This is a genomic window from Candidatus Kurthia intestinigallinarum (assembly GCF_003991225.1).
Classification (GTDB): domain Bacteria; phylum Bacillota; class Bacilli; order Bacillales_A; family Planococcaceae; genus Kurthia; species Kurthia populi.
In genome coordinates this window covers 1-57,671 of record NZ_JTFC01000039.1, presented here as the reverse complement: position 1 = coordinate 57,671, position 57,671 = coordinate 1, and the positions used below count along the sequence as shown (strand labels likewise).

The following is a 57,671-nucleotide window of genomic DNA, read 5'->3' as shown; positions in this document are numbered from 1 at the left end:
GTTACCAGTCAGCACTGCTACGACTTGGCTGCCTTTTGGAATTGAGCCATTTTCAACAGATTGGATAACACCAGCAATTGAAGCGGCTGAGCCTGGCTCTGCAAATACGCCCTCTTTTGCGGCGATTTGACGATAAGCATTTAAGATTTCTTCATCTGTAACTGAACCGATTTTACCGTTTGATTCATCACGTGCAGCTTCTGCTAGTTTCCAGCTCGCTGGATTCCCGATACGAATAGCTGTTGCGATTGTTTCAGGATTAGCGATTGGTGCGCCTTGAACGATTGCCGCAGCACCTTCCGCTTCGAAGCCGAACATTTTTGGTAAACGAGTACCTTTTTTCTCATTATATTCTTTGAAGCCTTTCCAGTAAGCGCTGATGTTACCAGCATTCCCTACAGGAATTGCAAGGATTTCTGGTGCATCACCTAATTGATCACATACTTCAAAGGCTGCTGTTTTTTGACCTTCAAGACGGTATGGATTAACTGAGTTTACAAGTGCAACATCCGTTGTTTCACTAATATCACGAACCGCTTGTAGCGCTTCGTCAAAGTTCCCGTCGATTTCAATGATTTTTGCGCCGTACATATAAGCTTGTGCCAGTTTACCAGCAGCAACTTTGCCTTTTGGAATAACAACAAGCGCTTGGATACCAGCGCGAGCAGCATATGCAGCAGCCGCAGCAGATGTATTACCAGTAGATGCACAAATGACGCATTTGCTACCTTCTTCAATAGCTTTTGCTACTGCCATAACCATCCCGCGGTCTTTGAATGAGCCTGTTGGGTTTAGGCCTTCGAATTTTACATGTAGTTCAATACCTAGCTCTTTAGAAAGTGTTTCTAAATGAATTAAAGGTGTGTTACCTTCGTGAAGTGTTAGAGCTGGTGTATTTTCTGTGATTGGTAAGTATTCTTTGTAATTGTCTAATAAGCCTTTCCACATATGCAATAATCTCCTTTTTGTTCGCACTGAATAAACAGTTGTTTTTCTATAAAAGACATTTTACCGTTAATTAACTATAGATTCAATAGATTCTTTTATATTCCTTTAGAATAGCACAAATTTTCCGAACAATTCGAAAAAAATAAATGTTGTCACGAAAATAAAATAAGTGTATATTATGCGTATACTAGTGACAAGACAGGTGGAAGAGTGACATGACAACAAAAAATGAAACAGCAACAAAGCCAATGACGCGTAATCGTTTATTAGCAACAGCGGGTGTCGGTTGGCTTTTTGATGCGCTCGATGTCGGTATTTTATCGTTCGTTGTAGCAGCGCTTGCCGTTGACTGGAATTTGACACCAACTCAAATGGGTTGGATTGGTAGTGTCAATTCAATAGGGATGGCAGTAGGGGCTGTACTTTGTGGGATTTTAGCAGATAAGTACGGCCGAAAAAATGTCTTTATGTGGACGCTTTTGATTTTCTCATTAGCAAGTGGTCTATCTGCCTTCACAACGACATTAACAGCCTTTTTAATTTTACGCTTCATTATTGGCGCAGGTCTTGGCGGCGAATTGCCGGTAGCATCAACACTTGTATCTGAAAGTGTTGAGCCACATGAACGTGGACGAATCGTCGTTTTATTAGAAAGCTTTTGGGCAGCAGGCTGGATTTTAGCAGCAGTTATTTCTTATTTTATTATCCCTGAATATGGCTGGCGCGTGGCATTAGTGCTGACAGCGATACCAGCACTTTACGCGGTATATTTACGTGTGAAATTGCCGGACTCAAAGAAATATGAAGCCATTTCAAAAGAAGCACGTACAAGCGTGATGCAAAACATTAAAACCGTATGGACGAAAAAATACGCCCGTGCCACAACGATGCTGTGGGTGCTTTGGTTTATGGTGGTGTTTTCTTATTACGGCATGTTCCTTTGGTTACCAAGTGTGATGGTCATGAAGGGCTTTAGTTTAATTCAAAGCTTTGAATATGTGTTGATTATGACATTAGCGCAGCTGCCAGGGTATTTTACAGCAGCTTGGTTAATTGAAAAAATGGGGCGTAAATGGGTATTAGCCGTTTATTTAACGGGAACAGCATTAAGTGCGTTAGCTTTTGGTTTTGCGACAGATGCGACAATGCTTGTGATGTTTGGCATGCTACTATCCTTCTTTAATTTAGGTGCATGGGGTGCAATGTATGCTTATACGCCAGAAAATTATCCGACGATGATTCGCGGTACAGGTGTTGGTCTAGCAGCTGGTGTCGGCCGAGTGGGAGGCGTTATTGGACCACTTGTTGTTGGTTCACTGACAGCAGCAGGATATGGACTCGGACCAATTTTTACGATTTTCGCAATTGCGATTGCGCTTGCCGTTATTGCCGTACTTGTGCTTGGAAAAGAAACAAAGCAATTAGAAATTGACTAAGAGGAGAGGCCAGAGAAATCTGTGCCTCTTTTTTATATGAAATAGACTGATTTATTTAACCAATTATGTCTTAAAAAACCATAATTGGGGTATTTGGATTGAGAAACTTTGTTCAAAAAGGAGGAATACGATGTCTACGTTTACAGCAGAGCTAGTTGGTACGATGCTTTTAATTTTATTTGGTGGCGGTGTAGTTGCAGGGGTACTACTTCATAAATCGAAAGCTTTTGGTGGCGGTTGGGTTGTCATTACGTTTGCATGGGGCTTAGCAGTAGCAATGGCAGCCTATGCAGTAGGCGGCGTTAGTGGTGCGCATTTAAATCCAGCACTTACGATTGCATTAGCGAGTATTGGGAATTTTCCCTGGGCAGATGTGCCATTATACATTTTAGCGCAAGTGATTGGGGCCTTTTTAGGTGCGGTATTAGTGTACTTCTTATATTTACCTCATTGGAAAGGAACAGAGGACCCTGGCGCGAAGTTAGGTGTATTCGCAACAATGCCTGCAATTAAGCATCCATTATCAAATATAACAGCTGAGATGATTGGGACGTTTGCGCTTGTATTAGGGATTCTTGCGTTAGGCACAAATGAAATTACAGATGGGTTGAATCCATTTTTAGTCGGTATGCTAATTGTCGTAATTGGTATGGCACTTGGTGGACCAACCGGTTATGCGATTAATCCAGCACGTGATTTAGGACCGCGTATTGCACATGCATTATTACCGATTCCAGGTAAAGGTTCATCTGGTTGGTGGTATGCATGGGTGCCGATTGTTGGACCGATTGTAGGTGGTGTATTTGGCGCATTATTCTTTAAGCAGATTTTTGAAGGTGAAAACTCAATTGCGTTTTGGATTTGTGGCGTCATTGTTTTAATTATTTTAATTGGGGCACAAATGACAATTAAGAGCGCAAAAGAAGATTATTAAACTTGGAGGGAATTATTTTATGACGAAAAAATACATTATGGCATTAGATCAAGGAACAACAAGTTCTCGCGCAATTTTATTTGATGAAGACGGTAAAATCTTTCATACTTCTCAGCAAGAGTTTAAGCAATATTTTCCGAAGTCTGGGTGGGTAGAACATGATCCTGAACAAATTTGGAGCTCTATTTTATCTTGTATTGCAGGCGTATTATCAGAGAAAAATGTTAGTGCTTCTCAAATTGAAGGAATCGGTATTACAAATCAGCGTGAAACGACAGTCGTTTGGGATAAAAATACTGGCAAGCCTGTCTACAATGCGATTGTATGGCAGTCACGTCAAACAGCAGAAATTTGCCAGGAGCTACGTGATGCAGGTCATGCCGATTTATTTCGAGATAAGACGGGGCTGTTAATTGACGCGTATTTCTCAGGAACAAAAGTAAAGTGGATTTTAGATAATGTGGAGGGCGCTCGTGAAAAGGCGGAAGCGGGTGACTTGCTATTTGGCACAATCGATACGTGGATTATTTGGAAGCTAACAAATGGTGATGTACATGTAACGGATTATTCCAATGCATCACGTACACTGATGTACAATATTTATGATTTAACGTGGGATGATGAGTTATTAGAAATTCTAACAGTACCAAAATCCATGCTACCAGAAGTAAAGCCCTCATCTGAAGTATATGGTCATACGGCATCAAAGCATTTCTTCGGTCATGAAGTACCGATTGCTGGCATTGCAGGGGACCAGCAGGCAGCATTATTTGGTCAAGCGTGCTTTGAGCAAGGAATGGTTAAAAACACATACGGCACAGGTTGTTTCATGCTAATGAATACAGGTGAAAAGGCAGTTCGCTCAGAACATGGCTTACTTACAACGCTTGCGTGGGGCATTGATGGGAAGGTAACGTACGCGTTAGAAGGTAGTATTTTCGTGGCCGGCTCCGCAATCCAATGGCTCCGCGACGGTCTACGTATGTTTAGAGATTCAGCAGAAAGTGAGCAGTACGCAAAACGTGTCGATTCAACAGATGGTGTCTATATGGTACCAGCATTTGTTGGGCTTGGTACACCGTACTGGGATTCAGACGTACGTGGAGCATTTTTTGGTTTAACACGTGGCACAACGAAGGAGCATTTTATCCGTGCTACACTTGAATCACTTGCATATCAAACACATGATGTACTTGATGCGATGGAAGAAGATTCGGGCATTCCACTTGAGCGTTTACGTGTCGATGGCGGGGCTGTGAAAAATAATTTCTTAATGCAATTCCAATCAGATTTACTGAATGTCCCAGTAGAGCGCCCAGAAATTAATGAGACGACGGCACTTGGTGCAGCTTACCTTGCAGGTCTTGCGGTAGGCTTCTGGGAGTCACAAGAAAAAATTGCAGAGTACTGGAAACTAGATAAAGATTTTGAGCCTAAGATGGAAAAAGAAGAGGCCTCAAAACTTATTGAAGGTTGGCATAAAGCAGTGAAAGCTGCACAAGCATTTAAATAACTTGCTGTAAAGGACAATGATGCGCTCCGTCATTGTCCTTTTTTGCTGTTTCATGAACGTCACGAGCACGTTATAATTTACTGATAAAGGGTACAGGTAAAAAAGCAGTTTTTATATAAAAAGGATGGGATGAACATGATTAGGCAAGCCTATTTAGATGCATTAGAGCCAAGGTTACGGAATCTCTTTGAATACTTACATGAAAATCCGGAGCCGAGTTGGGAAGAATGGGAAACGACAAAATATTTAGCACAATTATTAGCAGACGAAGGATATGAGCCGCGTTTATTTGAAGATTCACCAGGATTTTATGTTGAAATTGGGAGCGGTGCGCCAGTTATTGGACTGCGTACGGATATTGATTCGTTGTTCCAGGAGGTCGATGGTGTACATAAAGCCAATCACTCTTGTGGGCATGATGGGCATATGACAATGGCGGTTGGCGTATTGCTCATGCTGAAAAAATTAAAAGAAACACAAGATTTCACACTTCAAACAGGTGGAACGATTCGTGTGATTTTTCAACCTGCAGAAGAAAAAGGAAATGGGGCCCTATCAATCGTTGAACGTGGCCTCATTGATGATGTTGATTATTTATTCGGTGTGCATGTACGACCAATTCAAGAACTTCCAGTGGGCAAACATGCACCCGCACTATACCACGGAGCATCGATGATGATGCAATGTGAAATTTACGGGGAAGAGGCGCATGCAGCACGTCCTCACTTGGGCAAAAATGCCATTGAGATTGGTGGCAGTGTCATTGAAGCATTAAAAACAATTCGCGTCGACACGCGCATTTCATGGTCGGTAAAAGTAACGAAATTCTCCGCTGGTGTCGGTCATGGGAATACGATTCCTGGTAAGGCTATGCTGACAATGGACGCCCGTGCTCAAACGAATGCAGCAATGGAACAGCTAGATGCAGGGATTCAGCGCGCCATTCGTTCTGTTCGCGAAATGTATGATGCGCAAATCAATGCAAAGGTGTTATTAAATATTCCAGCCGCAGAAGTAGATGAAGAGGCTGAAGAGATTTTACGTCGTTCGATTGTACAATCTGTTGGCGATAAGCATTTAGCAGAGCCTGTTGTGACACCAGGCGGCGAGGATTTCCACTTCTATACAAAGAAACGTCCAAATGTAAAAGCCGCGATGCTAGGCCTTGGTTGTGGTGTGTCACCTGGTTTACATCATCCACATATGAAGTTTGATCATGCGCAATTAATTAATGGCGTAGAAATTTTAACAAATACCGTCATAAATGCGATGCAGTATGCGAAAATGAATGCGATGAATGTATAAGGGAAGTGAAGCATGATGCGCATAGAAAAAATTGTTTTACGCGAAATGAACATGACGATGAAAGCACCGTTTACAACGAGCTTTGGCTCTGTTCAGGAGAAGCGCTTTTTAATTGTTGAAGTATATGATGAATTAGGGAATTGTGGTTATGGTGAGGGAGAAGCTTTTGAAGCACCTTGGTATACCGAGGAAACAACGGCTACTTGCTGGCATATTATTGAATCCTTTCTAGCACCAATTTTATTGAACCGGGATATCGAACATCCTCGAGAAGTGACACAGTTTTTCAAACCAATCCGCCGCAATATGATGGCGAAATCGGCTGTTGAATGTGCGGTGTGGGATGCCTATGCGAAACGTTTAGACGAGCCATTATGGAAAGTGCTTGGTGGTACACGTGAAAAAATCGCGGTAGGCGTTAGCATTGGTCTTCAACCAACTACAAGTCAGTTATATGACAAAATTGATGCGGCGCTTGAGGATGGCTACGGACGCATTAAAGTGAAAATCAAGCCGGGTAATGACGTGCAACTAATTCGCGCGATTCGTGAACGCTACCCAGATGTGCCACTCATGGCCGATGCCAATTCAGCCTATACATTAGACGATATGGACATCTTGCGTCAGCTAGATGCTTTTCATTTAATGATGATAGAACAGCCGCTCGGGGCAGATGATATTTTAAATCATGCGAAGCTACAAAAGGAACTTACGACGCCGATTTGTTTAGATGAAAGTATTCATTCGTACGAAGACGTTGTGACAGCGATTGAACTTCGAGGCTGTGGTGTCATTAATGTGAAGCAGGCGCGTGTTGGCGGGCTAGAGGAAGCACGTCGTATTCATGATTTATGTCTACATCACGGCATTAAAGTGTGGTGCGGGGGAATGCTTGAGTCGGGTATCGGGCGTGCGCATGCGGTCGCATTAACATCACTTGAAGGATTTACGATGCCTGGTGATACGGCAGGCTCAGATCATTACTGGTATGAGGACTTGATTGACCCAATCGTAGATGTAGAGGGTGGTTATGTCCATATGAAGGATGCACCGGGGATCGGCTATAAGGTCAATCGTGAACGCTTGGATAAATATACAGAGCGCAAGTTAGAGTTGTAGCGCCTGTGGATAACTTTTTTCACGATGACAGGAATTGTGGATAAATAAAAAAGAGGTGAGGATATCGTATCCTTGCCTCTTTTTTTATAACGTTTTGCTCATTATTAATTCGTTTTCAAAATGCCCATCAATTAAAATCGCATCATGGCATTCACCTTCAACGACATAATCGAATTTTTTGAATAGGGCAATTGCTGCTTCATTTGTTTTAGCAACGTTTAATTCTAAACGACGAAGCTTATTTTTGATTGCCCATTCTTCTGCACCTGCCATTAGTCTCGTCCCAATGCCTTTATTCGTGTGCGCGTCTAAAAGGCCAATTGTTAAGGTTGCTCGGTGCTTTAAATACGGAGAATGATAGCCTTCTAAAAATAAATAACCACCAATTTCGCCGCGTACGATTGCAAGTAGCATGATGGATGTGTTTGCAACTTTCCATTCTGCGATGCTTTTGCGCAAGCTTTGTACAGAGTATTTTTGATGTTGCTGCCCGTATGGATACTTGAACATTTTAAGCGATAATTGTTCACCTAAAAGGACAATATCACGCGCATCATCTAGTTCAGCTTGTCTAATAATAAATGGATAGGCGGTTGCATCATCTGTTGTTTCTCCTGAATTTTCGTATTGCACAGGCTTATGGAATGTTACATAGTAGCCCGGTTGCACCGCCGTTACTTGATAACCATTCATTGTCCATGCCAGAAAATGTTTTAATGGAGATTTTGTTTTTTGCCACCAGCTCTTATTTAGATAAGAGGCGTTTGGCAGTTTTTGACCGAGAATGTTTTCAATTTCAGTAAATGACAGTTGAATCGTCGACTGCTGTGTAGACTGAAAATAGTTGGATAATGGAATATATTTCTTTTCAATATGCTGTTCCAAAACGACACCTCTTTAACTTTAAAAGCTCAATCTATCAGAATCGTACCATATTTTTGTGACTAATGGCTGTAAAAATATGAAAAAAATTCTCAAAATTCATTAAAAAAATGCTTAGTTTGTTAAAAAATACATATAATAGTAAATCACTCTGTTTTAATGAAGAGGCGTTCTTTTTAAAGAATAATTATGGTAAAATGAAGTCGGTAAAAAGCAAATATTAGGAGGAATTTTTGACATGAGTAAAGTTCTTGTTTTCGGACACAAAAACCCAGATACAGATACAATCACATCCGCATTAGTCTATGCGTACCTTAAAAATCAACTAGGCGTAGAAGCAGAAGCAGTACGTTTAGGTGAACCAAATGACGAAACAAAATTCGCATTAGAAAAATTCGGCTTTGAAGCACCTCGCCTTGTAGAAAAAGTAGCGACTGAAGCGAACGAAGTAATCCTAGTTGACCACAATGAATTCCAACAATCAGCAGATGATATTGCGGATGTAACAATCACAGAAGTAATCGATCACCACCGTATCGCAAACTTCGAAACAGCAGCACCTCTTTACTACCGTGCTGAGCCTGTAGGTTGTACAGCGACAATCTTAAATAAAATCTTTAAAGAAAACGGCATCGAAGTACCTGCAAACATCGCTGGTTTAATGGTATCTGCTATCGTTTCTGATACATTATTATTAAAATCACCAACTTGCACAGAGCAAGATGTGAAAGCTGCAAAAGAACTTGCAGAAATCGCTGGTGTAAACTTAGACGAATACGGCTTAGCAATGCTTAAAGCAGGCGCTGACCTTTCTGATAAAGCATTAGAAGATTTATTAAGCCTTGATGCAAAAGAATTCGATATGAACGGTAAAAAAATTGTCATCGCTCAAGTGAATGCAGTTGACGTAAACGACGTACTTAGCCGCCAAGACGAATTAACAAATCTTTTAAACAAAGAAGTAGCTGAAAAGGGCTTAGATTTATTCTTCTTCGTTGTAACAGATATTTTAAATAACGATTCTGTAGCAGTACCAGCTGGTTCAGTGATCGAAGAATCTGCAAAAGCATTTAACGCTACTGTAGAAAACGGTCAAATCAAATTACCAGGCGTTGTGTCTCGTAAAAAACAAATCGTACCAGTGTTAACTGAACAATTTGCTTAAGTAGTAGGAAAAAGGGCTTCCACATTTGTGGAGGTCCTTTTTTAGTAGGCAATAAAGATGCATTCTATTTTAAATGTCGCTACAATTACGCTGAGGTGAAGAGAAATGAAAATTCAAGTATGGTCAGATTATGTATGTCCGTTTTGCTATATTGGCAAACGTGAGCTAGAAATGGCATTAGAGGAAACAGGCTTTGCCAGTCAAGCAGAGGTAGAATTTAAAGCGTATCAACTAGATCCAAACACACCAGTAGGAACAACTGAAACGATTCATGAAGCATTAGCGAAAAAATATAGTGCCACTCCTGAAGCGATGAAGCAACAATCAGAAGGGATTACTGCGCGTGCAGCAGAAGTAGGGCTAGAATATCATTTTGATAACATGCATCCTGAAAACACATTTAAGGCACATCGCCTTGCAAAATATGCAGCAACAGTGGGCAAAGAAAAAGAATTAACAGAACGCTTACTAAAAGCCTATTTCACAGAGAACAAGCGTATTGGTGATGAAACGGTATTAGTAGCACTTGCAAAAGAAGTTGGACTTGAAGAGGATGCTGTAAAATCGGCATTACAAGATGAGCGTTTTGCAGCTGAAACATTAGTTGATATGCAAGAAGCGCAACAAATTGGCGTGCGTGGCGTTCCATTTTTCGTTATTAATGATAAATATGCGATTTCAGGTGCTCAACCAAATGACGTTTTTACAAAGGCGATTCAACAAGTTGCAGAAGAGGAAAACTTAAAACCAACACTAAAAATGTTTGGTGACGATTCAGCAAGCTGTGACGGGGATAATTGTAAATTTTAAAAATCGGTCAAAAGTCTGAGTGCATAACTATTGATTATTTTGTAGAAATTAATTAGAATTAGTTTATCTTAAGTTTGAGATAAATAATTTTGTGATAAATAATTGATTAGTTAAGGGAGAGTTTATTTTGACAAACGTATTAGTAGTAAAAGCAAACAACCGCCCAGCGGACCAAGGTGTATCATCAAAAATGTACGAAGTATTCATGAATGAATTAGAAGGCAAAGCAGGCGTAAACGTTTCAACATTTGACGTATTTGCTGAAGATATGCCTTACTTTGGTCAAGATGTATTTGATGCTTACGGTAACTTACAAGCTGGTAACGAATTAGAAGGCGTACAAGCACGTGTAATGGCGGCTCAAAACAAAGCGCGCGAAGCAGTAACAAACGCAGATGTAGTTGTATTCGCATTCCCATTATGGAACTTAACAATTCCTGCAGCGTTACAAACTTTCATTGATTACACTTACGCTTCAGGCTTCTCATTCAAATACAACGAACAAGGTCAATTAGTATCATTATTAACTGACAAAAAAGCAGTATTATTAAACGCTCGTGGCGGTTACTACTCAACACCAGAAACAGCTGGTATGGAAATGTCAGTTAACTACATGCGTAATGTAATTGGCGGCGTATACGGTATGGAAATCATCGATGAAGTAATCATCGAAGGTCACAATGCAAACGCAGCACAAGCAGCAGAAATTAAAGAAGCTGGCTTCACAGCAGTTAAAGCAGCAGCAAACAAAGTTGCTTCATTAGTGGAAGCTTAATTAACATACGAAAGAGGCTGGAACATACGTATAACAACCACCTCTCCTATGAGTATAAGAAAAACCGGAATCGCGCGGTGGCGCGGTTCCGGTTTTTCATTGCGAACGCTAAAAAAAGAAAATGACGTGTTTGTCCCAGTCCCTCTTTTTGTATTCAATTGAAAAAACTAATGACTGCTAAAATAAGTAATGCAAAGGCGCCTAGTAGTGCGACAATACGCGTGTAATGGATGCGCCAGTAAGCACCATCTGCCTGTGCAAAGGGCATCATGATTTTTTCGGGAATACTGCCAATAATAACTAACAGGATTGCAAGAATGATAAAGATGATTGACCACATGAAAATCACTCCGTTTCTTACTTAACAGTGTAGCGGAATGGCTCGCAGAAAGGAAATTTTTGCCGTCTGGACGTTTGAAAAATGAGCAAAAAGGCTATAGTTAATTAGGGAACGTAAGATTCATCAATTTAATGTTTTACCTTTCTAGTACTCCTTATCCTGTAGTGGATGCAGTGTTAATCGCGTACAGAATTGAAATGATTTTTCCTTTTTAGAGTTTTGAACAGCGCTAAAATGATTAATTCATTAAAAAAGACCTCAACATAAAGTTGAGGTCTTTTTTACATTCGATCAAAGTGTAAGAAGCGTTTTCGCTGGAATTTCAGTAAGCCTTTATCCGATTCGATTAATTCACCATAGGTAAGGCCATTTACTTTGAATTCAATTCGTTTACCTTGTGCATGCTGAAAGGTAATATAGTAATCCATTGCCATAAAGGAATCACCACCGCCAAGTAACTCTGTACGCTTACTAACAATCTTTGCATGCGTCATTTCGATCTCTGCAGCGTTATTACGTTTATATTCATTAAATTCTTTAACTGCTACATATAGTATAAAACCTATCACAATAGTTGGTATAATGTAAAAAAATAAAAGCCCATCTGAAATATCCATGTTGAACACTCCTTTCTTTGCTATATGTCTATTATAAATAAATTTTGAAAAATTGCGATAATTTTACGAAAAAAAAGCCTAGAAATTTTCTAGGCTTAGTTAGAAATTAAAAATTATGCAGGATTTGCTTCAATTTCAATATGGATTTTGATGTCATCGCTAACTAAAACGCCGCCTGTTTCAAGTGCTGAGTTCCAGTTTAATCCAAAGTCTTTACGATTGATTTTACCGTCAGCTTCGAATGCTACAACTTCAACGCCCCATGGGTTTGTACCTTTACCATTGTATTCAGCATCGAATGTTACGGGTTTTGTGACACCACGAATCGATAAATCACCAGTAATTTTATATTCATCATCATCGACTTTTTTAATATCTGTCGCAACGAATTTCATTGTAGGATGTGTTTCCGCATCGAAGAAATCGGCAGAACGTAAGTGATTATCACGATCTTCGTTATTTGTATTAATTGATGCAATTTCAACTTCAAATTGAATGTTACCGCCAGATAAATCTTCTGGATTAATATCTAACTCTGAGTTGAAGCGATCAAAGTGACCTTTTACTTTTGAAATCATCATGTGTTTTGCTTGAAAACCAATTGAAGAGTGAGTTGGATCTACTACGTATTTTGCCATAACTAAAATTCCTCCTAATAAATGTTTTTATTGTGTCTAATTAACTTATTTACTTGCTGAACTCAGTATACAGTAATTTTATCTTGAATTCAAGAGTTATCAATTCAAAACATAAAATTATTTTGTTACACCAAAAATCATGTCGTGGCCATTAACGTCTTTCACAACCAACTTTTCCCCTTCGTCGGTAAATAAAACGTTTTCTTTTATTAAGTTTTGACGAAGATCCTCTAGTTTCTCTAATGAAGATAGATGGAGTGAATAAGCCATTAGACCAGACGATGCAAGTGGAGGAAGGGGAGCGCCCACACCCATCCACGTATTCAAAGCGATGTGATGATGGTAGCCACCTGCTGAAATAAAATAAGCTGATTCATGGAAGTTTGTTTTGAAATCAAAGCCAAGTGCATCAAAATAAAGATGTTTTAATGAATCATCTAGTTTTGAGACATTTAAATGGATGTGACCAAGAATGGTGCCATCTGGGAAGCCAGTCCATGGGCGGCTTGGATCGTATAAATCTAAAATGGCTTGCACATCTACTGGCAATGTATCGGTTTCGATTGTGCCATCTTCATGAATCGTCCATTCATCATGTGGACGGTCATGGTAGATTTCAATGCCATTGCCTTCTGGGTCATCTAAATAAAATGCTTCTGAATAAAGGTGGTCGCCAGCGCCTGTAAAACGAATACCACGATTGGCGAGGTTGCCAATAACATGTCCAAGGTCTTCTTTGCTTTTTACTAAAATGGCAAAGTGGAAAAGACCTGTTGTACGTGGCGGGCGCGGGATTGTGTTGTTTTCTTGGACTAAAATAAGCACAGGCTCATTGCTGCCAGCGCCAAATATGGCATGATCAGTAGTTTGTTCGATTAATTGAAAACCAAGTGATTGATAGAAAGCTGTTTGTTTTTGAATATCAAGCACGCGTAATTGTGTATAACCTAATTTCATTTGTGGATCTAATGTGAAACTCATCGTGAAATCTTCCTTTCAATACGAAAATATATAACTTACTTTATGTAACCTAATATATATTTATAACTTTATTACGTCAAGTAATTTAGTTACGAAAAGTTGAAAAGTTTTTTTAATGTATGTACAATAAGGGCACAAGGAGTGAAATAACATGGAACAACAAACAGGACTATGCCCTCGATTATCAAAAGCGATGGATTTAATTGGCAAACGCTGGGTTGGCCTTATTTTATATGAATTATTAGATGGACCTAAACGCTTTAATCAAATTGAGTCATCACTACCAATTAGTGGACGTTTGCTTTCAGAGCGTTTAAAAGAGCTTGAAAAAGAAGAAATGGTCGAACGCTGTGTCTATACAGAAGTACCGGTTCGCGTAGAATATAAATTGACAGACAAGGGTTATAGTATGAAAGGCGCAATCGCCGAAATCGAAAAATGGTCGAAAGAGTGGCTTTAATAGTAGAAAGCTTGTAAAATGTCTAATGAAGATTCATACTAAGTTGTGATGAACTTGAAGTAGAAAGGATTGGATTTTTCCATTATGAAAACGCAATGGGCAAAAGATTTAGCAAAAATCGTAGATCCAGCAAATGTTAAAATAGATGAACCATTAAATAAATACACAATGACAAAACTAGGTGGACCAGCCGATATTTTTGTTATGCCAGAAACGGAAGAACAGGCAAGCGCCGTTGTAAAATATGCACGCGCTCATAACATTCCTATTTTATTATTAGGCAATGGTTCAAATATGGTTGTTCGTGATGGTGGTGTACGTGGAATCGTTTTAAACTTTGCTAAATTAGACAAAGTAGAAGTGAATGGGACAGAAGTATATGCACAATCAGGTGCATTAATTAAAGAAGTATCAAAAATCGCCGCAGCGCATACATTAAGCGGCTTAGAGTTTTCTTGCGGCATCCCGGGTTCAATCGGTGGTGCAATGGCAATGAATGCGGGCGCTTATGACGGTGAAATTAATGATGTTATTAAAAGCTGTAAAGTATTAACAAAAGAAGGCGACATTTTAGAACTTTCAAAAGAAGAGCTTAAATTGGGCTACCGTAAAAGTATTATCGCAGACGAAGGCTACTATGCATTATCTTCTCTATTTACCTTAGTAAAAGGTGCTCAAACAGCTATCGATGAAAAAATTGCTGATTTAACATTCAAACGTGAATCTCGTCAACCACTTGAATATCCATCAGCGGGCTCTGTATTCAAACGTCCTCCAGGTCACTTCGCGGGTAAATTAATCCAAGATAGTGGCCTTCAAGGTCGTGGTGTGGGCGGTGCAGAAGTGTCAACAAAACATGCAGGCTTTATTATTAATAAAACCGGTACAGCAACTGCAACAGACTATATCGAAACAATCCACATGGTACAACGTGTCGTGAAGGAAAAATTTGATATTGCGTTAGAAACAGAAGTTAAAATTGTTGGGGACGACTTACCAGCAACAGTGAAATAATGAATGTGAGGGCGCTCTTCTTTTTAGAGGGGCGTCTTTTTTTGGAGGTAAAGGATGAAATTTGTATCGTGGAATGTAAATGGGATTCGCGCTTGTTTGAAAAAAGGCTTTATGGATTATTTTCATGAAATGGATGCTGATTTTTTCTGCATTCAAGAATCAAAATGTCAGGCAGGACAAGTGGAGCTTGAGTTGCCGGGCTATGAACAGTACTGGAATTATGCGCTGCGTAAAGGATACTCAGGTACGGCAATTTTTACGAAGCATAAGCCGCTTCGGGTGAAATATGGTGTCGGTGATAAGGATACCGAAGAGGAAGGGCGCATTATTACGCTTGAATATGAGAATTTTTATATGGTGACGGTCTATACACCAAATTCAAAACGTGACTTAGCACGCCTACCATATCGTCTCGAGTGGGAAGATGAACTACGTGCGTATTTAGTTGAGTTAGACGCGAAAAAGCCTGTTATTTATTGCGGGGACTTGAATGTCGCGCATGAAGCGATTGATTTGAAAAATGCGAAGTCAAATATCGGCAATTCAGGATTTACGACAGAGGAACGTGGCAAAATGACGACACTGCTTGCGAGTGGCTTTACAGATTCATTCCGTGCACTACACCCAGATATGACGGACCGCTTCACCTGGTGGTCGTATATGAGTAAGGTACGTGAGCGTAATATCGGCTGGCGTATCGACTACTTTATCGTGTCCAATCGTTTAGCACCGGCTATTACAGAGGCAACAATGCATGATCAACAACTTGGCAGTGACCATTGCCCGGTTGTCTTAGAACTTGATTATGCGTAATTACGGTTTTGTCGCAGGCGGGGCAGTCATTGGCGTATTGCTACGGTATGGGTGTATGCTCATCGTGAGCGAGGCACTCGTGTTATGGATTGTGAATATTGCGGGGAGTCTTGCGATGGGTATGTTATATGCTTATTTTGAACGTTTTCCAAATACACAGCTTAAATTGTTACTTACGACTGGCTTACTCGGCTCCTTTACGACGTTTTCAGCATTTTCTGCAGAATGGCTTCGGTACATGCTACAAAGTCCATTGCAGGCACTCGCTTATGCATTTGGCATGACCATTTGCTGTGTAGTCGCAGCTTTTAGTGGTGATTGGTTAGTGAAACGGGGTGAGCGCGCATGATGATGCTCGCTGTAGCAGTTGGTGGTGCACTAGGCGCAGTTGTACGTTATGCACTGATTCAATGGCTTGAAAAAAGGGCACAGCCTTTTTATATGGCGACATTCATCGTTAATAGTGTTGGTTCGTTTTTGATGGGTATGGCGCTGCATTTATTTCAGTCATCCGTTATGCTTGCACTTTTTGTAACGGGCTTTTTAGGTGCACTAACGACGTTTTCAACGTTTGCCTTTGATACGGTCCGTTTACTAAAAATAAATCGACATAAGGCCATTATTTATATGCTACTTACATTGATAGTTGGCTTTGGTTGCATCGTGCTAGGGTATAAAATAAGATGAAGAAAGAAAAAAGCGTTTTAAAAGGTCCATCTTTTAAAGCGCTTTTATTATAATGAAGATAACTTAATTAATTATAGAAGGTGTTTATATGCGACTAAAAGAATGGACAATCGAAGAACAAGAACCACTGATTCACTTTTTAACGAAAAATGAATGGCCTTATCACGTACAATCTCACCCTGGTCGTGAATTAATTGAACGTACAATTGAAGAGGGTGGCTATGAGTCTGATGATGTAAAAACATTTTGGATTGAAAATGACGAAGGGCAAAAAGTCGGCATGGCGCAGATTTATGATTTGCAAGATGAGATTCCGGTTTTTGATTTACGAATCGCCGAGCAATGGCGTGGTTTAGGTTACGGGAAGCAGGCTTTAATGCTTGTGACAGAATTTATTTTTAGCTTGCCTGAGAAGAAAATTCGCTTAGAGGGACATACGCGCCAAGATAATGTACCAATGCGTAAAACATTTGAGAGTGTGGGTTTTGTGAAAGAAGCGCATTTCCGTGATGCTTGGTATATGCCAAAGGAAGATGCCTATTACGATGCCGTTACGTACGGGATTACACGAGAGGATTTCTTTGGTAATAAAACAACACCTGTATCGTGGAATGACGAGCCGGTAGAATTCGATTATAAAAAATATTGGGATTTCCCATCACAATTAGAGACGGAGCGTTTAATTGTGCGTATGCCACGTGAAGAAGATACAGAAGTTGTCTATGATGCCATTTTACGTTCAGTTGGAAAACTAAAAATGTTCATGTCCTGGGCGCAAAAGAAGCCGACACATGAAAATGTAAAGGAAAGTATTCGTAAAGCCATTGCACGCTTTATGAACCGCGAGGAACTACGCTTCCATTTGTTTTTGAAAGACACAGGTGAATTTGTGGGCGTTTTAGGCTTGCAGCATATTGATTGGACGATTCCAAAATTTGAAATCGGCTATTGGATTGATGAGCGCTGGAGTGGTAGAGGCTATATGACGGAGGCTGTGCATAGTATGACGTTATTTGCATTTGAAGATTTAGGTGCCAATCGTCTTGAAATTCGTTGTGACCGCGATAATATTCGTAGTCGTGCGATTGCAGAAAAAAATCATTTTGAACTAGAGGGCATCTTGAAGCAGGATTCTCGTAATGCAAATACGCATCAATTACGTGATACATGTGTGTATGCTAAAATCAGCTTAATTTAGCAGGGGGAATTTTTGTGGAGCAAACTGTTCCATTAGTGAATGTGACAGAAGAAATTGTAAGGGGCACTGTACGCTTCTTACTAAACGGTCCGGAGTATCCAATGTATTGCAGTTGTGCAAAGTGTGAGGCGAAAATATCGGCCATTGCATTAAATCATTTACAAAGTCATTATGTGGTAACCGCTGAGGACCGCGACCGCGCATTTGAATATCTTAGACAACAAGCGCAACTTGCGGAGTTAAATAGACAAGTTATTCACGCGATACACATAATTGGTCAAAATACGCACAAAAGCGAGTAACCCCTGAAACTTCCTTACGTTTTCATGTTAAGTGTAGTAAAATGGGAAGATAACTACTGGAAAGAGAGGGAATGTAGATGCCGACACCGAGTATGGAAGATCACATCGAACAAATCTATTTACTTATTGATCAGAAAGGTTACGCACGGGTATCAGACATCGCAGAAGCGTTGTCCGTTCTTCCTTCTTCCGTTACTAAAATGGTTCAAAAACTTGATAAAGATGGTTATTTAATATACGAACGTTACCGAGGACTTTCACTAACACCTAAGGGTAAAAAGTTAGGGAAACGTCTTGTTGAAAGACATAGTTTATTGGAGCAGTTTTTGCGACTCATTGGCGTCGATGAGAACTTGATTTACAACGATGTTGAAGGCATAGAGCACCACCTTAGCTGGAACTCCATAGACCGTATCGCAGACCTAATACAAGTACTGGAAGAGAATCCTAAGTTTGTACAAAAGATTGCTGCACTGAAAGATTTAGAGCATCACATTGAATAGTACGCGTCATAAAGTGAGAGGAGTTTTAACATGACTGAATTACAATCAGGAGATGTGGTAACACTTGTTGTTAAAGAAAAGTTAGCATCTCAATATGTATTAACAAACGATGAAGTGGATGTACCACTAAATGCATCGGAAGTGCTTGAGGAATTAAACGAGCATGATAAAGTAAAAGTATTTTTATACGCAGACCGTCGCGGCGATTTGGCAGCGACTACTGCCATTCCAACAATTACAAAAGACACATTTGGTTGGGCGCGCGTTATGCGTATGTCTCGTCATGATGGTGCTGTTGTAGATATTGGTACATCACGCGAAGTCGTAGTACCAGCAGAAGATTTACCACAAATTGAAGATGTATGGCCAGAAGTTGGCGACCATCTTTACATTACATTACGTGTCGATTATAACGGCAATTTATTTGGCCGCTTAGTGACAGAGGAACGTGTTATGGAACAATTTGAGAATGGCGAAGAAGAGCTGTTTAACCAAAATATTATTGCGCGCCCATACCGCCTATTACCAATCGGGACATTTTTACTTGGCGTCGATAAACCATACCGTATTTTTGTACACGAAACAGAACGTGATGCAGAGCCACGTCTAGGACAAGATGTTAGCGTACGTATTATCGAAGTAAAAGAAGACGGCACATTAAATGCCTCTATGAAACCGCGTGTCTATGAACGTTTAACAGAGGATGCAGAACAAATCTTTAAATACCTTGAAGAGGTTGGCGGTCAAATGCCATTTAGTGATAAATCATCACCGGATGAAATTAAAGATATGTTTAACATTTCAAAAGGTTCATTTAAACGTGCATTAGGTACATTAATGAAAGCCGGTCGTATCGAGCAAGTGGATGGCTGGACAAAAATTAAACACTAATTAAACATCAATTTAAAAAGGACGAAAAAGAAGGTATGAAACTTTTTCGTCCTTTTTTGCGTATTATAATCAAAATAGTTATTTAAGGGAGAGAAAAAACGATGAAAAAACGAGCTTATGCCATTATTGCAGCATTATGCCTAACGACAGCCGCAGTCGGCGCCACAGCCGTTACGATGACAAGTTTTACTCAATTAGCTTCAGCAGAAGTGGTAAATGAAAAATTAGGCGATCCAATCGTAGTGTACGGTGGATCTTTATCTGATAGCGAAAAAGAAACAGTGAAAAAAGATTTAGGTGTATCTGGTACGGTAAAAGAAGTAACGGTAACAGGTAGCGATATTGCGAAATATATTCAAAATGGTAATTCTTCAGCCCGTCTATATTCTTCAGCGAAAATTACCCCAGAGGATGCAGGCTATGGCATTGTGGTCGAAATTAAAACACCACAAAACATTACGCAAGTAACATCGGATATGTATTCCAATGCGATGTTAACAGCAGGGATTAGTGACGCGAAGGTAGAAGTAGCAGCACCAAAAGCCGTTACAGGTCACTCGGCGCTTGCAGGCGTCTACAAAGCATATGAAGCCACAACTGGTGAAAAACTGGACACAGAGCGTACCGATGTCGCAAACCAAGAGTTAGACGTAGCGACAACATTAGCGGATAAAGCAGGGGTCGACCAAGATAAGGTTAGCCAGTTATTAACGGAAATCAAACAGCAAATTGCTGAGCAAAAGCCAGCGACAAAAGAAGATGTAGCAAAAATTGTGGATGACAAACTACAAAGCTTACAAATCAATTTAAGTGATGAGGACCGCCAGCTACTTGTTGATTTGATGAATAAAATTAGTAATCTAGACATTAACTTCGGTCAGTGGTCAGATCAATTAAATGATTTAGGAAATAAATTAACCGATTCAATTAATAACTTAAAAGATAGCGTCAATGAAAATACAGGTTTCTGGGATAAAGTCGTACAATGGTTCAAAAACTTATTTGGCATTGGTGACGATTCGAACGATAGCGAAACAAATCAATAAACTAAAAAGACTGAGCTGACGAGGCTTAGTCTTTTTTATTATTAAAAAAATGCGTTTATCATTGCAAAATAAAATATATGTGCTATTATATGACTATAAAGAATCTTGAATTCAAGATAACAAAAGGAGCGGATTAACATGACAGTAAACGTATCAGGAATTCACCACGTATCAGCAATTACAGCACAAATTGAACACAATCATCATTTCTTTACACAAATTTTAGGTTTACGTCTTGTGAAAAAAACAGTCAATCAAGATAACACATCATCTTATCATTTATTTTATGCCGATGCAGTTGGCACACCAGGAACAGATATGACCTACTTTGATATTCCAGGAATGGGCCGTACATTACCGGGTGTCTCAAGTATTAACTCAACAGCTTTCCGTGTGAAATCAGAGGAAGCATTAACTTATTGGGTAAAACGTTTTGATGAGTACAATATTACACATGGTGACATTACAGAACGCTTTGGTCGGAAAGTATTGCCATTTCAGGATTTTGAGGATGCACGTTTCTTACTTGTAGTCGATGACGGGAAAGGTATTCCTTATGGTACACCTTGGACAAAAACAGATGTACCAGAACAATTTGCATTAGTTGGATTAGGCGGTGTGACATTAACACTCGCAAACCCAGCTGCTACTGAAAACGTATTGACACAGCTATATGGCTTTGAAAAAGTAGGCACATATCCATCACCAGTAGCAGGTCAGCCAGATATTGTTGTCTATTCATCAGGTGAGGGCGGCCCTGCAGGAGAAGTGCATATTGAAGAACGTCATGATTTACCGATTGAACGTCATGGTCGCGGCAGTGTGCACCATGTAGCATTTCGTGTGAAATCTGTTGAAGAATACGAAGCCATGGTCGCACAGTATGAGGCGCTTGGCCTTCACACTTCAGGGAAAATCGACCGCTTCTACTTCAAAGCTGTATATTACCGCGATCCAAATGGCATTTTATTTGAAGTATCAACAGATGAACCGGGCTTCTCTTCTGATGAACCAGTAGAACATATGGGGGAAGAACTTGCATTGCCTCCATTTTTAGAAGAACATCGTAAATCAATTGAAGCAACGTTACATCCATTAGCACTCGAAGAATAGTTAGCAACAGCTAATTTGGAAAATATATGCTACAATGACGGTAATTTAGTAGAAGGAGTGAATGAGCATGGAATTTGAATTAACAAATCGTGGTGGCGAGGAATACGCTTTTCAACATAAAGAAGGAGAGCGTATAGACGCAGAGATTAGTTGGACACAACTTGGAGATGTGATGGTAGTTGATCATACATTCGTCGACGATTCACTTCGAGGACAGGGTATTGCCAAACAATTATTAAATCGCGCCGCAGATTATGCACGTGAAAAAAATTATAAAATCGAAGCAGTGTGTTCTTATGTCGTCGCTGCCTTTGACAAATCTACAGATTACGATGATATTAAAGCATTATAATTGTGACAAACTATCGAGACTTGCGCATGCTAGTCTCGTTTTTTTTATTTGATGAAAAGGGTATAGGAAAGGGAAGGGCGAATACAGTCTACGAACGAAGATTGGTTAAGTGTTGTGAACAGGACGTTTGCGCACGTAGCTTGATTTCCTTAGATAACCAATTCGGTGCACCGGCATATGTAGAAAGGGTGGGAACCTATGAACCGAACGATTGAAAAAGTACTGGCGATGATTGCCTCGATTTTAAATGTCTTTGGTATTGCTGGTACTGGTGTCTTTATGTTTAGTATCGATAATCTTTTTAAAACGGAAAGTTTACAGCAACAAATTATTGAAGATGTACAACAAAGTACAGGAACAGAGCTGACATTAACAGATTTACAAGATCTTTCGCAGGTGTTTGGTTCGATTGGTTGGTTCGTCATTATTGTATTAATCATCAGTTTAATTATCGGCACAGCGGGCATGATTAAGTTGCATAGTGATACGAAGCTAGCGGGTATCTTATTTATTGGTGCAGGTATTTTTGCTTGTCTCATTTCTGTACCGTCTATTTTATTTTATATCGCAGCAATTCTTTGTTTTACACGTAAAAAAGCGCAACCACAAGAATCACCAGTCGGCAAAAAAACACCGCACCAAATCTCAAATAATCAAGAACACATTAAATAACACAAAAAAGAAAATAGGACAAAACACGTCATTTTCCTTTTTTAGCGTTCGCAACGAAAAACCGGAACCGCCACTGCGCGATTCCGGTTTTTCTTATGCTTCTAGGAACGGTTGTTTTTACACATATCGTATGCCCCAGTCTCTTTTAATCTCTTAATTAAAAAATTTACCGCTAATAATACTACTAATAACTTCCTTTACCTTAGGTGGCACACTGTTTAGGTCATCATGTTTTTTATAAATAACAAGATGCTGAATCATCGCAATTAATGCGCCAATCATGCCGACTTGCATAAGGGTCATATCGAGCTTAGGGAAGTGGCCTGTTTTTATACGTTTTTGCACCTCAATATCAGCGAGGGTTTCTTTATGAAATGTGGCGAGGTAGGTTTCTGATAGCTCGGGATATTTTACGGATTCACCGAATAAAATCATATATTGCGGTAAGTTTTTTTCAACCTTTTCTAAAAATAATGCCGTCCAGCATTGTACTAATTCATTATTTGTTAATGTAGAGTAATCAGATGTGTCCTCGACAAAATGAGTTGGCTGGACAGAAGCGGTTAATAAATCTCGTTTACTTTTATAGTATTTATACATTGCAGCCTCTGAAATGGAGGCACCACGAGCAATCTCAGCTGTAGAAGTCGCATCGAAGCCCTTTTTATAAAATAGTTCGCGCGCAACGTCTAAAATACGTTGTTTTGTTAAATCGCCCTTAGTTGGCATGTTCTACACTCCGTTTCATTTGGTCAGTTGTGACATTATCGTAGCACAAAAATGTTGTGTATAAAATAAAGATTTACAGTAAGAGTATGGATTACTTTCAATAGTTCAGGGGTATTTGTTAACTATAGAACTTTACGGGAGGCTTTTACTATGGCGAATAAAAAAAATACACTTCTCATTGCAGGGCTTGCAGCAGGTGCTTATGCTTATTTACGTAAGCAAGAAAATCGTGATAAAGCAGTAGCAGCATTTAACAGCACGAAAGACAAAGTGGGTGAATTTGTTACACAGCAAAAGCAAAATATGGACAGTAAACGAGGGGCAGATCCAGAGACTGGTGACCATACAATCATTCCAGACCGCGATACATCTTACTATATCGAAGAGAAGGAAATGGTTGATGAGGGCGCTTTAACAACGGTACAATATTTTAATGAAGAAAAGCAGGGAGAAGTTGACGAACAAGACAATTTGGCTTACTTTATTGAAGATAAAGAGATGGTAGATGAAGGTGCATTAACGAAAGTAGGCTATGAAAATGCAGATGCACAGGCCTTTGATGATAGTGAAAAAGAAAAGCAAAATTCGACTTCTTATCATAATGAAGACCGCGATATGATTTCAGAAGGTGCCGGTACAACGGTACACTATTATAACGAAAAACAAGATGCTGATTCGAAAAAGAACGGATAAGAAAAGAGACTGGGACAAAACACGTCATGTTCCTTTTTTAGCGTTCGCAACGAAAAACCGGAACCGCGCCACCGCGCGATTCCGGTTTTTCTTATGCTCATAAGAGAGGTTGTTACACGTATGTCAAAGCCTCTTTTTGGTGCGAACTAAGGTAGCATTGTACCATGTTCTGCAAGATTATTATGGAATGAGAAAGCTTTTGTCAGCATATGAGGTGTTTGACCCCCAACAGTTGCTTTTGCTTCTTCAAAATAGTTACGAAGTGCTTCTTTATACATTGGGTGGGCACAGTTTTCAATAATTAATGCAGCGCGTTCACGAGGAGTTAAGCCACGTAAATCAGCGATCCCTTGTTCTGTAACTACAACATCAACATCATGTTCAGTATGGTCAACATGTGAAACCATTGGAACGATTGAAGAGATTTTACCGTCTTTTGCGACAGATTTTGTCACGAAGATTGATAAGCGACCAGCACGTGCGAAGTCACCAGAACCACCGATACCATTCATCATTTTGCTGCCGGATACATGTGTAGAGTTTACATTACCGTAAATGTCGAATTCTAGCGCTGTATTCATGCAAATAAGACCTAAACGACGGATGACTTCAGGGCTGTTTGAGATATCTTGTGGACGTAAAACAAGTTTATCTGCATATTCTTTAATACGTGGAAGAACGGCATCCATTTTTTCACGAGATAATGTGAATGAACAGCAAGAAGCCGATTTCACTTTACCAGCGTCGATTAATTCAAATACCGCATCTTGTAGTACTTCAGAATAAACTTCAAGCTCTTCAAATTCAGAATCAACCATACCAGCAAGTACAGCGTTTGCTACTGAACCGATACCTGATTGAAGTGGCGCAAGTGTATTTGTTAGGCGACCTTCTTTAATTTCTTTACGGAAGAAATCAAGTAAGTGATTCGCCATTTGTTGTGTTTCAGCATCTGGAGGCACGATGTTAGAAGGAGAATCTTCTTGTTCAGTGACAACGATTGCGACAACTTTATTCATGTCGAGTTTAATACCTTTAGCACCAACGCGATCATTTGCATGCATGATTGGGATTGGGCCACGTTCACCTTGTTTTTCAGGAACATAGATATCGTGTAAGCCTTCTAATTCAGCAGGAGCAGCGACATTTAATTCGATGATTACTTTATCAGCTGATTCTACATAAATAGGAGAGTTACCGACAGATGATGTAGGGATTAAGTAGCCATCTTCTGTAATTGCAGTCGCTTCGATGATTGCGACATCAATTTTCATCGCACCTTGACGAAGGTATTCTGATGTTACAGATAAATGTTGGTCGATAAAACCAACGTCACCTTTGTTGATGTGACCACGCATTGTGCGGTCTACTTGGAAAGGTAAACGTTTGCGAACGATACCAGCGTCTGACATAAGTGCATCGGTATCAAAACCAAGGGAAGCACCTGTGTAGACATCTACTTTAAAATCTTCTAGTCCTTTTGCGCGTTCTACAAGAGCGTGCGGTACAAATTTAGCGTCACCTGCGCGAGTAAATCCGCTTAAACCAAGTGTATCGCCATTGTTGATTAATGCTGCAGCGGCATCAGCAGACATTACTTTGTCTTGTAAGCCGGTGAAGCGTAATCTTTCTTCGACTGTGCTAGTCATAAAAATTGCCTTCTTTCTTTATTATAAAAATACTCATGAAAAGGGCGCTTTTCGTTTCCGAAAATAGCATCGCCCTCATTATAGTAAATTTTATCACCAAATTGTCACAAATTCTTTTTATGATGTATGAAAGGGATGAATTGTTAGCTATTAGAGAAAATTAAAGTTTATTGTAGCAAGCTCTATATTATTGTGATATATAAAAAAACGTGCGTTATGCAGAAGCATAACGCACGTTAGATAGATTCTTAGAAACCTAATGAACGACGGAAGTAGCTAGCGTAGCGTTGGCTAACAGGAATGCGCGTGCCGTCTTTCATGATTAATAAGAATGTTGAGTGTGAATCTGGTTGAATTTCATCGATGTAGTCAATGTTAACGATGTAAGAACGGTGACAACGAATGAATGTGTCAGGCGATAAGAAAAGTTCTAAGTCGCTTAAGTTTAAGCGGTGGTACCCTTCTTTTTTCATCGTTTTTACAAATGTTTTACGAAGTTGTGTTTCTAAGTAAATCACTTCATTGTGTTTTACTGGGTACCAGCAATCATCGATTTTAATTGTAATGTAGTTTGTTAAGAATGGAGATGGCTTTTGAGGGAAGATAGCTGTGATAGCACCCTTCGTTTCGCCTTCCTCTAACAATGGAATACTCATACCATAGTATGGTACACCAAAAACATCTGGTTCGATAAATGAGTTAATTTTTTGGCCGTAATCAAGAGCTTTATGTGTTGCTGAGCCTTCAGGGATCTCGTCACCAGGCTTAATCTTTAAGTCGATTTTTTTGCTTGGTTGATAATATAAATACTTTTCTGTATCCGAGATTACAATAGAAGTATTATCCGGGAAAAATTCTTTAATGACCTCTATTAATTCTTCAATTGATTTGGGATCCATCCATTCATACCTCGTTTCTTCCGATATCTTAAATTCATTTCATCCTGTCATAACATTTTACTATAGTTTGTTTCCAAAATTAAGTACTAAAAATAAATTCTCTACAATTAGGGTCAAAAATAATGCTTTTAAGCAGAAAATTTGCCACTTAGAATGATTGTAAACGCTTATGTTTTACGTGTGAAGCAATATGTCTTGAAAATAATAAAAATATCTTCTCAGCGTATTAAATAAAATGAAGCAAAATGCTTTCACATCGTAACAAAAAAATGATATTTTGTCGACTTATGTAGAATGGACTATAACTTTTATTATAAATAATAAAAATTGCATAATTTTTTTCAAAATTGCCTTTTCCTTTACTGCATAATATTGTATAATTTTTATAAAAATCACTCAATTACTTTGTAAATTATTTAAGTATAACGACCTAAACGGCGGATTTGTAAAAAAATTAGGTTGTAGCTATTCGTGCATGAATTGATACTAATGTCATTGATTGATTGTTTTGGGTTATTACAAAATGCATATTTATCAGAAAGATGGGGATTCTATATGTTACAACATCAATATTCTATCTCAGAAGCAATCTCAAAGCGTTATTTCCAAGAAATAGAGACAATGAACCGCTATGATGGTATTGAAAAGTTTTATGAAATTGAAGCACAGCTTATAAGAGAAATTTATCAATTAGAAACAGAAGCTGCAAAAGAATCATTACGTGCGCTAATTGATTTATTATCAGAACGTTCTGGAAAGCATTTTTTCCGAGCTGTTCGTCATTATTTTATCGTGCTGTCATCCGTTGTTACACGCAAATTAATCGACAATCAAGCACCACTGAAAAAAGCGTTTGCTTTTAATTCAGCATGTATACAAATGGTCGATGAACGCATGAATGATGCAGAATTTTTGCAATTCGCAGATGATTTAGTGGAGTTTTATATTTATGTGATTTCAGAACGTAAACAGCCTTCTTACAAGCATCAAACGGTGAATCGCGTCATTATGTTTATCGATGATGAGGTCGAAACCGATTTATCAGTAGAAGATATTGCGCTGCATTTCTCAATTAGTACAAGTCATTTATCACGTATTTTTAAAGAACATGTGGGGATTACATTAGTTGAATACTTAAATGTACGTCGTGTTGAGGAATCTCAATATTACTTACGTCATACAGCGAAGAGCATTTCAAATATCTCAGAGCAATTCCATTTCTGTAACCAAAGTTACTATACGAGAATATTTAAAAAATACGTTGGTTTGACACCAAAACACTTCCGCGATCAGCCAGATCATGAATATTTCCGATTCCAATTGCCAGAACGTTTAGTGTAATTTACAAATATTCGAAAAATCGTTCTTCTTTAATTTGATATGTAATAGAGAAATACGGTATACTTCACTATAGTTTAAAATAATGATGTAGGTGAAAAAATAGTGAAGAAGAAAATAGGCTTACTTTCAATGCTGGGCCTTGCACCGTTCATTTTAGCTGGATGTGAGTCGGTTAAAAATGGTGAAGGCTTTTTCTATAGCACATTTGTAAAACCTATGGAATTCCTGCTAGATTTCTTTGGTAATACATTATTCGATGGCGGCTATGGTGGCGCAATTATTATCATCACAGTATTAATTCGTTTAATCTTAATGCCGTTCATGCTGAAAACGTATAAAAACCAACAAGGCATGAAAATGAAAATGGATAAGCTTCGTCCAGAAATGGAAGAAATCCAAAAGAAATTAAAAGCAGCGTCTTCTAAGGAAGAACAAATGGCGCTACAACAAGAGATGATGGGACTTTATAAAAAATATGATGTCAATCCGCTAAATATGGGTTGTCTTCCTATGATTATTCAAATGCCAATCATCATGGGCTTGTACTATGCAATTCTGTATTCAGAAGAAGTACATGCACATAAATTCTTATGGTTCGAGCTTGGTGAGCCAGATATTATCATGACATTAATTGCCGGTGCGATTTACTACTGGCAATCAAGAGTTTCGATGGCAAATATGCCAACGCAACAACAAGCACAAATGAAAATCATGATGTATATCTCACCAATCATGATCATGGTGATTTCATTCTCAAGTATGGGTGCATTACCACTTTATTGGTCAGTGTCTGGTTTATTATTAGTCGGTCAAACATATCTTGGTCGTATTTTATATCCACCACTAGATGAACATGGTAATCCAATCAAAAAAGAGAAAAAATCAAAAGGTGCCGCAGAAGCAGTTGTTGCTGAACAGCCACAAGAAAAGCGTAAATTAACGCCTGCAGAACGCGCAGCGAAAGCACAAAACAAAAAGAAAAAATAATGTATAATTAAGTCAGAGTGTCTAGATGCTCTGACTTATTTTTTTGAGGAGGTGGAGGGAGCTCGTGAATATTCAACGTATTACAGGTATTGTGACGGCGATAGCGAGTGTATTAGCTGTCTGGTTTTTATTTAAACAGCAATATGCCATTGCAGTTGTTTTAATATCGTTCACGTTCACATTAACCAATGCATTACGTGCAAAAGATATGAAAGCAAAAGGATATGTGAAAGAGTCAAAAGTGATGCGCACAATATCTATTTTCTTTGGTATTTTAACCGTCGCAGCAATCGTGTCTCTATTCATTTAATATAGTTTAAAGTCAGGGGAGAGCAATATGAAAAAATCATTTATTCGATTCCCAATGCTTACATTAGCCGCAAGTGCACTACTTCTTGCAGCTTGTGGAAATGATGCGGAAGAGAAAAAAACGACAGAATCAGAACAAACAACAACTGAAAAAACGACTGAGGATAACACAGCGACGGAAAAGCCAGTAGAAGAAAAGCCTGCAAAAGAGGAAGTTGAACGTGATGCAGGTGGCTATATTATTGACCAAGAGCCCGCAACAGAGGTGAAAAAGGTGGATGGTGTGGTTATTGCGAATAAACGATTCCCAATGCCAGGTGACTATGCACCAGGTGAAAGTGCGGATGCACGTGCGGCGTTTAATGAATTAAACAAAGCGGCACAACAAGCAGGCTATACATTTAATGCATTTAGCACGTATCGTTCATACGACCGCCAAACAGAGCTTTACAATAACTATGTCGCAAAAGATGGCCAAGAAGCTGCAGACCGCTACAGTGCACGTCCAGGCTTCTCAGAGCATCAAACGGGATTAGCATTTGATATTGGTGAAACAAGTAACCCAAATGACTATGCATCGAATCGTTTTGGTAAAACAGAAGCTGGGAAATGGCTTGCTGAACATGCACATGATTATGGTTTTATTATGCGCTACCCTGATGGAAAAGAAGAAATAACAGGTTATATGTATGAATCATGGCATTTCCGCTATGTTGGAAAAGACATTGCCACTGAAATTTATAATAATGATTCAACACTTGAAGAATACTTAGGCGTTGAAGGGTAAATGGAAAAAGCTGTCGCATGAGGACAGCTTTTTTTCATAGTGGGGTATAGAGAAATGGGAGGCGAAACAATGAAGAATTGGGTAAAAGCAGTAGGCTGTACAGCGCTTATAATCGGACTACTAGGGACTACGATGACGAATACAGTTGTGGCGAAAAGTGATTATATTGCTGGACAAAAGCTACCGAAAAAGCCAACAATAATCGATGGCATTATTTTAGTGAATAAGGAAACACCACTGCCATCAAGCTATGCGCCGGGTGAAAGTGACAAAGCACGTGCCGCCTATACACGCTGGAATAAGGCGGCGAAAAAGGCGGGATATCGCTTCGAGGCGTTTAGCACATATCGCTCATATGCACGTCAAAAAACGTTGTATAACAACTATGTCGCGAAAGATGGACGTAAGGCAGCAGATCGCTATAGCGCACGTCCAGGCTTTTCAGAGCATCAAACGGGTTTAGCCTTTGATATTGGCGAAACGAAGCGCCCATCTGAATATGCGTCGACACGCTTTGGTGAACGCGCAGCAGGCAAGTGGGCCGCGAAGACCGCGCACCGTTATGGCTTTATTATGCGTTATCCAAAGGGGAAAGAAAAAGTAACCGGTTATATGTATGAGCCATGGCATTTCCGCTATGTTGGTAAAACTGCAGCGACTAAAATATATAAAGAAAAACTGACATTAGAAGCGTATTTAAAAGCAAAATAATAAATAAAAGAAGGCATTGCGTCAACGCGCAATGCCTTCTTTTTATAAAATCGGTGAAAGGAGTCGTGAAATCGATTCTTTCATTTTAATGACACGCGAACGTTCCTCATAAATTTTAGGCGTTAGTTCATGCGAATACAGCATATCACGCTCAAACAATTCAGCGAGTTGATGCGAGACATTACGATCATAAATAAATGCATTGACCTCAAAATTTAATTTGAAGCTACGTGAATCGATATTTGCTGTACCGACAGTAGAAGCCTCATCATCGATAACAATCATTTTCGCATGCAAGAAGCCGTTATCATAAATATAGATTCGAGCGCCTGCTTGGATAAGTTCGCCTACATAGGAATAGGTCGCCCAGTACACAAACATATGGTCAGGCTTGTTTGGAATCATAATACGCACATCGATGCCTGAAAGACAGGCGATACGTACGGCATCCATAAAGCTATCATCTGGAATGAAATACGGCGTTTGGATATAGATATACTTTTTCGCCATATTAATGAGCTTTAAATAGCCGTTTTTAATTTGCTCCCAGTCGGAATCAGGTCCACTTGAGACAATCTGTAATCCGACCTCACCCTTACGTGAAATAATCGGGAAGAAATGGTCCTCATATTGCAGGTCGTTTCGGTCAGATGCTTGATTCCAATCGAGTAAAAAGCGTGTTTGTAGCGGATGCACCGAGCTTCCCTCAAGTCGTAAATGCGTATCACGCCAGTAGCCAAATTTTTTATCTAACCCTAAATATTCGTCTCCAATATTAAAGCCACCAATATAGCCAATGCGCCCATCAATAATGACAAGCTTTCGGTGATTACGATAATTCATTCGTGGATTGATAAGTGGCAAAATGGACGGGAAAAATACTTCAACCTCACCACCAGCATTTAATAATTGCTTGAAGTGGCGCTTATGTACGCCGCGCGAACCCATTTCATCATAAAGTAAACGCACCTTCACACCGCGCTTCGCCTGTTTAACAAGTGCATCTAAAATGCGATTGCCGAGATGATCCAAACGGAAAATGTAATACTGGATATGAATATTCGTTTTTGCGGCTAAAATATCTTGAATCAGCGTTTCGAATTTTTCATGCCCATCATCGAAAATATCGACTTTATTATCTTGCGTAAGCACGGCGTGATTATTAATTAAATGCATATAAATTAAATCACGAAATGGTTCAGAATCATTTAGACGATACTCAAAAGTATTGTTTTTAATGGCCTCGATTTGATAATCAACGAGTGAGTCGATACCAATCTTTTTACGACCTTCCCAGCGGAATAAGTGCTTCTGACGTAATCGTCTCCCAAATAAAAGATAAATAATAAAGCCGCCAACGGGGAAGAAGAATAATACGAGTATCCACGCCCAAGTAGATGTAGGCTCACGTCGTTCTAGGAAAATAATCGTTGCGGCAAAAATAAAGTTAATAAATAAAGTTACACCTATAATTGAGAACGGAATATAAGTGAAATCAAGTAATTGACTGAGCAACGGGAACCCCTCCTTTATAAAAAATAACCACTTTCTAGTATATCGTATTCATGAAATAGCACACAGTGAAAAAAATAATCGCGTCCGATAAAACCTACTTGACTTATAGGATTTATGATATTAATATAAGCATTGTCATTATTAAGTGTTACGAAAATAATTAAGTCATATGGAGGAATAAACACATGGATACAGTATGGATTATTGTGAACATGGTCGTGATGTTTGTTTTATTAATGCTTTTATTTAAAATGAACAAAAAGCACGTATCATTTTCTAAACGTGTATTCGCCGGTTTAGGTTTAGGGATTCTATTTGGATTAGCTCTACACTTTATTTACGGCGTTGATTCAACAATTACAGCCACTACTACGGACTGGTTCGGTATTATCGGCTCAGGTTACGTTAAATTATTACAAATGGTTGCGATGCCACTTGTCTTCATCTCAATCGTTGCTGCTTTTACAAAAGTAGTAGCAGGGAAAAGCTTTGGTAAATATGCCGCAATTATTTTAGCCGTACTTGTAGGGACAACAGCAGTTGCCGCTTCAGTAGGGATTGCTTCGGCATTATCATTTAACTTAGATGGCTCATCATTAGTTAGTGGGGATGCAGAGCAAGCACGTGGTCAAGAAATCACAGCGAAATCAGAAGAAATGGGCGATAAATCATTACCTCAACAAATCTTAGAATTTATTCCAGCGAATCCATTCTTAGATTTAACAGGCGCTCGTCCATCATCAACTATTGCGGTCGTTATTTTCGCCGTATTTGTCGGCTTTGCTTACTTAGGTCTTGTACGTAAAGACGAAGAGCATGCCACATATATTAAAAAAGCAGTCGATACGATTTACGCATTAGTAATGCGTATCGTTACATTAGTTTTACGTTTAACACCATTCGGTATTTTAGCAATTATGACAAATACCGTCGCAACATCTGACTTTAACGCCATTTACAATATGGGTAAATTCGTCATTGCATCGTATGTCGCATTAATCACGATGTTCATTATTCACCTTATTATCATTTCCCTAACAGGTATGAGCCCAATCACATATGTGAAAAAAGTAGCACCAACGTTACTATTCGCGTTCACATCTCGTTCAAGTGCGGGTACATTACCAATGAACATTGAAACACAACGTAAGCGTTTAGGTGTTCCAGAAGGGATTGCAAACTTTGCCGGTTCATTCGGTGTATCAATTGGTCAAAATGGTTGTGCCGGTGTGTACCCAGCAATGCTTGCGATTATGATTGCACCAAGTGTGGGCATCAACCCATTTGAATGGCAATTTATTTTAATGCTAATCGCCGTTGTCGCAATTAGCTCATTCGGCGTAGCAGGTGTTGGTGGGGGTGCGACATTCGCAGCCATCATTGTTTTATCTGCGATGGACTTACCAGTTGCATTAGCCGGTATTTTAATCTCTGTTGAACCATTAATCGATATGGGACGTACAGCGCTTAACGTTAGTGACTCAATGGTTGCGGGTGTAACGACTGCGCGTGCAACAGGGGAATTGGACCGAGACACATACAACTCAAAAGATCCTCAAGATTTAGCTGAAATTTAAATATGAAAAAGAGGCTTGGACATTGCGTCTAAGCCTCTTTTTTTGTATTAAAAAACGCCCATCGATTGGACGTCATCAAATCAATATGTATGCAGAAAAAAACTCCGACATGGTCGAAGCAAATTCAAGTAATCTAGTTTTGAGTTTGCGGAGTTGATTTCGGTGGGGCAAGTGTTTTAAGCAATTCTAAGCGGGATTTTGTTTTTGATGCTTTAACGCCTAACTTAGACAAATTTGAAATAATTTTTGTAATGTCAACTTCTTTTGTCATCATGAGCCACCTCAATTTCGTTTGTTTTATAATAAGACGCTGAGTTCAAATAAGAAGTTTCAGCATTTCATTTGACAAAGTTGTTAATATATTTATAATAACATGATTTTCTCAATGAGAGTTTTTCAAAATTGTTACATTCGTAAATTTTTTTAAATAGAATGAAGAATTGTAAATTTTGTGTAAACCCTTATTTATCAACGCCTATTATTAATTTACTGTATTATTTATTCCCGAAAAAAAAGCTAAAACACCTATTTTTTTAAAAAAATAAATGAGAATATAATGTAATTGCCATTTCGTATTCACTAGCAGTACACTAATTTGTAAGCATTTTCATTTTTGAGGGGGCTAATGGAAGGAGGAGAAACGATGAAAAAGGCAGTTATGTTATTAGTATCTGTACAATTTTTCGTATATTTTGGCTTTGGCTTAATTATTCCAATTTTGCCGGAAGTTATTGTAAATCAAGGGTTTCATGATATGCATGTCGGTGGCCTACTAACGATTTATGCGCTAGCAAGTTTTTTCACAGCACCACTGTGGGGCCGGTTATCCGACCGTATTGGGCGTAAAAAATTAATTTTAGTGGGGCTTGTCGGCTTTAGTGTGAGCTTTTTAATGATTGCATTATTTATCGATTCATTACCGATGCTTTACGCATCACGCGTCATCGGCGGTTTATTCTCAGGCGCTCTTTACACAGCGGTTACAGGCTTTATTGGTGATATTTCAACTGATGATAACCGCAATATGTATATGGGTTTTATGGGAATGTCGATTGGGCTAGGGTTTATTTTTGGACCAGCAATTGGCGGGTTGCTTGGTCAAATCAGTCTAACACTACCATTTTTCGTGTCAGCCATCTTAATTTTCTTGCTATTATTCTATGCATCGGCAGTATTAAAAGAGCCAGAAACACGAAAACTAGGTTCTGCGAAGGAAATTATTCCACAAGGTACATCAAAGCTCTTTAGCTATCGTGTGCGCTATTTATTTATTTTCTCATTCATTGTGACATTTTTACTTTCAGGTGTGGAATCGACGTTACAGCTATTCCAAATCGATCAAATTAATATTACGTCTGCTCAACTAGGCTCGTTATTTTTATTTAGCGGCTTCGTTGACTTTTTTATTCAAGGAATGGTCGTGCGCAAAGTGAAGGATGGTCAAGAAGTAAAATGGCTAGCAGGTGCACAAGTGCTGACAGCTATTGGTCTGTTAATGCTACCATTTACGACGAATTTAATTTATGCGGGTGTGGCACTATGCGTTTTCACAGCAGGGAATGCACTTGCGCGTACATTAAATACGTCACTCGCATCAAAGGAATCTGGCGGTATGTACGGAACGGCAGCGGGCTTAAGTTATTCAATGGATAATCTAGGCCGAATTATCGGCCCGTTATTTTTCACATGGCTATTAACATGGCAGGGCGGCAACACGTATTATGTGTCGGCTGTGCTTGCAATCATTAGTATAACCATACTTGTGTTATTTACACGCAGTTCAAAATCATTACGTCAGAAAAAAGCGTAGCACAAAAAGAAGAGTCGCCAATTTTTGGTGGCTCTTTTTAAATTGCGTATTTTCCCAAGTGGCGTGTTTTGGATACAACATATTTTTGAATATGTGTCATACCCGGGTGAATGTCACTAGGTTTTTATTAAACATATGCTGAGGCTCTTTATTTTCACAAATAACTACAAAAGCTCGCCGGATAGTTACGATGATTTAGTAAAGTGGATGACAGAAACGGGGCGTTTTGTTACCCGTTTTTCACGATTTTGGGTTCGTTTTGACGCTCCGAGGGGTGTTTTTTGTCGCTGTTATGTAAGCACCCACATGCGGTGTGTCGCATTTTATAAAAAATAAACTAAATGATAGCTGTATGCATTTTGCGTCAACTTTTGTGTAAAAACAGCCCAAAATTCCATGAAATAGGCTCTTTTTGAGACTCTACGGGGCTAAATCAGCAAAATGCATAGACCAAAAATCGTAAATATCTGCGCATTTTTTAGTAAATAAAAATTTACGTTGACAGCATTTACAGCATAGTTAATAAAACTTCTTTTTTTCATGCGCCAATAGCCGTCTATTGTCGCTTATTATGAAATATGTCGTAGCCAAAACACGCTTCTTGAGTGAATGAGCGATTTCAATGAAATGTATACAAAACAAAAGACGCAGCACCTTTTCATTCAAAAGTGTTGCGTCTTTAGTTAATCGTCTCGACCAAACATATATGTGTGATGGTGGAACTTCATACTAAATACAAGTCCAAGCGCAAAGGCATTACCCATCATCGAACTACCACCATAACTAATGAATGGTAGTGGGATACCAGTGATTGGTAAAACTTGCGTTGTCATACCGATATTTTCTAATACGTGGAACGTAATCATCGCAATAATCCCCGCACATACATATGTACAGAATGGATCTTTCATTTGCAATGTTAATTTTGTTAAGTGATAAATCAGGAAGAAGAATAGTACGATGACAGCACTAGCGCCGATAAAGCCCCATTCTTCGCCGATGATACTAAAGATAAAGTCGGTATGGTTTTCCGGTACATACACTTCATGCCCTTTATAGCCTTTACCGAAAATTTGACCAGAGCCAATCGCATTAAGCGATTTCACTAAGTGATAGCCATCACTTGATGAATATGAGTATGGGTCTAGCCAAGAATAAATACGTGCGAATTGATAGGTTTTAACACCAAGTGTCGCATTTAAAAATTCTTGCTTGTAAAGCGCCATCCATAGTAGGGTACCACCAATACCAGCTGCGCCAATAGCAACCGGTAAGATAATACGCCAAGCAACACCAGCGACGATAACCATCGCAGCTGTAATGGCTAAGAATACTAAACTTGTACCAAGGTCAGGCTGTTGCATAATAAATGCTAATGGCACAAGTAATGTTAAAAAGATTTTCCCTAATAAAATAAAGTCGGTTTTAATCGTTTTGACGGAAGTGTTTTCATTATGCTTAGAAACAACACGTGCGAGTGCGAGAATATAAAATGTTTTCATAAACTCGGACGGCTGGATGTCGGCAAAGCCTAAGTGGAACCAACTCTTAGCACCGTTACGTGGTTCAACAAGTGCCATTGAGTCGGGTAGTATAACTAATACTGCTAGTATAAAAATACCGATGCCATACAAATACCAGGCCATTTTTTTGTATTGCTCTGGTTCAAAGTACATCATCGCAGCGATGATACCGCCCGCTACTACATACCAGAATAATTGACGTGGTACGAAGTTCGTTGCGTATTGACCAGACATTTGCGCAGATGAAATTGCGGCGATACTAACAATACAAAAAAGTGCCAAAATGAAGATTAACGTCCAATCCAAACGATCGAAGAAATTTTTTCGATTGTTATTCATATTTGCCACCTAAATATTAATTATTTCACTTAATTATTATAGCGTATTTCATTGTAACACGCTCGTGCATAAAGTTGTGACGAAATCGAATCACAAATGTTTCAAATTCATGCAATTCAATCTATAATAAGAAGAGGAATGGGGTGATCGACTTGGCAAAGAAAATGCGAGCTGCGGATGATTTTTTGCATCATTTATATGTGCATGTTAATGAGCTGAACCAATTTGTGGTATTGAGCGGTTTAAAATTTCACGAATTTGCTTCTTCAGTCGGTTCGCTTCAAAATATTTTACTGTTGAAAAATGAGTTCGAAGATGGCTCGTTTAACATGCACACGCGCTTAGGGTTTGTGGACGAAAAAAGCATGCCTTACTTTGCAAAGAAAATTTCAGATTCAAAGCAAGATTTATGTTGGATTGATTTTTCAGATGAGAAAAAGTTGAATTTATTAACACCGCAGGAACAGGCGGAGCTTCTTTATATCGGGCATAAAAAGGAGCCATTACGTTCACCTTTTTATCATCAGCTACAAAATAAATACGTCTACTTAGAAAATAAAGAGGATAAGTATACAAAAGTTTATTTTCGAAATTTAGCAGACAATGACCGTCTTGTCGTCAATGTTTTCAACAATGTCATCCAACTCAAAGAGCGTCAAACGAGCTTTTGGCGTCGACGCGTGGCGACCGTTATGCCGCATTTTACAATTGATGTGTGTGATACATTCCGCGATCATATGAAGGACGGCGCGCTTTTTTCAATGTATCGTATTGAAAAGCCGAAAGTAGCCTATGTGCTTGAGGTGCGTAATGTGGCGGATATTAATTTTGTCGATGAGATTTGGGACGATTTAAATTCATTGTTAAAGCAAAAGCCAGATGGGGTACTAGAAGTACATAAGTAGTCCGTAAAAATTTATTTCAGTTGTTGGATAGGTGGATAGGATTCCTTTCGTGTGACGAATGGAATCTTTTTTTTAGATTTTTTTATGAAAATGCGTGAGAGAGTGCTATTATAAGTAATGATATTTTTCTCGCATCAAGTTAGAGAAACTTTGTCCGATAGAAATCGTCCTATTCAATTCAGGGACATTCGTTCGTAGACCAATTAAAATTTGGAGGAACTCATTATTATGAATAAAAAATTAGGCTTATTATACGGTGGTAAATCAGCAGAGCATGATGTGTCATTATCAACAGCAAAGGCTGCAACACAAGCATTAAACTTTGATAAATACGATATTTTCCCAGTATTCATCACACGTGGCGGTGAATGGCGTGTAGGTGAACAATTAACAGCACCTGTCGAATCAATTGAACAATTAGCGTTTACTCGTGATGCAGATTCAGAAAATGACGTAACAGAATTTTTAACTTCTTTAAAAGAACGTAAATTCGACGTTATCTTCCCATTACTTCACGGTACAAACGGTGAAGATGGTACCGTACAAGGTTTCTTAGAAGTATTAAACTTACCGTACGTAGGTAATGGTGTATTAGCTTCTTCAGCTGGTATGGATAAAGTTTCAATGAAACAATTATTCGAAATCGCTGGCTTACCTCAAGTTCCTTACACATACTTCATTCGTAATGATTGGCATAAACAACAAGATGCATTAATCGCTGAAATGGAAGAAAAATTAACGTACCCAATGTTCGTTAAACCAGCAAACTTAGGCTCAAGTGTTGGTGTATCAAAAGCAGATGACCGCGAAAAATTAATCGAAGCGGTTGAATTAGCACTTAAATATGACCGTAAAATTGTTGTCGAAACGGGTGTTGTAGCTCGTGAAGTAGAAATGGCGGTTCTTGGTAATGATGAACCAGAAACATCTGTACCTGGTGAAATTAAACCAAAAACAGCATTTTACGACTACGATTCAAAATACAATGACAACAGCACAGATTTATTAATTCCTGCACCTGTAACTGCTGATGTAGAAGCACAACTTTCTGATATGGCGAAACGCGCATTCAAAATTTTAGATGGTTCTGGCTTAGTGCGTGCAGATTTCTTCGTAACAGCAGAAAACGAAATCTTCATCAACGAAGTTAATACATTACCTGGTTTCACACCAGTAAGTATGTATCCAATTCTTTGGAAAAACACTGGTCTTCCATACAACGAATTAATCGAAAAATTAATCAACCTTGGCATCGAACGCCACACTGAAAAACAACAACTTCAATATCAATAAGAGGAGTCCTCAAACATGAAAAAGACGATTAATGAAATCGCAGCATGGCTTGGCATCGCTCAAACATTTGAGGAAGCCGTTGTAACCGGTGTATCCATTAATACACGTACGCTAGAGCCAGGTGATTTATTCATTCCATTCCGTGGTGAAAACGTGAATGGTCATAAATATGTAGCGCAAGCTTTTGAACAAGGTGCAGCAGCTGCATTTTGGCAAAAGGATGAGCCAAATCCACCGCAAGATGTACCACTTCTTTTCGTTGAAGATTCAGAGGAAGCCCTTCAACAAATGGCACGCGCGTATCGCAGTGAGCACAACGCGACATTTATCGCGGTAACGGGTTCAAATGGTAAAACATCAACAAAAGATTTAATTGCGGGCACATTAGCGCCTTACTATAAAGTACAAAAAACAGAAGGTAACTATAATAACCAACTAGGCTTACCACTGACATTACTTGGCTTAGATGAGGATACGCAATTTGCGGTACTTGAAATGGGGATGGATGGATTCCACCAAATCGAGTTACTAACAAAATTAGCGGAGCCACATTATGCGGTCATCACAAATATTGGTGAGGCACATATGGAAGCGCTCGGTTCTCGTGAGGGTATCGCAAAAGCGAAATTTGAAATCGTACAAGGTCTACAAGCAGACGGCAAATTCTTCTATGATGGTGACGAGCCATTATTACGTCCACTTGTCGCAGCAGAGAATATCCATGCGATTTCATTTGGCTTAGCCGACACCGATGATTTATATGCGGCAAATATTACAGAGGATGAAAAGGGTAGTCACTTTGATGTGCATGGTTTATTAGAGGACAACTTCTTTATTTCTGTACTAGGTCGTCACCAAGTGAAAAATACGTTGATTGCGATTTTAATTGCACAAGATATTGGTTTAACGAATGACCAAATTCGTGAATCATTAAAAGGCGTCGAGCTGACAAATATGCGTATGCAACTTGTTGAAGGCAAAAAAGATATTTTATTCATTAACGATGCCTATAATGCGGCACCGACTTCTGTACGTGCCGCGCTTAACTTCGTTGAGCATGCGACAATGCGCAGCGACAAATGGGTCGTGCTAGGCGATATGCTAGAGCTTGGTACATTAGAGCGTGAATATCATGAAAACATTGCCGACGATTTAAACTTAGACGCGATTCAGCATGTGTGTCTATATGGACCACGCATGGAGGCGCTTTATAATAAGATTAAAGACCAAGCAGATGTGTTATGGAGTGCAGAAGATTATGCACCGATTATTGAACATATTGCACAGCATGCATCAGCGGATTCTTTAGTATTATTAAAAGGATCTCGTGGCATGGCGCTTGAAAACATTTTACAAGCATTTGTGAAATAGTATGAAAAGAGGCTGGGACAAAACACGTCATTTTTCTTTTTAGCGTTCGCAATGAAAAGCCGGAACCGCGCTACAGCGCGATTCCGGCTTTTCTTATGCTCATATGAACGGTTGTTTTTATACGTATGTCCCAGCCTCTTTTTTGATGGCGATTTTAGCGAAAAACAATAAATTTTTGATATGAGATAAGACATGAAGAAAAAGACTATTTTCAAGGATCGTTTTTTTTAATAGGCTAAAAAACACACTTTTCTTCTCGGTTAATATTGCTAGTTTTTAGTAGTATTTGAAAAGGTAAAAATTGATGAAAGGCGCGTTCTATCGCACTTTACTTCTAGTAGTTAAAAGAATACCCACTGCATTTCATAGGTGGGCATTGTTTTCTTTAAAGTAGCATAAAATGATAGCGCTTTTATGGACAAAGATTAATTTTCAGAAAATTTCAATCGGTTGTTATTCGTTGCATAGTGACAAACCGCATGTTAGAATATTTAAAGCAATGGATACATTTTGTATGAGACTCTCCGGTCATTTGATATGGGGAGTACTTTTTTTTGAACATTAACGGTCAATGATGTTGAGGTTTTATAACTTCGAAATTAAACCGCTCGGCAAAGTCCGGGCTTTACTTTATATAAACATACTTCGTATTTTAACGAAGGTATAAGCGTTCAGGATATGAACATCCTAGACATGAGGCTCGATTTGCCCTATTTTCATCTGAAAATGTAACCATTTGTCAACTGCACACTTAACTAAAAGGAGAATGAGAAGTTTGACAAATTTTTCAGAATTAAATATTAGCGAATCTACATTAAAATCCCTAGAACGTATGGGATTTGAAGAAGCAACACCAATCCAAGCAGGTACTATTCCTCTAGCTGTTGAAGGCCATGACATTATCGGTCAAGCACAAACAGGTACTGGTAAAACAGTTGCTTTCGGTGTTCCATTAATTGAAAAGGTAGATCCTAAAGAACCAACAATCCAAGCACTAGTAATCGCACCAACTCGTGAATTAGCCATTCAATGTTCTGAAGAGCTACACAAAATTGGTTACGGTAAACGTTCTAAGATTCTTTCAGTGTACGGTGGTCAAGATATTAGCCGCCAAATCCGCGCACTTAAAAACAAACCACAAATTATCGTAGGTACACCTGGTCGTATTTTAGACCACATTAAACGCCGTACGTTAAAATTAGAAAACGTTAAAACATTAGTTTTAGACGAAGCAGATGAAATGTTAAACATGGGATTCATTGAAGATATCAATGCAATCTTAGAAAACGTACCATCTGAACGCCAAACACTTTTATTCTCTGCTACAATGCCTCCAGCAATCCGTAAAATTGCAGATACATTCATGACAGAGCCTGAAAGCGTAAAAATCAAAGCGAAAGAATTAACAGTAGATAACATCGAACAATTCTTCGTGAAATCTCAAGAACGTGAAAAATTCGATATCTTATCTCGTTTATTAAACGTTCAAAAACCAGAACTTGCAATCGTATTCGGTCGTACTAAACGCCGTGTTGATGAATTATCACATGCACTTAGCATCCGCGGTTACATTGCTGAAGGTATCCACGGTGACCTTTCTCAAGCGAAACGTCTTTCTGTATTACGTCAATTCAAAGAAAACAAAATTGATGTATTAGTAGCAACAGACGTAGCTGCTCGTGGTCTTGATATCTCAGGCGTAACACACGTTTACAACTTCGATATTCCACAAGATCCAGAATCATACGTTCACCGTATCGGTCGTACTGGTCGTGCTGGTAAATCAGGTGTTGCTGTAACATTCGTAACACCACGTGAAATGAGCTACTTACGTATTGTAGAAGAAACTACGAAAAAACGTATGACACCTCTTAAACCACCAACAGCTGATGAAGCTTTAGTTGGTCAACAAGAAGTTGCAGTTCAACAATTAAAAGAAATCGTTGAGAAAAATCATTTAAGCACTTACCGTGCAATGGCTGAAGAGTTATTAAAAGATACAGATGCAATTGATTTAGTTGCAGCTGCTCTTAAATCATTAACAAAAGAGCCAGATGATACACCAATCAAAATTTCTGAAGAACGTCCACTTCCAATGCGTCGTGGCGGTGGCGGTGGCCGTGGTAACGGTGGCGGTCGCGGTGGTAACCGTAACTTCCGCGGTGGCAACCGTAATCGTAGCAATGGCGGAGATCGTCGTCGTCGTGATGGCGGAGAACGCGGTGGAGAACGTCGTGGCAATGGTGGCGGCGGAGACCGTCGTCGTCGCGAAGGCGGAGATCGTCGTCCTCGTCGTCACAACAACGAAGGCTAATAACGCAAATTTCAAGAGAGGCCAGGGATTATCCCTGACCTCTCTTTTTTTGTGCTCGCGTGTAATGTATGAGAAACTTAGAGGACTAACGAAGAAAGGGTGAAGATTTTGCAGGAACCACAGCAACAGATTTCTAAAAAAGGACTTACGGTATGGCGTATTCATGGTGTCATTCAAACCGTCATTGTATGGCTCATTTTGGCGCTTATTGGCGTGCTAACGTATTTTTTTGATTGGTACTCATGGATTTATATCATTATTATCGCGTTAGCAGTCATCGAAATGGCTACAGCAATCTTTATTTTTCCGAAAATAAAATGGCGTCATTGGCGCTATGAGGTACGAGAAGAAGAAATTGAACTGAAATATGGTTTATTTATTATTGAACGCGTGCTCGTGCCAATGGTGCGTGTACAACATGTCAATACAACGCAGGGACCGATTTTAAAAAAATATCATCTGGCAGAAATCTCGATTTCGACAGCGGCAACCGTTCATACCATTCCGGCGCTAACGGAAGAAGAGGCGGATGCACTGCGCTCGAAAATTTCCGCATTAGCAAGGGTGGCTGAAGACGATGTATGAGAAACAGCATCTTCATCCGATTACGATTTTATTAAAACTTTTAAAAATCGTGAAAGAAACCGTTGCGGGCTTTGCGATTATCTTTATCTTAAATATTAAAAACATTCCATGGAATCCGGCAGACCCCAATTTTAAGTGGACTTTATTAGGGCTGTTCGTTGTATTCTTTTTACTATGCATTTTATTTGTGTTCGTATGGCTATCATGGCGAAAGCATGTGTACTGGGTTGAAAATGATGAGCTGCATGTGGAGAAAGGTTTATTTGTTAAAAAGCATCAGTATGCGCCGTTTGAGCGAATTCAAAGTGTAAATTTTAAGGAAGGAATTTTTCACCGTCCGTTTGGGCTTGTAAAAGTGTCGATTGAGACAGCAGGTAGTGAAGATTCTGGTATTGATTTAACCGCTATTTCTCGTGAGCAGGCAGACTGGATTGATACGGCGACAAAACGTGCAAAACGACAAGAAAAAGTCGCTAAAGAGGGCGTTATTGCTGAAAAGAAAGAAATTGTTACACGTGAAACGGTCTATAAAATGACGACGAAAAACTTATTTATTTTAGCGACGACGTCAAGTGGGATTGGGGTGATTTTTTCAGCAGTAGCCGCGATTATGTCTCAGTTATCAGACATTATTCCGTATGAGCTTATTTTTAATGAATTAAAAGACTTTATGAAAATTGGTATTTTAATCGTGTCATTAATCGTATTTGTGATACTTTTCATTTCTTGGCTCATTTCCGTCGTTATTACGTATTTAAATCATGCGAATTTTATGGTGGAGCGAGAAGGGGATCGTTTATTTATTTCAAAGGGATTGCTTGAGAAAAAGCGTGTCGCTGTACCGTTATCGCGTATCCAAGGCATTAAAATTGTTGAAACGCCTTTCCGTCAGCTTTTTGGATTTGCGGCGATTCAGCTAGAGAGCGCTGGCAATACAGAGGGCGAGGGGGAGTCGAAAATTTCACTCGTGCCGCTTATTAAAAAACGAGAAGGACTAGCTGTGTTAGCAGAATTATTCCCGGGGTATCAATTTGAATATACGCTAACGAAGGCGCCAAAACGTGCTTGGTGGCGCTTCGTATTATTCGCAAGTGCGTGGGCGATTCTTCCGGTAGCAGCAGTAAGCTATTTTGTGCCACATGGTTACGGTCTGTATAGCCTAATATTGCTACCGTTGCTTATGTTTTTAGGGTATTTAAAATATCGTTCGTCAGGCTTTGCACTATATGACAAGCAGCTAACGCTTGTGACACGCAGTATTTCAAAAGAGACCTTTTTTGTGATGAAGCACCGCATTCAGGCGTTAGGTGTCGGGCAAAGTGTTTTTGCGGAGCGTGGCAATTTAGCCCGTATCAATGTATCAATTGTTGCAGGGACAGCTGAATCTGAAACGACGCTACGTTTTTTTGAGAAAGACAAGTTGATGACGATTTTTAACTGGTATCGTCCAATGAACTAAAAAAAGAGGCCTCCGAATCGGAAGCCTCTTTTTTATGAACGTTTCTGGCGCTGTTCACGCCACTTTATAATATTTTTTGGATGGAAATTAATAAAGCCAAAAACGGCACCTGTTAATAAGCCAGCGATGTGAGCAGTCGCGTTTACATTTGGCTGTAAAAATGTGATGATTACAGAAATCACAGCAAGCGGCACAATCATTTGACGCAGCTGCGGGAAGATCTTACGCGTATAGTAAACGAGTGCTAAAAAGGCACCTAAAATACCGAAGATGGCGCCACTTGCACCAACGGACACATATTCAGGTCCTTGAACAAAGTACGTTGCGACATTGCCGATGATGCCAGACATCATGTAAATGGTAAAGAAGCGCAGTTTACCAGCAATTTTTTCAAGCTCTGGACCGAAGACGTAAAGCCAAAACATATTTGATAAAATATGTAAGAAGCCTCCGTGAATAAAGACGGCCGTGATAATGCGCCAATATTCACCATCTGCAATTAACCAGTTTGCTGCTGCGCCGTAATTTAGTATTTCAATCCGAATGGATGGCACTAAACCAGCGAGATAAACAAGTAAATTAATGATAATAAGGAATGCGACCATCGGATACAATTTTACATAATCCGACAGTTTTTCGTTACGGTTGAACATATCGTCACCTCTCGTTCCAAGTTACTATTATTATACCTGTTTCAAGATTAAGAAAGAAAGGATGAGCTAAATGATTACAGGAATTGGACTCGATATTATTGAAATTGAGCGTGTTGCCAAAATAAATGAGCGCAGCGATGCTTTTCGAAAAAAGGTTTTGACTGCAAAGGAATGTGCGATTTATGATACGTTAAAGCCAGCACGTCAGCTCGAATTTTTAGCGGGGCGTTTTTCAGCAAAAGAAGCTTTTTCGAAAGCACTTGGTACAGGACTTGGGAAAGACTGTGCACTGCATGATATTGAAATTTTAAAGGCACCAAATGGCCAGCCGCTCCTTTATTTTAAAGGTGAGAAAGTGCCTGGTTTTGTATCGATTACACATTCAAAGGCCTATGCAGCTGCACAGGTCGTTTTGGAGAAAGCGTAAAGTTTCTTATGAAAATGGGCTTAAAGTTATAATTTAGGGGTAAAGAAAATTATCGCCCTTAAATCGAAAATAATGTCTTTTTAAAGAGCCTTTGAAAAGATTGACCTCATCAGTTGAGAGGTACATAATATTAGAATAAATCACGATTAGAAGAGGTTAGACAAAATGGAAGAACTACAAAATTTTCGACCTACAAAGGCCGTTATCGATTTAAAAGCGATTCAATCAAATGTTTCAAATTTACGCAAACACTTACATTCGGACGTACATATTATGGCTGTTATTAAAGCAAATGCATACGGTCATGGTGATATACGTGTTGCGGAGGTTGCACTTAAAGCGGGTGCAACAATGCTTGCGGTAGCAACACCAGAGGAAGCACTGCATGTACGTCAATTTATTGCGGATGCACCGATTTTAATTTTAGGAGCAGTACCTGTTCACTTTGCGCCATATGCTGCAAAATATAATATTACGCTAACGGTATTTTCGACAGAGTGGCTTGAACAAGTAGCAGCACTTGCACCACAATTTGAAAAACCTTTATTGATTCATTTGAAAGTGGATAGTGGAATGGGTCGAATTGGCGTGCGCACAGCTGAAGAGTTACATGCTGTATACGAGGCTGCACAGCTAGAAAATGTCGTTGTAGATGGTATCTTTACACACTTTGCGACAGCGGATGAGGAGCAAACGACGTTTTATGAGCATCAGCTTGCAACATTTAAAAAGCTTGTGGCGTCCCTTCCTAAAAAACCACGTATCGTGCATGCGGCAAATACTGCTGCATCTCTTGTGAAAGAGCATGTACAGTTTGATGCGGTTCGCTTTGGCATTTCGCTTTATGGCTTATCCCCATCACCTTATGTGGAAGAACATTTACCATATGACCTATGCCCTGCATTTTCACTTGAAACGGAGCTTGTGCATGTGAAACAATTGCACAAAGGGGACACAGTTGGATATGGCGCCACGTATGAAGCGACAGAAGACGAATGGATTGGTACGATACCGGTTGGCTATGCAGATGGCGTTATTCGTGCTCTTGCGAACCAAGAATTTTTAGTGCAAGGAATGCGCGCACCAATTGTCGGACGCATCTGTATGGACCAAATTATGATTAAATTACCAAAAAAAATGAGCGTTGGTGAACGTGTTGTTTTAATTGGTAAACAAGGCAAGGATGAAATTACAATGCAAGAGTGGGCAAGCCGTCTAAATACGATTGTTTATGAGATTCCATGCATGTTAACACCCCGAATTCCACGCGTCTACAAAGCCTAATTCGGGCGGTGTAGTAGGCACGAAAATTCAGAAAACTAATATTACTTATATCGTTTATTTTGTTTTACACCTTTTCAAGATTACCAATCGATGGTAGTATTGGTGTTAAGCTTATTTAAGAACGACTATAAATTGAGGTTTGTTTTGGAGGTGCTGGCTGTGAGTCAAAAACAATTAGATTTAGTTCAATTGCCCGAATATGAAATGGAAAAAGCGTATGAAGCAGTTTTACAAAAGATTGCTCAACATTACGCATATGAAAGTGATGTGCGAAAAAATGCACGTCAGGAACAACAAAAACATATTCGAGAGGCAATGGTTAAGGGATATGAAGAAATGTCTCAAATTAACCTTACGATATGCAGCGAATGTTTGCATGTAGAGTACGAAGCGGAGCATGTAACTGGCCGTATGTGGTAGCGCGTCTCGTTTACGGAGGATGAAAATGTGAACGTAAAACGCGGAGATGTCTTTTTTGCAGATTTATCACCAGTGGTCGGTTCCGAGCAAGGTGGGACGCGACCGGTGTTGATAATTCAAAATGATATTGGAAACAGATTTAGCCCGACCGTCATTATTGCGGCGATTACAGCACAAATACAAAAAGCAAAACTACCTACACATGTCGAAATTGATGCGAAAAAATATGGCTTCGAACGTGATTCGGTTATTTTGTTAGAACAACTTAGAACAATCGATAAGTCTCGACTAACAGATAAAATAACACAATTAGACGGACCATTAATGAAAAAAGTAGAATCGGCATTGGAAATTAGTTTAGGCCTCATTAAATTTTAGTATACATAAAAAAAGACTACTATTAGATCGAGTAGTCTTTTTTGTATTCAAAATAAAAACTATCAAAGTTATGTATAGAAATAAAAATTGAGCCGATATAGAAAAAAATGACTTTTAAAAGTGAATTATGTACAGAAATATTATACAATTGTGTAAAGATTATACTGAAGGGATGGTGATTTTTGATTAACTGGATAGAAGAGCATAAGTTAGAGATTGCATCAAATGTAGAGCACGCGTGGAATCAGCGTGGAAATGGACAAGAAATCGCAAATGAGAAAATCACCGACATGATTTATTTATTTGAGCAAATTGATTGTAATGATGAGGAAAGACGTCAACAACTTTGTCAATTATATAGTCAAAAGTATGAGTATTTCCAGGACACCGTATTACTTGTACAGCTTGTAGAAGAAGCTGTATTAGACGCCGTTCTTAAATCAAATACCCATTCCGTTGAAAAACTAAGCATTTTTTTAAAAGAAAATTATAAAAATATGCATGACATTGAGCGTTCTCTTGTCAAAGAATATGAACATAGCTATAAAGATGCGATGAATATGCAGCGAATCGCATTAAAAGAGCTATCGACGCCGATTATACCAATTCTTGATAAAATCTCCGTCTTACCACTTGTTGGCACAATTGATACAACGCGTGCAAAATTGATTATCGAAAATGTTTTAGAAGGTGTATTAAAACATAAATCAGAAGTATTGCTTATCGATATTACAGGTGTTCCGGTCATTGATACAATGGTGACGCATCATATTATTCAAGCAGTTAAAGCGGTGAAGCTACTAGGTACTACGTGTATTATCGTCGGCATTCGTCCAGAGATTGCCCAGACGATTGTATCGCTTGGCATTGATTTAGATGAATTTATGACAGCAGGTACATTGCAACGTGGCGTAGAAGAGGCATTACGCTTAACAAAGAGAAAAATTAGCGAGGTGTGATAACGATGATACAGCCAAAAGTGCCGATTTTAAAATTGAAGAACTGTTTAATTATTTCAATTCAATGGGAGCTTGATGATGCAACAGCATTACAGTTTCAACAAGATGTTCTCGAAAAAATCCATGAAACAAATGCACGCGGGGTTGTGATTGATTTGACAGCAATTGAATTTATTGATTCGTTTATTGCACGAATCTTTGATGAGGTTATTCAAATGGCAGGAATGATGGGTGCAAAAGTAGCGCTAACAGGTATCCAGCCACCGATTGCGATTACGCTTGTTGAATTAGGCATTGAATTAAGTAATGTATTAACGGCGCTCGATTTAGAGAGTGGTTTGGATCGATTACAACAAGAATTGGAGGGATAAGAATGGACGTTTCCTCAGTGAGCATTTTGACGGAATGGGATATTGTGGCTGCACGTCAAATGGGCCGTAGTGAAGCGAAAGCGATAGGCTTTGGAGCTGTGGACCAAGCGCGTATAACAACAGCAATTAGTGAACTAGCTCGAAATATTTATTTGTATGCAGAGCAAGGAAGCGTCACGATTGGACGTTTCGAAAAAGAAGGTAAAGTAGGAATCCGTATTGTTGCAGAAGATTATGGGCCAGGGATTAGTGATGTACAGTTAGTGCTTCAAGATGGATATTCTTCTTCTTATGGTTTAGGAGCAGGGCTTCCAGGGGTAAAGCGTTTGATGGATGAATTTGATATTCAAACAGAAGTAGGAGAAGGCACGAAGATTACAATTGTAAAATGGTTGTCTTAGCAGATAGGTGAGGATGCGTTACGAAAGAGATACAAAAGCAGTATACAATGTTACTTAGCCAATATTTAAAGTATCAAACAGAGAGAAATTTATATTTAGGCCAAAACTTCAGTCGCCACCTTGTCCAAAAGAACATTACACCAGAAGAGGTCATTAGCATCCACAAAGTTGCACTTGAAGAAATTCAAGAATTAGGAATAACGGATAATATCATTATTTCGCTCGATTTCCTAACAGAATTTATGATCCAGTATGGCTTAGCGCTACGTGAGCATAAAATCTTAGTTGAGCAGCAAGAGTCAATGAATCATGAAATTGAATTAGCAGCGAAAGTGCAAAATACGATGCTGCGTACAAAAAAGCCAGAGCTCGATGGTGTTGAGATTGATTTTCTTTCGGTACCAGCTGGCAAGATGAATGGCGATTATGTTTATTTTCAAGATGATGATAGCGATTTTGTAGGGGTTGGCGTAGCAGATGTTGTCGGAAAAGGTATTCCGGCAGCGCTTTGCATGTCAATGGTGAAAAATGGTCTTGATACATTGGGTCAAGCGAGTATTAGCCCGGCATATGCGCTCGATGTGTTAAATCGCATCGTTGAAAAAAGTGTAGAAGATAATATGTTTATCTCGATGTTCTATGGACGATATGACAGTGAAGAGTCCATTTTTACATATGCATCGGCAGGACATGAGCCCGCGCTTTATTATTGTGCACGAGAACAGAAGTTTTATGATCTCGATGAATCAAAAGGGTTATTGTTAGGGATTTTACCAGATGTTCATTATACGGAAAGTTCAATTAAACTAGAAGCGAATGACATGATTATCATTATGACGGATGGCGTAACAGAGTGTCGTACAGAAGATGAACGTTTCCTTACGCGAGAAGAGTTAATTGAGATGATTTTTAATGTGAAAGAGGAAACGCCAGGGGACTTAGCGCGTAGTGTATTTAAAGCGCTTGAAAAATTCCAGGCCTTTCATCAGCGTGATGATTTTACATTAGCGGTAATAAAAAAAGTACAGTAAATTAAACAGAGGTGTAAATAATGGATTTAACAGTAAATATTACAATACAAGAAGATAATAGCGTTTTAGGTGTAATTAGCGGGGAAATTGATGCATATACAGCACCTAAATTACGCGAACAGTTACTTGCAATTGATACGAAGAGTGCAAAAAAAGCCGTACTTGATTTAGCAGATGTAGGCTATATGGATAGTACAGGTATTGGCGTTATCGTCGCATTTTATAAGAGTGTGATCGCAGATGGCGGTGACCTTACACTAATCGGCTTGTCTCCACGTTTAAAACGTTTATTCGATATTACAGGTTTAAGCGGCATTATTCATGTAGAGGAGGAGGCATAGGTAATGAAGGAATTCGATTATTTTGAAATGCGCATCCCATCAAAGACTCAATACGTTGGTGTTGCGCGCTTAACAGTATCTGGTTTAGCAAGTCGCCTAGGCTTTTCTTATGACGACATTGAAGATTTGAAAATTGCGACAAGTGAAGCGGTAACAAATGCGATTCAACATGCTTATGTAGAGGATGAAGAAAAGCAAGAAGTTGTTGTTGGTTGCGCAGTATACGAAGATAAATTAGAAATCATGGTTGCGGATTATGGCCGTAGCTTTGAATTTGAAGAAGTAAAAGAAAAAGTAGGCCCGTATCACGAAGAAACGGAAGTGGAATTTATTCGTGAAGGAGGGTTAGGTTTATTTTTAATTGAAAGTTTAATGGATGAAGTAAAAGTATTAAACGAAAATGGCGTAACAGTGTTCATGACCAAATATGTTTCACGAGAGCAGGTGAATGCACATGTGGAAACAGACGTCCACTAGAAATGCCTCAAAGGAACAAGTACTCGCTTGGATTAAACTATACCAAGAAGAAAAAGATGATGAAGCACAAACACGTCTTGTGGAGAACTATCAGTATTTAGTTGAATCAATTGCTCGTAAGTATTCAAATGGCCGTTCGTATCATGATGATATTGTGCAAGTAGGGATGCTAGGACTGCTCGGTGCAATTCGTCGCTTTGATCCTGAATTTGGTCGTAGCTTTGAAGCGTTTGCCGTCCCAACAATCGTCGGTGAAATCAAACGTTTCTTACGTGATAAAACATGGGATGTGCATGTGCCTCGCCGTATTAAAGAGCTTGGTCCACGTATCAAGGCTACAGTAGAAGCATTGACGACAGAGTTACAGCGCTCACCGAAAGTCTCGGAAATTGCTGAGCGTTTAGAAGTGACGGATGAAGAAATTCTAGAAGCAATGGAAATGAGTCGTAGCTACCAAGCGCTATCAATGGACCACTCGATTGAATCGGATTCCGATGGTAGTACGGTGACATTATTTGATGTTGTTGGGCAAGAGGATGATGAGTTTGAGAAAACGAATCGTCGCATGATTGTTTCTGAGGCAATGAATGTTTTAAATGAGCGCGAGAAACAAATTATTCAACTGACTTATTTAGAACAATTAAGTCAAAAAGAAGCTGGTGAGCGTCTAGGTATTTCTCAAATGCATGTGTCGCGTCTACAGCGAAAAGCCATTAAAAAATTACAGCAGGCAATTATCGCTTCAGGTGGTGTCTAAGATAAAGTGGTCGTATCATGTTTTTCAGCGCAATAAAAAAGAATATGATGTTTGTGGTGACGGTTTTTTTATCGGAGAGTTTGGTGAACGTATCGTTTGTGTTGTGACAGATGGATTAGGAAGCGGTCCAAATGCGCATGAAAGTGCCAAACTTGTAACACAGGCTGTAGAACAATACAGTGAGACATTATCCATTCAAGATATGATGCATAGATGCAATGAAGCACTACGTATGCAACAAGGAGCTGTCGCGTCGATTCTCTATATTGATTCCACGCAGCAACAAATCCATTATTGCGGTGTTGGCAATATTTCATGTTATTTGATTCATGAAAATAATGTGAGTTATCCAAAGCCGCATTATGGCTATTTAGCGGGCAAACGAATTAATCCTTTTGTAGAGACATTTTCTTTTACAAAAGGAGATCGTTGCTTCCTTCACTCAGATGGTATCGAGGTAAATGATGTGAAGCAATTAGTTGATTGCACAACATGGCAAGCGTTGAGGCAAGATGATACAGAGCAATATCTCACATATAAAGATGACGATTTAACGTATGTGATGCTCAATCTTTAATCGAAGGTACCGGAAACCGGGCCTTCTTTTTTTATGTAAGGATAATAGAGAAAAATGATAAAATGAGGCGAAGAGAAAGGATGAGGTAGATGAATTTTTCAGCGATGATTGCAAAGGAACTAACAGTCGCACCGAAGCAGGTAACAGCAGTTATTACATTACTAGAAGATGGCAATACAGTGCCGTTTATTGCGCGTTACCGAAAAGAAGCAACCGGCTCTCTTGATGAGGTACAAATTAAAGCCATTGAGGACCGCCATCATTATTTAGTGCAATTAGAGGACCGTAAAAAAGAGGTCATTGCATCGATTGATGAACAGGGTAAGCTGACACCTGAGCTACAAACACAAATTACGCGTGCAACAATCTTAAAACAAGTGGAAGATTTATACCGTCCCTATAAACAAAAACGTCGTACGAAGGCAACGATTGCAAAAGAACTAGGACTAGAGCCTTTAGCAGACCAATTACTAGCGCTACCAAATGAAGCACCAGAAAAATTAGCGCAAGCCTTTGTATCAGAGGAAGTAGATGTGGAAGTAGCATTACAAGGTGCGCGCGATATTTTAGCGGAGCGTTTTAGTGATGATGCAAAAATTCGCGAAACAATTCGCCGCTTCACATGGAAGGAAGGTGTCATCTCTACATCGGTTAAGGATGAGGAGAAGGATGAAAAAGCCATCTTTGAAATGTATTATAGCTACGAGGAACCACTTGCTAAAATTGTGCCACACCGGACACTCGCGATTAATCGCGGAGAGCATGAGGAGGTTTTACGTGTAGCTATTAAAGCGCCCGTCGCAAAAATTGAGGAAGCAATGCGCCGTTTGTGGATTACAAACCCACAAGCAAAAACAGCTGCACAGCTTGAACTCGCGATTGAAGATAGTTATAAACGCTTAATTGCACCATCAATTGAGCGCGAGGTACGCGGGGAATTAACGGAGAAGGCAGAAGCACAGGCCATTCATATTTTCTCTGAAAACCTGCGTAGCTTATTATTGCAGCCTCCGATGAAGGGGAAATATGTATTAGGACTTGACCCGGCATATCGTACGGGCTGTAAATTAGCAGTCGTAGATGATACAGGGAAAATGCTTGATATCTCTGTAATTTATCCACATCCCCCAAAAGCAAAACGTGAGGATGCGAAGCGTATTATGAAAGAGATTTTGGCGAAATATCCGATTTCGATTATTGCGATTGGTAACGGCACAGCTTCTCGTGAATCAGAGGCCTTTGTAGCGGAGGTGTTACAAGAAGCTTCAAGTGATACGGCTTATGTCATTGTGAGTGAAGCGGGCGCGAGTGTATATTCGGCATCTGATGTGGCACGTGCAGAATTTCCTGATTTACAAGTAGAGCAACGTAGTGCAGTATCCATTGCACGTCGTTTGCAGGACCCCCTAGCAGAGCTTGTTAAAATCGAACCGAAGGCAGTGGGTGTTGGTCAGTACCAGCATGATGTTTCGCAGAAAAAATTATCCGAGTCATTAACGTTTATCGTAGAAACAGCAGTAAACCAAGTAGGGGTTGATGTGAATACAGCCTCTGCATCTCTTTTACAATATGTTTCAGGTTTATCAAAAAGTGTCGCAGAAAATATCGTGACGATGCGCGGCGATATTGGCAAGTTTACAGCGCGTACACAACTTAAAAAGGTGCCAAGACTTGGCGCGAAAACGTACGAGCAAGCAATTGGCTTTTTACGTGTCATGGACGCAAAAAATCCGTTAGATGCTACCGGCATTCACCCAGAAAGCTATCCACTCGCAAAAGAGTTATTAAAACGCGCCAATACGACAATTGGTGCACCGGATGCGGAGGAATCATTACGTCAATTAGACATTGTGGCGTTAAGCAAGGAGTTAGGTATTGGTGAAATCACAGTAAAAGATACGGTAGATGTTTTAATGAAGCCGATGCGTGACCCACGTGATGCGTTCCCTCAGCCATTATTAAAGAAAGATATTTTAAAAATGGATGATTTAAAACCGGGTATGGAGCTACAAGGAACAGTACGAAATGTAGTAGATTTTGGCGCCTTTATCGACATTGGCGTTAAACAAGACGGACTTGTGCATATTTCAAAACTGAAAAAAGGGTTTGTGAAGCACCCATTAGATGTTGTATCACTTGGCGACATTGTAACGGTATGGGTGGACTCGGTTGATACAAAAAAAGAACGCATTGCTTTAACGATGCTTGCACCACAATAAATAGAAAGTGCTGTCTTCTATGTGTAGAATAGAAGGTAGTACTTTTTTTATCGAGGAGGAATACGTGTGACAGATACACAAGTACATCAATTAGTATGTGATATTTCAATGCAATACTTTCATAAGCCATTTCGGCATCAAGCTTTTTTTAATCAACGTTTAAAAACAACCGGTGGACGCTATATGCTAAATAGCCATAACATCGAATTAAATAAAAAAATGCTTGAGGTATTTGGGTTGAATGAATTAACGGGGATTATTAAGCATGAGCTATGTCACTATCATTTACATTTAGAAAACAAGGGATATCAGCATAAGGATCGGGACTTCAAACAGCTTCTTGTGAGAGTAGGTGCGCCGCGCCACTGTTCTTCTATTGAACAGGAAGTGAAAAAAACATTATATAAACATCATTATGTATGCAGTAAATGTGGGCAAAGCTATCAACGACAAAGAAAGATAAATACGTTAAAATACCGCTGTAGCAGATGTTTAGGAGAGCTTTTAAAAAAATAAAAAGTTTTTTTGAAAAAACTATTGACGTTTGTTGTATACCTCTCTATAATAGTGAAAGTCGACAAGGTAATCACTTACCTGAACGACACGAAAATTTTATTTATTATTCCGTTGTAGCTCAGTTGGTAGTAGCATCTGACTGTTAATCAGAGGGTCGCAGGTTCGAGTCCTGCCAACGGAGCCATGGCCCCTTGGTCAAGCGGTTAAGACACCGCCCTTTCACGGCGGTAACACGGGTTCGAATCCCGTAGGGGTCACCATTTAAATTAATATCATTATCGCGGGGTGGAGCAGTGGCAGCTCGTCGGGCTCATAACCCGAAGGTCGCAGGTTCAAATCCTGTCCCCGCAACCAATGGTCCGGTAGTTCAGCTGGTTAGAATGCCTGCCTGTCACGCAGGAGGTCGCGGGTTCGAGTCCCGTCCGGACCGCCATTTAAATATTGGGGTATAGCCAAGCGGTAAGGCAATGGATTTTGATTCCATCATGCCCAGGTTCGAATCCTGGTACCCCAGCCAATTAATTTATTGCATTTGTTATTTTTGGTCATGAGTCATTAGCTCAGTTGGTAGAGCATCTGACTTTTAATCAGAGGGTCGCTGGTTCGAATCCTGCATGACTCACCATTTTATTTTTTGGAATTAAGTATTGACACTAAGAATTATATGTGTTACAATATAAACACTTCGTTGAATGAGATGCGGCCGTGGCGGAATGGCAGACGCGCTAGGTTGAGGGCCTAGTCGAGGCAACTCGGTGGAGGTTCAAGTCCTCTCGACCGCACCAAATATTTCATATTTTAATATTATAACTTTATAATAATGCGCCCATAGCTCAATTGGATAGAGCGTCTGACTACGGATCAGAAGGTTGTGGATTCGACTTCTGCTGGGCGCACCATATGCGGGTGTAGTTTAGTGGTAAAACCACAGCCTTCCAAGCTGTTGTCGGGAGTTCGATTCTCCTCACCCGCTCCATTAGTATTATTTATAAGGTCAAAATGAACCTTGAAAACTGAACAAGCAAGATGTAATCACAATAAATTCGGTTCAATTGAATCGAAAAAAATGTTATCAAGCAAGATAACGCTAGCAAAGCAAATGAGCTTTCAAACACTTTTTATGGAGAGTTTGATCCTGGCTCAGGACGAACGCTGGCGGCGTGCCTAATACATGCAAGTCGAGCGAATGATGAGAAGCTTGCTTCTCTGATTTAGCGGCGGACGGGTGAGTAACACGTGGGCAACCTGCCCTGTAGACTGGGATAACTTCGGGAAACCGGAGCTAATACCGGATAATTCTTTTAGCCTCATGGCTTTAAGCTAAAAGGCGCTTCGGCGTCACTACAGGATGGGCCCGCGGTGCATTAGCTAGTTGGTGGGGTAACGGCCTACCAAGGCAACGATGCATAGCCGACCTGAGAGGGTGATCGGCCACATTGGGACTGAGACACGGCCCAAACTCCTACGGGAGGCAGCAGTAGGGAATCTTCCACAATGGACGAAAGTCTGATGGAGCAACGCCGCGTGAGTGATGAAGGTTTTCGGATCGT

General features: G+C 39.5%; 62 protein-coding genes, 9 tRNA genes and 1 rRNA gene (1 of these 72 running past the window's edge). 59 read left to right on the top strand and 13 right to left on the bottom strand.

Annotation, left to right across the window (positions count from 1 at the left end):
- Positions 1–948: the 5' portion of a threonine synthase gene (gene thrC, locus QI30_RS15190; RefSeq protein ID WP_126991436.1), read on the bottom strand. It extends 105 nt beyond the left edge of the window; the window shows 948 of its 1,053 coding nt (coding positions 1–948); its start codon is at positions 946–948; the stop codon falls past the left edge of the window.
- A gap of 215 nt (positions 949–1,163) precedes the next feature.
- On the opposite strand from thrC, the gene QI30_RS15185 reads away from it, so the two are divergent.
- From QI30_RS15185 to menC, 5 genes are all read left to right on the top strand, one after another.
- A complete protein-coding gene (locus tag QI30_RS15185; RefSeq protein WP_126991435.1) occupies positions 1,164–2,384 on the top strand; it encodes an MFS transporter in 1,221 nt (406 codons plus the stop codon).
- 130 nt (positions 2,385–2,514) lie between these two features.
- On the top strand, positions 2,515–3,318 hold the full coding sequence (locus QI30_RS15180; protein ID WP_126991434.1) for an MIP/aquaporin family protein: 804 nt from the start codon (positions 2,515–2,517) through the stop codon (positions 3,316–3,318).
- Between the two features lie 19 nt (positions 3,319–3,337).
- On the top strand, positions 3,338–4,831 hold the full coding sequence (glpK, locus tag QI30_RS15175; protein WP_126991433.1) for a glycerol kinase GlpK: 1,494 nt from the start codon (positions 3,338–3,340) through the stop codon (positions 4,829–4,831).
- Between the two features lie 135 nt (positions 4,832–4,966).
- The gene (locus QI30_RS15170) at positions 4,967–6,136 is read left to right on the top strand and encodes an amidohydrolase (protein WP_126991432.1); all 1,170 of its coding nucleotides are present in this window, start codon (positions 4,967–4,969) and stop codon (positions 6,134–6,136) included.
- Positions 6,137–6,151: 15 nt separating this feature from the next.
- Entirely contained in the window at positions 6,152–7,255 is a 1,104-nt protein-coding gene (gene menC / locus QI30_RS15165; protein ID WP_126991520.1) for an o-succinylbenzoate synthase, read from the top strand.
- An 84-nt stretch (positions 7,256–7,339) separates the two neighbouring features.
- Here menC and QI30_RS15160 read toward each other — a convergent pair whose 3' ends face one another.
- A complete protein-coding gene (locus QI30_RS15160; RefSeq protein WP_126991431.1) occupies positions 7,340–8,140 on the bottom strand; it encodes a GNAT family N-acetyltransferase in 801 nt (266 codons plus the stop codon).
- Between the two features lie 235 nt (positions 8,141–8,375).
- Here QI30_RS15160 and QI30_RS15155 point away from each other — a divergent pair, with 235 nt between their 5' ends.
- The 3 genes from QI30_RS15155 (at position 8,376) to QI30_RS15145 (ending at position 10,887) form a co-directional block, all read left to right on the top strand.
- Positions 8,376–9,302 carry a manganese-dependent inorganic pyrophosphatase gene (locus QI30_RS15155; RefSeq protein WP_126991430.1) on the top strand — a complete coding sequence of 309 codons (927 nt, stop codon included), beginning with the start codon at positions 8,376–8,378 and terminating at the stop codon, positions 9,300–9,302.
- A gap of 105 nt (positions 9,303–9,407) precedes the next feature.
- Positions 9,408–10,112, top strand: a complete 705-nt coding sequence (locus QI30_RS15150) for a DsbA family oxidoreductase (protein ID WP_126991429.1) — start codon at positions 9,408–9,410, stop codon at positions 10,110–10,112.
- Between the two features lie 127 nt (positions 10,113–10,239).
- Positions 10,240–10,887 (top strand): FMN-dependent NADH-azoreductase, encoded by a 648-nt coding sequence (locus QI30_RS15145; protein ID WP_126991428.1) that lies wholly within the window; start codon positions 10,240–10,242, stop codon positions 10,885–10,887.
- 154 nt (positions 10,888–11,041) lie between these two features.
- Here the strand turns inward: QI30_RS15145 and QI30_RS15140 are convergent, their stop codons facing one another.
- From QI30_RS15140 to QI30_RS15125, 4 genes are all read right to left on the bottom strand, one after another.
- Entirely contained in the window at positions 11,042–11,227 is a 186-nt protein-coding gene (locus tag QI30_RS15140) for a hypothetical protein (protein WP_126991427.1), read from the bottom strand.
- Positions 11,228–11,508: 281 nt separating this feature from the next.
- Positions 11,509–11,844: a DUF2500 domain-containing protein gene (locus QI30_RS15135; protein WP_126991426.1), complete on the bottom strand. Its 336-nt coding sequence runs from the start codon at positions 11,842–11,844 to the stop codon at positions 11,509–11,511.
- A gap of 113 nt (positions 11,845–11,957) precedes the next feature.
- Positions 11,958–12,482, bottom strand: a complete 525-nt coding sequence (locus QI30_RS15130) for a YceI family protein (RefSeq protein ID WP_126991425.1) — start codon at positions 12,480–12,482, stop codon at positions 11,958–11,960.
- A gap of 117 nt (positions 12,483–12,599) precedes the next feature.
- Positions 12,600–13,463 (bottom strand): VOC family protein, encoded by an 864-nt coding sequence (locus tag QI30_RS15125; protein ID WP_126991424.1) that lies wholly within the window; start codon positions 13,461–13,463, stop codon positions 12,600–12,602.
- Between the two features lie 151 nt (positions 13,464–13,614).
- Between QI30_RS15125 and QI30_RS15120 the strand changes: the two genes are divergently transcribed.
- The 13 genes from QI30_RS15120 (at position 13,615) to QI30_RS15060 (ending at position 22,514) form a co-directional block, all read left to right on the top strand.
- The gene (locus tag QI30_RS15120; RefSeq protein WP_126991423.1) at positions 13,615–13,923 is read left to right on the top strand and encodes a winged helix-turn-helix transcriptional regulator; all 309 of its coding nucleotides are present in this window, start codon (positions 13,615–13,617) and stop codon (positions 13,921–13,923) included.
- Between the two features lie 81 nt (positions 13,924–14,004).
- Complete coding sequence (gene murB, locus QI30_RS15115; RefSeq protein WP_370323624.1) at positions 14,005–14,937, top strand: UDP-N-acetylmuramate dehydrogenase; 933 nt, start codon at positions 14,005–14,007, stop codon at positions 14,935–14,937.
- Between the two features lie 54 nt (positions 14,938–14,991).
- The gene (locus QI30_RS15110) at positions 14,992–15,750 is read left to right on the top strand and encodes an exodeoxyribonuclease III (RefSeq protein ID WP_126991421.1); all 759 of its coding nucleotides are present in this window, start codon (positions 14,992–14,994) and stop codon (positions 15,748–15,750) included.
- Positions 15,743–16,099: a fluoride efflux transporter FluC gene (locus QI30_RS15105; RefSeq protein ID WP_233600617.1), complete on the top strand. Its 357-nt coding sequence runs from the start codon at positions 15,743–15,745 to the stop codon at positions 16,097–16,099. Before QI30_RS15110 ends, QI30_RS15105 begins: the two co-directional genes overlap by 8 nt.
- Entirely contained in the window at positions 16,096–16,437 is a 342-nt protein-coding gene (locus QI30_RS15100) for a fluoride efflux transporter FluC (protein ID WP_126991419.1), read from the top strand. Before QI30_RS15105 ends, QI30_RS15100 begins: the two co-directional genes overlap by 4 nt.
- Before the next feature lie 88 nt (positions 16,438–16,525).
- Positions 16,526–17,635, top strand: a complete 1,110-nt coding sequence (locus tag QI30_RS15095) for a GNAT family N-acetyltransferase (RefSeq protein ID WP_126991418.1) — start codon at positions 16,526–16,528, stop codon at positions 17,633–17,635.
- Positions 17,636–17,649: 14 nt separating this feature from the next.
- On the top strand, positions 17,650–17,937 hold the full coding sequence (locus QI30_RS15090) for a late competence development ComFB family protein (protein ID WP_126991417.1): 288 nt from the start codon (positions 17,650–17,652) through the stop codon (positions 17,935–17,937).
- Positions 17,938–18,014: 77 nt separating this feature from the next.
- Positions 18,015–18,440, top strand: a complete 426-nt coding sequence (mntR, locus tag QI30_RS15085) for a transcriptional regulator MntR (RefSeq protein WP_126991416.1) — start codon at positions 18,015–18,017, stop codon at positions 18,438–18,440.
- Positions 18,441–18,470: 30 nt separating this feature from the next.
- Positions 18,471–19,331, top strand: coding sequence for a CvfB family protein (locus QI30_RS15080; RefSeq protein ID WP_126991415.1), 861 nt, complete (start codon positions 18,471–18,473; stop codon positions 19,329–19,331).
- A 101-nt stretch (positions 19,332–19,432) separates the two neighbouring features.
- The gene (locus QI30_RS15075) at positions 19,433–20,377 is read left to right on the top strand and encodes a DUF1002 domain-containing protein (protein ID WP_126991414.1); all 945 of its coding nucleotides are present in this window, start codon (positions 19,433–19,435) and stop codon (positions 20,375–20,377) included.
- A gap of 138 nt (positions 20,378–20,515) precedes the next feature.
- Positions 20,516–21,490: a ring-cleaving dioxygenase gene (locus QI30_RS15070; protein WP_126991413.1), complete on the top strand. Its 975-nt coding sequence runs from the start codon at positions 20,516–20,518 to the stop codon at positions 21,488–21,490.
- A 67-nt stretch (positions 21,491–21,557) separates the two neighbouring features.
- Positions 21,558–21,842, top strand: a complete 285-nt coding sequence (locus tag QI30_RS15065) for a GNAT family N-acetyltransferase (protein ID WP_126991412.1) — start codon at positions 21,558–21,560, stop codon at positions 21,840–21,842.
- Between the two features lie 198 nt (positions 21,843–22,040).
- Complete coding sequence (locus tag QI30_RS15060; protein WP_126991411.1) at positions 22,041–22,514, top strand: DUF4064 domain-containing protein; 474 nt, start codon at positions 22,041–22,043, stop codon at positions 22,512–22,514.
- A 153-nt stretch (positions 22,515–22,667) separates the two neighbouring features.
- On the opposite strand, the gene QI30_RS15055 is transcribed toward QI30_RS15060, so the two are convergent.
- The gene (locus QI30_RS15055; protein WP_126991410.1) at positions 22,668–23,243 is read right to left on the bottom strand and encodes a TetR/AcrR family transcriptional regulator; all 576 of its coding nucleotides are present in this window, start codon (positions 23,241–23,243) and stop codon (positions 22,668–22,670) included.
- 150 nt (positions 23,244–23,393) lie between these two features.
- Here QI30_RS15055 and QI30_RS20840 point away from each other — a divergent pair, with 150 nt between their 5' ends.
- A complete protein-coding gene (locus QI30_RS20840; protein WP_186439685.1) occupies positions 23,394–23,936 on the top strand; it encodes a hypothetical protein in 543 nt (180 codons plus the stop codon).
- A gap of 146 nt (positions 23,937–24,082) precedes the next feature.
- Here the strand turns inward: QI30_RS20840 and QI30_RS15045 are convergent, their stop codons facing one another.
- Together QI30_RS15045 and QI30_RS15040 are read right to left on the bottom strand one after the other, a co-directional pair.
- Positions 24,083–25,585 carry a succinate CoA transferase gene (locus QI30_RS15045; protein WP_126991409.1) on the bottom strand — a complete coding sequence of 501 codons (1,503 nt, stop codon included), beginning with the start codon at positions 25,583–25,585 and terminating at the stop codon, positions 24,083–24,085.
- 248 nt (positions 25,586–25,833) lie between these two features.
- Positions 25,834–26,484 (bottom strand): LytTR family DNA-binding domain-containing protein, encoded by a 651-nt coding sequence (locus QI30_RS15040; protein ID WP_010307316.1) that lies wholly within the window; start codon positions 26,482–26,484, stop codon positions 25,834–25,836.
- A gap of 555 nt (positions 26,485–27,039) precedes the next feature.
- Here QI30_RS15040 and QI30_RS15035 point away from each other — a divergent pair.
- The 5 genes from QI30_RS15035 (at position 27,040) to QI30_RS15015 (ending at position 30,619) form a co-directional block, all read left to right on the top strand.
- On the top strand, positions 27,040–27,825 hold the full coding sequence (locus QI30_RS15035; RefSeq protein WP_126991408.1) for an AraC family transcriptional regulator: 786 nt from the start codon (positions 27,040–27,042) through the stop codon (positions 27,823–27,825).
- Positions 27,826–27,927: 102 nt separating this feature from the next.
- Positions 27,928–28,812, top strand: a complete 885-nt coding sequence (yidC, locus tag QI30_RS15030) for a membrane protein insertase YidC (protein WP_126991407.1) — start codon at positions 27,928–27,930, stop codon at positions 28,810–28,812.
- 64 nt (positions 28,813–28,876) lie between these two features.
- Positions 28,877–29,122, top strand: a complete 246-nt coding sequence (locus QI30_RS15025; RefSeq protein ID WP_126991406.1) for a hypothetical protein — start codon at positions 28,877–28,879, stop codon at positions 29,120–29,122.
- Positions 29,123–29,149: 27 nt separating this feature from the next.
- On the top strand, positions 29,150–29,908 hold the full coding sequence (locus QI30_RS15020) for a M15 family metallopeptidase (RefSeq protein WP_126991405.1): 759 nt from the start codon (positions 29,150–29,152) through the stop codon (positions 29,906–29,908).
- A gap of 69 nt (positions 29,909–29,977) precedes the next feature.
- Positions 29,978–30,619 carry a M15 family metallopeptidase gene (locus QI30_RS15015; protein ID WP_233600612.1) on the top strand — a complete coding sequence of 214 codons (642 nt, stop codon included), beginning with the start codon at positions 29,978–29,980 and terminating at the stop codon, positions 30,617–30,619.
- A 42-nt stretch (positions 30,620–30,661) separates the two neighbouring features.
- On the opposite strand, the gene cls is transcribed toward QI30_RS15015, so the two are convergent.
- Positions 30,662–32,134, bottom strand: a complete 1,473-nt coding sequence (cls, locus tag QI30_RS15010) for a cardiolipin synthase (protein WP_126991403.1) — start codon at positions 32,132–32,134, stop codon at positions 30,662–30,664.
- A gap of 185 nt (positions 32,135–32,319) precedes the next feature.
- Between cls and QI30_RS15005 the strand changes: the two genes are divergently transcribed.
- Positions 32,320–33,711, top strand: coding sequence for an L-cystine transporter (locus tag QI30_RS15005; protein WP_126991402.1), 1,392 nt, complete (start codon positions 32,320–32,322; stop codon positions 33,709–33,711).
- Between the two features lie 133 nt (positions 33,712–33,844).
- Here the strand turns inward: QI30_RS15005 and QI30_RS20835 are convergent, their stop codons facing one another.
- The gene (locus QI30_RS20835; protein ID WP_199754697.1) at positions 33,845–33,982 is read right to left on the bottom strand and encodes an Lmo0850 family protein; all 138 of its coding nucleotides are present in this window, start codon (positions 33,980–33,982) and stop codon (positions 33,845–33,847) included.
- Between the two features lie 372 nt (positions 33,983–34,354).
- Between QI30_RS20835 and QI30_RS15000 the strand changes: the two genes are divergently transcribed.
- Entirely contained in the window at positions 34,355–35,521 is a 1,167-nt protein-coding gene (locus QI30_RS15000; protein WP_126991401.1) for an MFS transporter, read from the top strand.
- Positions 35,522–36,204: 683 nt separating this feature from the next.
- Here QI30_RS15000 and QI30_RS14995 read toward each other — a convergent pair.
- The gene (locus QI30_RS14995; protein WP_126991400.1) at positions 36,205–37,383 is read right to left on the bottom strand and encodes an FtsW/RodA/SpoVE family cell cycle protein; all 1,179 of its coding nucleotides are present in this window, start codon (positions 37,381–37,383) and stop codon (positions 36,205–36,207) included.
- A 143-nt stretch (positions 37,384–37,526) separates the two neighbouring features.
- Here QI30_RS14995 and QI30_RS14990 point away from each other — a divergent pair, with 143 nt between their 5' ends.
- From QI30_RS14990 to QI30_RS14965, 6 genes are all read left to right on the top strand, one after another.
- Positions 37,527–38,288, top strand: coding sequence for a hypothetical protein (locus QI30_RS14990; RefSeq protein ID WP_370323623.1), 762 nt, complete (start codon positions 37,527–37,529; stop codon positions 38,286–38,288).
- A gap of 228 nt (positions 38,289–38,516) precedes the next feature.
- Positions 38,517–39,581, top strand: a complete 1,065-nt coding sequence (locus QI30_RS14985) for a D-alanine--D-alanine ligase (protein WP_126991399.1) — start codon at positions 38,517–38,519, stop codon at positions 39,579–39,581.
- Between the two features lie 15 nt (positions 39,582–39,596).
- Positions 39,597–40,952, top strand: coding sequence for a UDP-N-acetylmuramoyl-tripeptide--D-alanyl-D-alanine ligase (locus QI30_RS14980; RefSeq protein WP_126991398.1), 1,356 nt, complete (start codon positions 39,597–39,599; stop codon positions 40,950–40,952).
- A gap of 775 nt (positions 40,953–41,727) precedes the next feature.
- Complete coding sequence (locus QI30_RS14975; protein ID WP_126991397.1) at positions 41,728–43,266, top strand: DEAD/DEAH box helicase; 1,539 nt, start codon at positions 41,728–41,730, stop codon at positions 43,264–43,266.
- 105 nt (positions 43,267–43,371) lie between these two features.
- Entirely contained in the window at positions 43,372–43,851 is a 480-nt protein-coding gene (locus tag QI30_RS14970) for a PH domain-containing protein (RefSeq protein WP_126991518.1), read from the top strand.
- Positions 43,844–45,310 (top strand): PH domain-containing protein, encoded by a 1,467-nt coding sequence (locus tag QI30_RS14965; protein WP_126991396.1) that lies wholly within the window; start codon positions 43,844–43,846, stop codon positions 45,308–45,310. Before QI30_RS14970 ends, QI30_RS14965 begins: the two co-directional genes overlap by 8 nt.
- 32 nt (positions 45,311–45,342) lie before the next feature.
- Here the strand turns inward: QI30_RS14965 and QI30_RS14960 are convergent, their stop codons facing one another.
- Positions 45,343–45,963, bottom strand: a complete 621-nt coding sequence (locus QI30_RS14960; RefSeq protein WP_126991395.1) for a rhomboid family intramembrane serine protease — start codon at positions 45,961–45,963, stop codon at positions 45,343–45,345.
- Positions 45,964–46,033: 70 nt separating this feature from the next.
- Between QI30_RS14960 and acpS the strand changes: the two genes are divergently transcribed.
- From acpS to QI30_RS14840, 24 genes are all read left to right on the top strand, one after another.
- Positions 46,034–46,390: a holo-ACP synthase gene (acpS, locus tag QI30_RS14955; protein WP_126991394.1), complete on the top strand. Its 357-nt coding sequence runs from the start codon at positions 46,034–46,036 to the stop codon at positions 46,388–46,390.
- A gap of 165 nt (positions 46,391–46,555) precedes the next feature.
- Complete coding sequence (gene alr / locus QI30_RS14950) at positions 46,556–47,674, top strand: alanine racemase (protein WP_126991393.1); 1,119 nt, start codon at positions 46,556–46,558, stop codon at positions 47,672–47,674.
- A gap of 159 nt (positions 47,675–47,833) precedes the next feature.
- Positions 47,834–48,094 carry a hypothetical protein gene (locus tag QI30_RS14945; protein ID WP_126991392.1) on the top strand — a complete coding sequence of 87 codons (261 nt, stop codon included), beginning with the start codon at positions 47,834–47,836 and terminating at the stop codon, positions 48,092–48,094.
- Positions 48,095–48,121: 27 nt separating this feature from the next.
- A complete protein-coding gene (locus QI30_RS14940; RefSeq protein ID WP_126991391.1) occupies positions 48,122–48,472 on the top strand; it encodes a type II toxin-antitoxin system PemK/MazF family toxin in 351 nt (116 codons plus the stop codon).
- Between the two features lie 182 nt (positions 48,473–48,654).
- Positions 48,655–49,431 (top strand): STAS domain-containing protein, encoded by a 777-nt coding sequence (locus tag QI30_RS14935; RefSeq protein ID WP_233600610.1) that lies wholly within the window; start codon positions 48,655–48,657, stop codon positions 49,429–49,431.
- Between the two features lie 5 nt (positions 49,432–49,436).
- Positions 49,437–49,802, top strand: coding sequence for an STAS domain-containing protein (locus tag QI30_RS14930; protein WP_186439686.1), 366 nt, complete (start codon positions 49,437–49,439; stop codon positions 49,800–49,802).
- 2 nt (positions 49,803–49,804) lie between these two features.
- Entirely contained in the window at positions 49,805–50,203 is a 399-nt protein-coding gene (locus QI30_RS14925; protein WP_126991390.1) for an anti-sigma regulatory factor, read from the top strand.
- A gap of 47 nt (positions 50,204–50,250) precedes the next feature.
- On the top strand, positions 50,251–51,234 hold the full coding sequence (locus QI30_RS14920) for a SpoIIE family protein phosphatase (protein WP_126991389.1): 984 nt from the start codon (positions 50,251–50,253) through the stop codon (positions 51,232–51,234).
- A 20-nt stretch (positions 51,235–51,254) separates the two neighbouring features.
- Positions 51,255–51,575, top strand: coding sequence for an anti-sigma factor antagonist (locus QI30_RS14915; protein WP_126991388.1), 321 nt, complete (start codon positions 51,255–51,257; stop codon positions 51,573–51,575).
- 3 nt (positions 51,576–51,578) lie between these two features.
- On the top strand, positions 51,579–52,052 hold the full coding sequence (gene rsbW, locus QI30_RS14910) for an anti-sigma B factor RsbW (protein ID WP_126991387.1): 474 nt from the start codon (positions 51,579–51,581) through the stop codon (positions 52,050–52,052).
- The gene (gene sigB, locus QI30_RS14905) at positions 52,030–52,809 is read left to right on the top strand and encodes an RNA polymerase sigma factor SigB (protein WP_126991386.1); all 780 of its coding nucleotides are present in this window, start codon (positions 52,030–52,032) and stop codon (positions 52,807–52,809) included. Before rsbW ends, sigB begins: the two co-directional genes overlap by 23 nt.
- A complete protein-coding gene (locus QI30_RS14900) occupies positions 52,802–53,386 on the top strand; it encodes a PP2C family serine/threonine-protein phosphatase (RefSeq protein ID WP_158621046.1) in 585 nt (194 codons plus the stop codon). Before sigB ends, QI30_RS14900 begins: the two co-directional genes overlap by 8 nt.
- A gap of 89 nt (positions 53,387–53,475) precedes the next feature.
- Complete coding sequence (locus QI30_RS14895; RefSeq protein ID WP_126991384.1) at positions 53,476–55,605, top strand: Tex family protein; 2,130 nt, start codon at positions 53,476–53,478, stop codon at positions 55,603–55,605.
- Between the two features lie 66 nt (positions 55,606–55,671).
- Positions 55,672–56,121: a SprT family protein gene (locus QI30_RS14890; protein ID WP_126991383.1), complete on the top strand. Its 450-nt coding sequence runs from the start codon at positions 55,672–55,674 to the stop codon at positions 56,119–56,121.
- A 107-nt stretch (positions 56,122–56,228) separates the two neighbouring features.
- Positions 56,229–56,305 (top strand) — tRNA-Asn (locus QI30_RS14885).
- 1 nt (position 56,306) lies between these two features.
- Positions 56,307–56,381, top strand: a tRNA-Glu gene (locus QI30_RS14880).
- A 19-nt stretch (positions 56,382–56,400) separates the two neighbouring features.
- Positions 56,401–56,475 (top strand) — tRNA-Met (locus QI30_RS14875).
- A gap of 2 nt (positions 56,476–56,477) precedes the next feature.
- A tRNA-Asp gene (locus QI30_RS14870) sits at positions 56,478–56,554 on the top strand.
- Between the two features lie 9 nt (positions 56,555–56,563).
- A tRNA-Gln gene (locus QI30_RS14865) sits at positions 56,564–56,638 on the top strand.
- A 32-nt stretch (positions 56,639–56,670) separates the two neighbouring features.
- Positions 56,671–56,746 (top strand) — tRNA-Lys (locus QI30_RS14860).
- Positions 56,747–56,820: 74 nt separating this feature from the next.
- Positions 56,821–56,906 (top strand) — tRNA-Leu (locus QI30_RS14855).
- 37 nt (positions 56,907–56,943) lie between these two features.
- Positions 56,944–57,020 (top strand) — tRNA-Arg (locus tag QI30_RS14850).
- Between the two features lie 3 nt (positions 57,021–57,023).
- A tRNA-Gly gene (locus QI30_RS14845) sits at positions 57,024–57,097 on the top strand.
- A 141-nt stretch (positions 57,098–57,238) separates the two neighbouring features.
- A 16S ribosomal RNA gene (locus QI30_RS14840) occupies positions 57,239–57,671 on the top strand; the annotation flags it as partial.

Coding starts and splice junctions, on each gene's coding strand:
- QI30_RS15185 (WP_126991435.1), top strand. CDS start 1,164: ATGACAACAAAAAATGAAACAGCAACAAAGCCAATGACGCGTAATCGT.
- QI30_RS15180 (WP_126991434.1), top strand. CDS start 2,515: ATGTCTACGTTTACAGCAGAGCTAGTTGGTACGATGCTTTTAATTTTA.
- glpK (WP_126991433.1), top strand. CDS start 3,338: ATGACGAAAAAATACATTATGGCATTAGATCAAGGAACAACAAGTTCT.
- QI30_RS15170 (WP_126991432.1), top strand. CDS start 4,967: ATGATTAGGCAAGCCTATTTAGATGCATTAGAGCCAAGGTTACGGAAT.
- menC (WP_126991520.1), top strand. CDS start 6,152: ATGCGCATAGAAAAAATTGTTTTACGCGAAATGAACATGACGATGAAA.
- QI30_RS15155 (WP_126991430.1), top strand. CDS start 8,376: ATGAGTAAAGTTCTTGTTTTCGGACACAAAAACCCAGATACAGATACA.
- QI30_RS15150 (WP_126991429.1), top strand. CDS start 9,408: ATGAAAATTCAAGTATGGTCAGATTATGTATGTCCGTTTTGCTATATT.
- QI30_RS15140 (WP_126991427.1), bottom strand. CDS start 11,227: ATGTGGTCAATCATCTTTATCATTCTTGCAATCCTGTTAGTTATTATT.
- QI30_RS15135 (WP_126991426.1), bottom strand. CDS start 11,844: ATGGATATTTCAGATGGGCTTTTATTTTTTTACATTATACCAACTATT.
- QI30_RS15130 (WP_126991425.1), bottom strand. CDS start 12,482: ATGGCAAAATACGTAGTAGATCCAACTCACTCTTCAATTGGTTTTCAA.
- QI30_RS15125 (WP_126991424.1), bottom strand. CDS start 13,463: ATGAGTTTCACATTAGATCCACAAATGAAATTAGGTTATACACAATTA.
- QI30_RS15120 (WP_126991423.1), top strand. CDS start 13,615: ATGGAACAACAAACAGGACTATGCCCTCGATTATCAAAAGCGATGGAT.
- QI30_RS15110 (WP_126991421.1), top strand. CDS start 14,992: ATGAAATTTGTATCGTGGAATGTAAATGGGATTCGCGCTTGTTTGAAA.
- QI30_RS15105 (WP_233600617.1), top strand. CDS start 15,743: ATGCGTAATTACGGTTTTGTCGCAGGCGGGGCAGTCATTGGCGTATTG.
- QI30_RS15100 (WP_126991419.1), top strand. CDS start 16,096: ATGATGATGCTCGCTGTAGCAGTTGGTGGTGCACTAGGCGCAGTTGTA.
- QI30_RS15095 (WP_126991418.1), top strand. CDS start 16,526: ATGCGACTAAAAGAATGGACAATCGAAGAACAAGAACCACTGATTCAC.
- mntR (WP_126991416.1), top strand. CDS start 18,015: ATGCCGACACCGAGTATGGAAGATCACATCGAACAAATCTATTTACTT.
- QI30_RS15080 (WP_126991415.1), top strand. CDS start 18,471: ATGACTGAATTACAATCAGGAGATGTGGTAACACTTGTTGTTAAAGAA.
- QI30_RS15075 (WP_126991414.1), top strand. CDS start 19,433: ATGAAAAAACGAGCTTATGCCATTATTGCAGCATTATGCCTAACGACA.
- QI30_RS15070 (WP_126991413.1), top strand. CDS start 20,516: ATGACAGTAAACGTATCAGGAATTCACCACGTATCAGCAATTACAGCA.
- QI30_RS15065 (WP_126991412.1), top strand. CDS start 21,558: ATGGAATTTGAATTAACAAATCGTGGTGGCGAGGAATACGCTTTTCAA.
- QI30_RS15060 (WP_126991411.1), top strand. CDS start 22,041: ATGAACCGAACGATTGAAAAAGTACTGGCGATGATTGCCTCGATTTTA.
- QI30_RS15055 (WP_126991410.1), bottom strand. CDS start 23,243: ATGCCAACTAAGGGCGATTTAACAAAACAACGTATTTTAGACGTTGCG.
- QI30_RS20840 (WP_186439685.1), top strand. CDS start 23,394: ATGGCGAATAAAAAAAATACACTTCTCATTGCAGGGCTTGCAGCAGGT.
- QI30_RS15045 (WP_126991409.1), bottom strand. CDS start 25,585: ATGACTAGCACAGTCGAAGAAAGATTACGCTTCACCGGCTTACAAGAC.
- QI30_RS15040 (WP_010307316.1), bottom strand. CDS start 26,484: ATGGATCCCAAATCAATTGAAGAATTAATAGAGGTCATTAAAGAATTT.
- QI30_RS15035 (WP_126991408.1), top strand. CDS start 27,040: ATGTTACAACATCAATATTCTATCTCAGAAGCAATCTCAAAGCGTTAT.
- QI30_RS15020 (WP_126991405.1), top strand. CDS start 29,150: ATGAAAAAATCATTTATTCGATTCCCAATGCTTACATTAGCCGCAAGT.
- QI30_RS15015 (WP_233600612.1), top strand. CDS start 29,978: ATGAAGAATTGGGTAAAAGCAGTAGGCTGTACAGCGCTTATAATCGGA.
- QI30_RS15005 (WP_126991402.1), top strand. CDS start 32,320: ATGGATACAGTATGGATTATTGTGAACATGGTCGTGATGTTTGTTTTA.
- QI30_RS20835 (WP_199754697.1), bottom strand. CDS start 33,982: ATGACAAAAGAAGTTGACATTACAAAAATTATTTCAAATTTGTCTAAG.
- QI30_RS15000 (WP_126991401.1), top strand. CDS start 34,355: ATGAAAAAGGCAGTTATGTTATTAGTATCTGTACAATTTTTCGTATAT.
- QI30_RS14995 (WP_126991400.1), bottom strand. CDS start 37,383: ATGAATAACAATCGAAAAAATTTCTTCGATCGTTTGGATTGGACGTTA.
- QI30_RS14985 (WP_126991399.1), top strand. CDS start 38,517: ATGAATAAAAAATTAGGCTTATTATACGGTGGTAAATCAGCAGAGCAT.
- QI30_RS14980 (WP_126991398.1), top strand. CDS start 39,597: ATGAAAAAGACGATTAATGAAATCGCAGCATGGCTTGGCATCGCTCAA.
- QI30_RS14965 (WP_126991396.1), top strand. CDS start 43,844: ATGTATGAGAAACAGCATCTTCATCCGATTACGATTTTATTAAAACTT.
- QI30_RS14960 (WP_126991395.1), bottom strand. CDS start 45,963: ATGTTCAACCGTAACGAAAAACTGTCGGATTATGTAAAATTGTATCCG.
- acpS (WP_126991394.1), top strand. CDS start 46,034: ATGATTACAGGAATTGGACTCGATATTATTGAAATTGAGCGTGTTGCC.
- alr (WP_126991393.1), top strand. CDS start 46,556: ATGGAAGAACTACAAAATTTTCGACCTACAAAGGCCGTTATCGATTTA.
- QI30_RS14930 (WP_186439686.1), top strand. CDS start 49,437: ATGATACAGCCAAAAGTGCCGATTTTAAAATTGAAGAACTGTTTAATT.
- QI30_RS14925 (WP_126991390.1), top strand. CDS start 49,805: ATGGACGTTTCCTCAGTGAGCATTTTGACGGAATGGGATATTGTGGCT.
- QI30_RS14920 (WP_126991389.1), top strand. CDS start 50,251: ATGTTACTTAGCCAATATTTAAAGTATCAAACAGAGAGAAATTTATAT.
- QI30_RS14915 (WP_126991388.1), top strand. CDS start 51,255: ATGGATTTAACAGTAAATATTACAATACAAGAAGATAATAGCGTTTTA.
- rsbW (WP_126991387.1), top strand. CDS start 51,579: ATGAAGGAATTCGATTATTTTGAAATGCGCATCCCATCAAAGACTCAA.
- sigB (WP_126991386.1), top strand. CDS start 52,030: ATGTGGAAACAGACGTCCACTAGAAATGCCTCAAAGGAACAAGTACTC.
- QI30_RS14895 (WP_126991384.1), top strand. CDS start 53,476: ATGAATTTTTCAGCGATGATTGCAAAGGAACTAACAGTCGCACCGAAG.